At 69.5% G+C, this 54799-nt stretch carries 57 protein-coding genes, 1 tRNA gene and 1 pseudogene (2 of these 59 cut by a window edge); 37 read left to right on the top strand and 22 right to left on the bottom strand.

Features of this window, described 5'->3' with window-relative positions; genetic code table 11:
• Together ACMGFE_RS12770 and ahaH are read right to left on the bottom strand one after the other, a co-directional pair.
• Positions 1 to 157 carry the start of a V-type ATP synthase subunit I gene (locus ACMGFE_RS12770; protein ID WP_436925580.1) on the bottom strand. Its footprint begins 2081 nt before the window's first position, so only the first 157 of its 2238 coding nucleotides appear in the window; its start codon is at positions 155 to 157; the stop codon falls past the left edge of the window.
• 4 nt (positions 158 to 161) lie between these two features.
• Entirely contained in the window at positions 162 to 494 is a 333-nt protein-coding gene (gene ahaH, locus ACMGFE_RS12765) for an ATP synthase archaeal subunit H (protein WP_436925579.1), read from the bottom strand.
• A 219-nt stretch (positions 495 to 713) separates the two neighbouring features.
• Here ahaH and ACMGFE_RS12760 point away from each other — a divergent pair, with 219 nt between their 5' ends.
• Positions 714 to 1331, top strand: a complete 618-nt coding sequence (locus ACMGFE_RS12760; protein WP_436925578.1) for a methyltransferase domain-containing protein — start codon at positions 714 to 716, stop codon at positions 1329 to 1331.
• Between the two features lie 151 nt (positions 1332 to 1482).
• Here ACMGFE_RS12760 and ACMGFE_RS12755 read toward each other — a convergent pair whose 3' ends face one another.
• Entirely contained in the window at positions 1483 to 2823 is a 1341-nt protein-coding gene (locus ACMGFE_RS12755) for a DUF7096 domain-containing protein (protein ID WP_436925577.1), read from the bottom strand.
• Between the two features lie 145 nt (positions 2824 to 2968).
• Between ACMGFE_RS12755 and ACMGFE_RS12750 the strand changes: the two genes are divergently transcribed.
• From ACMGFE_RS12750 to ACMGFE_RS12730, 5 genes are all read left to right on the top strand, one after another.
• The gene (locus tag ACMGFE_RS12750) at positions 2969 to 4339 is read left to right on the top strand and encodes a helix-turn-helix transcriptional regulator (RefSeq protein ID WP_436925576.1); all 1371 of its coding nucleotides are present in this window, start codon (positions 2969 to 2971) and stop codon (positions 4337 to 4339) included.
• Between the two features lie 102 nt (positions 4340 to 4441).
• Positions 4442 to 5227 carry an electron transfer flavoprotein subunit beta/FixA family protein gene (locus tag ACMGFE_RS12745; RefSeq protein WP_436925575.1) on the top strand — a complete coding sequence of 262 codons (786 nt, stop codon included), beginning with the start codon at positions 4442 to 4444 and terminating at the stop codon, positions 5225 to 5227.
• Positions 5224 to 6177, top strand: coding sequence for an electron transfer flavoprotein subunit alpha/FixB family protein (locus ACMGFE_RS12740; RefSeq protein ID WP_436925574.1), 954 nt, complete (start codon positions 5224 to 5226; stop codon positions 6175 to 6177). Before ACMGFE_RS12745 ends, ACMGFE_RS12740 begins: the two co-directional genes overlap by 4 nt.
• 582 nt (positions 6178 to 6759) lie before the next feature.
• Positions 6760 to 7419, top strand: a complete 660-nt coding sequence (locus tag ACMGFE_RS12735; RefSeq protein WP_436925573.1) for an HAD family hydrolase — start codon at positions 6760 to 6762, stop codon at positions 7417 to 7419.
• A gap of 103 nt (positions 7420 to 7522) precedes the next feature.
• Positions 7523 to 8365, top strand: a complete 843-nt coding sequence (locus tag ACMGFE_RS12730; RefSeq protein ID WP_436925572.1) for a polyprenyl synthetase family protein — start codon at positions 7523 to 7525, stop codon at positions 8363 to 8365.
• 34 nt (positions 8366 to 8399) lie between these two features.
• Here ACMGFE_RS12730 and ACMGFE_RS12725 read toward each other — a convergent pair whose 3' ends face one another.
• Both ACMGFE_RS12725 and ACMGFE_RS12720 read right to left on the bottom strand, forming a co-directional pair.
• Entirely contained in the window at positions 8400 to 8588 is a 189-nt protein-coding gene (locus tag ACMGFE_RS12725) for an FmdB family zinc ribbon protein (RefSeq protein ID WP_436925571.1), read from the bottom strand.
• A 90-nt stretch (positions 8589 to 8678) separates the two neighbouring features.
• On the bottom strand, positions 8679 to 10058 hold the full coding sequence (locus ACMGFE_RS12720; protein ID WP_436925570.1) for a heme-copper oxidase family protein: 1380 nt from the start codon (positions 10056 to 10058) through the stop codon (positions 8679 to 8681).
• A 128-nt stretch (positions 10059 to 10186) separates the two neighbouring features.
• On the opposite strand from ACMGFE_RS12720, the gene ACMGFE_RS12715 reads away from it, so the two are divergent.
• From ACMGFE_RS12715 to ACMGFE_RS12700, 4 genes are all read left to right on the top strand, one after another.
• On the top strand, positions 10187 to 10579 hold the full coding sequence (locus ACMGFE_RS12715; protein ID WP_436925569.1) for a DUF7383 domain-containing protein: 393 nt from the start codon (positions 10187 to 10189) through the stop codon (positions 10577 to 10579).
• A gap of 277 nt (positions 10580 to 10856) precedes the next feature.
• Positions 10857 to 12530, top strand: a complete 1674-nt coding sequence (gene thsB, locus ACMGFE_RS12710; RefSeq protein ID WP_436925568.1) for a thermosome subunit beta — start codon at positions 10857 to 10859, stop codon at positions 12528 to 12530.
• Positions 12531 to 12834: 304 nt separating this feature from the next.
• The gene (locus ACMGFE_RS12705; protein WP_274322200.1) at positions 12835 to 12999 is read left to right on the top strand and encodes a hypothetical protein; all 165 of its coding nucleotides are present in this window, start codon (positions 12835 to 12837) and stop codon (positions 12997 to 12999) included.
• Between the two features lie 95 nt (positions 13000 to 13094).
• Entirely contained in the window at positions 13095 to 14009 is a 915-nt protein-coding gene (locus ACMGFE_RS12700; RefSeq protein ID WP_436925567.1) for a DMT family transporter, read from the top strand.
• A gap of 56 nt (positions 14010 to 14065) precedes the next feature.
• Here ACMGFE_RS12700 and ACMGFE_RS12695 read toward each other — a convergent pair whose 3' ends face one another.
• The gene (locus tag ACMGFE_RS12695; protein ID WP_436925566.1) at positions 14066 to 15115 is read right to left on the bottom strand and encodes an AAA family ATPase; all 1050 of its coding nucleotides are present in this window, start codon (positions 15113 to 15115) and stop codon (positions 14066 to 14068) included.
• A gap of 71 nt (positions 15116 to 15186) precedes the next feature.
• On the bottom strand, positions 15187 to 16848 hold the full coding sequence (locus tag ACMGFE_RS12690; protein WP_436925565.1) for a sulfatase family protein: 1662 nt from the start codon (positions 16846 to 16848) through the stop codon (positions 15187 to 15189).
• A gap of 119 nt (positions 16849 to 16967) precedes the next feature.
• On the opposite strand from ACMGFE_RS12690, the gene ACMGFE_RS12685 reads away from it, so the two are divergent.
• Together ACMGFE_RS12685 and ACMGFE_RS12680 are read left to right on the top strand one after the other, a co-directional pair.
• The gene (locus ACMGFE_RS12685) at positions 16968 to 18590 is read left to right on the top strand and encodes a hypothetical protein (RefSeq protein WP_436925564.1); all 1623 of its coding nucleotides are present in this window, start codon (positions 16968 to 16970) and stop codon (positions 18588 to 18590) included.
• A 118-nt stretch (positions 18591 to 18708) separates the two neighbouring features.
• A complete protein-coding gene (locus tag ACMGFE_RS12680) occupies positions 18709 to 20193 on the top strand; it encodes an aryl-sulfate sulfotransferase (RefSeq protein ID WP_436925563.1) in 1485 nt (494 codons plus the stop codon).
• 48 nt (positions 20194 to 20241) lie between these two features.
• Here ACMGFE_RS12680 and ACMGFE_RS12675 read toward each other — a convergent pair whose 3' ends face one another.
• Entirely contained in the window at positions 20242 to 20385 is a 144-nt protein-coding gene (locus tag ACMGFE_RS12675; protein WP_436925562.1) for a hypothetical protein, read from the bottom strand.
• 84 nt (positions 20386 to 20469) lie between these two features.
• The gene (locus ACMGFE_RS12670) at positions 20470 to 21150 is read right to left on the bottom strand and encodes a class I SAM-dependent methyltransferase (protein ID WP_436925561.1); all 681 of its coding nucleotides are present in this window, start codon (positions 21148 to 21150) and stop codon (positions 20470 to 20472) included.
• A gap of 183 nt (positions 21151 to 21333) precedes the next feature.
• Between ACMGFE_RS12670 and ACMGFE_RS12665 the strand changes: the two genes are divergently transcribed.
• Positions 21334 to 21540 carry a hypothetical protein gene (locus ACMGFE_RS12665; RefSeq protein WP_436925560.1) on the top strand — a complete coding sequence of 69 codons (207 nt, stop codon included), beginning with the start codon at positions 21334 to 21336 and terminating at the stop codon, positions 21538 to 21540.
• A gap of 66 nt (positions 21541 to 21606) precedes the next feature.
• Here the strand turns inward: ACMGFE_RS12665 and ACMGFE_RS12660 are convergent, their stop codons facing one another.
• The 5 genes from ACMGFE_RS12660 to ACMGFE_RS12640 form a co-directional block, all read right to left on the bottom strand.
• Positions 21607 to 22752 (bottom strand): DUF7350 domain-containing protein, encoded by a 1146-nt coding sequence (locus ACMGFE_RS12660; RefSeq protein ID WP_436925559.1) that lies wholly within the window; start codon positions 22750 to 22752, stop codon positions 21607 to 21609.
• Between the two features lie 110 nt (positions 22753 to 22862).
• Positions 22863 to 24173 carry a DUF7405 family protein gene (locus ACMGFE_RS12655; protein ID WP_436925558.1) on the bottom strand — a complete coding sequence of 437 codons (1311 nt, stop codon included), beginning with the start codon at positions 24171 to 24173 and terminating at the stop codon, positions 22863 to 22865.
• A 118-nt stretch (positions 24174 to 24291) separates the two neighbouring features.
• A complete protein-coding gene (locus ACMGFE_RS12650; protein WP_436925557.1) occupies positions 24292 to 24801 on the bottom strand; it encodes a winged helix-turn-helix transcriptional regulator in 510 nt (169 codons plus the stop codon).
• On the bottom strand, positions 24798 to 25136 hold the full coding sequence (locus ACMGFE_RS12645; RefSeq protein ID WP_436925556.1) for a DUF7471 family protein: 339 nt from the start codon (positions 25134 to 25136) through the stop codon (positions 24798 to 24800). Before ACMGFE_RS12645 ends, ACMGFE_RS12650 begins: the two co-directional genes overlap by 4 nt.
• 108 nt (positions 25137 to 25244) lie before the next feature.
• The gene (locus ACMGFE_RS12640; RefSeq protein WP_436925555.1) at positions 25245 to 26096 is read right to left on the bottom strand and encodes a ZIP family metal transporter; all 852 of its coding nucleotides are present in this window, start codon (positions 26094 to 26096) and stop codon (positions 25245 to 25247) included.
• Positions 26097 to 26206: 110 nt separating this feature from the next.
• Here ACMGFE_RS12640 and ACMGFE_RS12635 point away from each other — a divergent pair, with 110 nt between their 5' ends.
• Both ACMGFE_RS12635 and ACMGFE_RS12630 read left to right on the top strand, forming a co-directional pair.
• A complete protein-coding gene (locus ACMGFE_RS12635; protein ID WP_436925554.1) occupies positions 26207 to 26863 on the top strand; it encodes a rubrerythrin family protein in 657 nt (218 codons plus the stop codon).
• Positions 26864 to 27003: 140 nt separating this feature from the next.
• The gene (locus tag ACMGFE_RS12630; protein ID WP_436925553.1) at positions 27004 to 28308 is read left to right on the top strand and encodes a glycosyltransferase; all 1305 of its coding nucleotides are present in this window, start codon (positions 27004 to 27006) and stop codon (positions 28306 to 28308) included.
• 31 nt (positions 28309 to 28339) lie between these two features.
• On the opposite strand, the gene ACMGFE_RS12625 is transcribed toward ACMGFE_RS12630, so the two are convergent.
• The 3 genes from ACMGFE_RS12625 to ACMGFE_RS12615 form a co-directional block, all read right to left on the bottom strand.
• Positions 28340 to 30679 (bottom strand): xanthine dehydrogenase family protein molybdopterin-binding subunit, encoded by a 2340-nt coding sequence (locus ACMGFE_RS12625; RefSeq protein ID WP_436925552.1) that lies wholly within the window; start codon positions 30677 to 30679, stop codon positions 28340 to 28342.
• A 62-nt stretch (positions 30680 to 30741) separates the two neighbouring features.
• On the bottom strand, positions 30742 to 31251 hold the full coding sequence (locus ACMGFE_RS12620; RefSeq protein ID WP_436925551.1) for a 2'-5' RNA ligase family protein: 510 nt from the start codon (positions 31249 to 31251) through the stop codon (positions 30742 to 30744).
• Between the two features lie 101 nt (positions 31252 to 31352).
• Positions 31353 to 31535, bottom strand: coding sequence for a DUF7554 family protein (locus tag ACMGFE_RS12615; protein ID WP_436925550.1), 183 nt, complete (start codon positions 31533 to 31535; stop codon positions 31353 to 31355).
• A 231-nt stretch (positions 31536 to 31766) separates the two neighbouring features.
• Here ACMGFE_RS12615 and ACMGFE_RS12610 point away from each other — a divergent pair, with 231 nt between their 5' ends.
• From ACMGFE_RS12610 to ACMGFE_RS12545, 14 genes are all read left to right on the top strand, one after another.
• Positions 31767 to 32915 carry a helix-turn-helix transcriptional regulator gene (locus ACMGFE_RS12610; protein ID WP_436925549.1) on the top strand — a complete coding sequence of 383 codons (1149 nt, stop codon included), beginning with the start codon at positions 31767 to 31769 and terminating at the stop codon, positions 32913 to 32915.
• 154 nt (positions 32916 to 33069) lie between these two features.
• Positions 33070 to 34140, top strand: coding sequence for a collagen-like domain-containing protein (locus ACMGFE_RS12605; RefSeq protein WP_436925548.1), 1071 nt, complete (start codon positions 33070 to 33072; stop codon positions 34138 to 34140).
• 395 nt (positions 34141 to 34535) lie between these two features.
• Entirely contained in the window at positions 34536 to 35795 is a 1260-nt protein-coding gene (locus ACMGFE_RS12600) for an argininosuccinate synthase (RefSeq protein WP_436925547.1), read from the top strand.
• Between the two features lies 1 nt (position 35796).
• Positions 35797 to 37350, top strand: coding sequence for an argininosuccinate lyase (gene argH / locus ACMGFE_RS12595; protein ID WP_436925546.1), 1554 nt, complete (start codon positions 35797 to 35799; stop codon positions 37348 to 37350).
• A 216-nt stretch (positions 37351 to 37566) separates the two neighbouring features.
• The gene (gene lysW / locus ACMGFE_RS12590) at positions 37567 to 37731 is read left to right on the top strand and encodes a lysine biosynthesis protein LysW (protein WP_006882170.1); all 165 of its coding nucleotides are present in this window, start codon (positions 37567 to 37569) and stop codon (positions 37729 to 37731) included.
• Positions 37732 to 37733: 2 nt separating this feature from the next.
• A complete protein-coding gene (gene lysX / locus ACMGFE_RS12585; protein ID WP_436926093.1) occupies positions 37734 to 38633 on the top strand; it encodes a lysine biosynthesis protein LysX in 900 nt (299 codons plus the stop codon).
• A 16-nt stretch (positions 38634 to 38649) separates the two neighbouring features.
• Positions 38650 to 39690, top strand: a complete 1041-nt coding sequence (argC, locus tag ACMGFE_RS12580; RefSeq protein ID WP_436925545.1) for an N-acetyl-gamma-glutamyl-phosphate reductase — start codon at positions 38650 to 38652, stop codon at positions 39688 to 39690.
• Positions 39691 to 39705: 15 nt separating this feature from the next.
• Positions 39706 to 40572: an acetylglutamate/acetylaminoadipate kinase gene (locus tag ACMGFE_RS12575; RefSeq protein WP_436925544.1), complete on the top strand. Its 867-nt coding sequence runs from the start codon at positions 39706 to 39708 to the stop codon at positions 40570 to 40572.
• Positions 40569 to 41702 (top strand): aspartate aminotransferase family protein, encoded by a 1134-nt coding sequence (locus ACMGFE_RS12570; RefSeq protein ID WP_436925543.1) that lies wholly within the window; start codon positions 40569 to 40571, stop codon positions 41700 to 41702. Before ACMGFE_RS12575 ends, ACMGFE_RS12570 begins: the two co-directional genes overlap by 4 nt.
• Positions 41695 to 42789 carry a [LysW]-lysine hydrolase gene (locus ACMGFE_RS12565; protein WP_436925542.1) on the top strand — a complete coding sequence of 365 codons (1095 nt, stop codon included), beginning with the start codon at positions 41695 to 41697 and terminating at the stop codon, positions 42787 to 42789. The genes ACMGFE_RS12570 and ACMGFE_RS12565 overlap by 8 nt, the downstream gene beginning before the upstream one ends.
• Positions 42786 to 43676, top strand: a complete 891-nt coding sequence (gene argF, locus ACMGFE_RS12560) for an ornithine carbamoyltransferase (RefSeq protein WP_436925541.1) — start codon at positions 42786 to 42788, stop codon at positions 43674 to 43676. Before ACMGFE_RS12565 ends, argF begins: the two co-directional genes overlap by 4 nt.
• A 438-nt stretch (positions 43677 to 44114) precedes the next feature.
• On the top strand, positions 44115 to 44393 hold the full coding sequence (locus ACMGFE_RS12555; protein ID WP_436925540.1) for a DUF5789 family protein: 279 nt from the start codon (positions 44115 to 44117) through the stop codon (positions 44391 to 44393).
• Between the two features lie 88 nt (positions 44394 to 44481).
• Positions 44482 to 44715 carry a DUF8001 family protein gene (locus ACMGFE_RS12550; protein ID WP_436925539.1) on the top strand — a complete coding sequence of 78 codons (234 nt, stop codon included), beginning with the start codon at positions 44482 to 44484 and terminating at the stop codon, positions 44713 to 44715.
• Positions 44716 to 44795: 80 nt separating this feature from the next.
• Complete coding sequence (locus tag ACMGFE_RS12545; protein ID WP_436925538.1) at positions 44796 to 45185, top strand: helix-turn-helix domain-containing protein; 390 nt, start codon at positions 44796 to 44798, stop codon at positions 45183 to 45185.
• A gap of 411 nt (positions 45186 to 45596) precedes the next feature.
• Here ACMGFE_RS12545 and thrC read toward each other — a convergent pair whose 3' ends face one another.
• The gene (thrC, locus tag ACMGFE_RS12540) at positions 45597 to 46877 is read right to left on the bottom strand and encodes a threonine synthase (protein ID WP_436925537.1); all 1281 of its coding nucleotides are present in this window, start codon (positions 46875 to 46877) and stop codon (positions 45597 to 45599) included.
• Between the two features lie 100 nt (positions 46878 to 46977).
• Positions 46978 to 47967, bottom strand: a complete 990-nt coding sequence (locus ACMGFE_RS12535; RefSeq protein WP_436925536.1) for a CapA family protein — start codon at positions 47965 to 47967, stop codon at positions 46978 to 46980.
• A gap of 88 nt (positions 47968 to 48055) precedes the next feature.
• Here ACMGFE_RS12535 and ACMGFE_RS12530 point away from each other — a divergent pair.
• Positions 48056 to 48130, top strand: a tRNA-Arg gene (locus ACMGFE_RS12530).
• A gap of 217 nt (positions 48131 to 48347) precedes the next feature.
• Here the strand turns inward: ACMGFE_RS12530 and ACMGFE_RS12525 are convergent.
• Both ACMGFE_RS12525 and ACMGFE_RS12520 read right to left on the bottom strand, forming a co-directional pair.
• Entirely contained in the window at positions 48348 to 48644 is a 297-nt protein-coding gene (locus tag ACMGFE_RS12525; RefSeq protein WP_436925535.1) for a type II toxin-antitoxin system RelE family toxin, read from the bottom strand.
• Entirely contained in the window at positions 48634 to 48831 is a 198-nt protein-coding gene (locus tag ACMGFE_RS12520) for a hypothetical protein (RefSeq protein ID WP_436908312.1), read from the bottom strand. Before ACMGFE_RS12520 ends, ACMGFE_RS12525 begins: the two co-directional genes overlap by 11 nt.
• A gap of 195 nt (positions 48832 to 49026) precedes the next feature.
• Between ACMGFE_RS12520 and ACMGFE_RS12515 the strand changes: the two genes are divergently transcribed.
• Together ACMGFE_RS12515 and ACMGFE_RS26055 are read left to right on the top strand one after the other, a co-directional pair.
• On the top strand, positions 49027 to 49596 hold the full coding sequence (locus ACMGFE_RS12515; protein ID WP_436925534.1) for a DUF8130 domain-containing protein: 570 nt from the start codon (positions 49027 to 49029) through the stop codon (positions 49594 to 49596).
• 39 nt (positions 49597 to 49635) lie between these two features.
• Positions 49636 to 49794 (top strand): annotated as a pseudogene (locus tag ACMGFE_RS26055) (DUF8101 family protein); the annotation flags it as partial.
• 220 nt (positions 49795 to 50014) lie between these two features.
• On the opposite strand, the gene ACMGFE_RS12505 reads toward ACMGFE_RS26055, so the two are convergent.
• Positions 50015 to 50788 (bottom strand): creatininase family protein, encoded by a 774-nt coding sequence (locus ACMGFE_RS12505; protein ID WP_436925532.1) that lies wholly within the window; start codon positions 50786 to 50788, stop codon positions 50015 to 50017.
• 124 nt (positions 50789 to 50912) lie between these two features.
• Between ACMGFE_RS12505 and ACMGFE_RS12500 the strand changes: the two genes are divergently transcribed.
• The 5 genes from ACMGFE_RS12500 to ACMGFE_RS12480 all read left to right on the top strand — a co-directional run.
• Entirely contained in the window at positions 50913 to 51659 is a 747-nt protein-coding gene (locus tag ACMGFE_RS12500) for a class I SAM-dependent methyltransferase (RefSeq protein WP_436925531.1), read from the top strand.
• 344 nt (positions 51660 to 52003) lie between these two features.
• Complete coding sequence (locus tag ACMGFE_RS12495; RefSeq protein WP_436925530.1) at positions 52004 to 52579, top strand: (2Fe-2S)-binding protein; 576 nt, start codon at positions 52004 to 52006, stop codon at positions 52577 to 52579.
• Position 52580: 1 nt separating this feature from the next.
• Positions 52581 to 53468 carry an FAD binding domain-containing protein gene (locus ACMGFE_RS12490; RefSeq protein WP_436925529.1) on the top strand — a complete coding sequence of 296 codons (888 nt, stop codon included), beginning with the start codon at positions 52581 to 52583 and terminating at the stop codon, positions 53466 to 53468.
• A 118-nt stretch (positions 53469 to 53586) separates the two neighbouring features.
• A complete protein-coding gene (locus ACMGFE_RS12485; protein WP_436926092.1) occupies positions 53587 to 54135 on the top strand; it encodes an XdhC family protein in 549 nt (182 codons plus the stop codon).
• A gap of 462 nt (positions 54136 to 54597) precedes the next feature.
• On the top strand, positions 54598 to 54799 hold the beginning of the coding sequence (locus ACMGFE_RS12480; RefSeq protein WP_436925528.1) for a DUF255 domain-containing protein. The gene runs 1427 nt beyond the window's last position; only the first 202 of its 1629 coding nucleotides appear in the window; its start codon is at positions 54598 to 54600; its stop codon lies off the right edge, out of view.

The following is a 54799-nucleotide window of genomic DNA, read 5'->3' as shown; positions in this document are numbered from 1 at the left end:
TCTCGGAGGCGGTGTCGCCCCCTTCCATCGGGTTGCCGTTGTCGAAGCCCGGCCAGCGGCCGTCGTAGTCGGTGAAGTGGACCAGGTGCAGATCGTAGACCGTCTCGATGACGTCGTCCATGACGGCCTTCGAGCCCGTCACGGACACCTTGCTCATTCGCTTAGGTCTGAGCATGCACCGCCTCCTCGAACTGTGTCACCACGTAGTCGATGACCTCGTCGGTGCGGTCGCGGGCGCGCGTCTCGAGTGCCTCACGCTCCTCGGCTCCCTCTTCGAGGATGCGTTCGCGCTCGGCCTCGATCTCCTCGCGCGCTTCGCCGAGGCGCTCCTCGGCCTCGGCGTCGGCGTCTCGGCGGGCCTGCTCGCGGATCTCGTCGGCCTCCTCGCGAGCGTCGGCGATCGTCTCCTCGGCGTCCTCCTCGGCCTCGGCGACGATCTCGTCCGCCTCCTGTTCGGCGTCTTTGACTCGGTCGAGAACCTCTGGCCTTGGCATTTGCTAATCGTGGGGAGATCCGTTCAGGGCCTATTTGGTAGTTGCGAAGTGGGCCCGGCCGTGCGCGCCGCGAGCGCGCTCGGCGGCGGTCGCGGTGTCCGACCGCGGTCGGTGGCACGGTCGCGATCAGATGGTCCGCCGTCCGTCGGCAGCCGTTCGCTCGGCGCCCAGGCGTCGGGAAACGGGGGAACTATGCCGACCTGGGACGAAACGTCGGCAATGGCCGTCCAAGACAAGACACGGGCTCGCCTGTTCTACAAGTATCTCTCGAAGGTGTACGACCAGATCAACCCGTTCATCTGGAACGAGGAGATGCGGACGGAGGCGCTCGACCTCTTGGACATCGAGGAGGGCGACCGCGTGCTCGACGTCGGCTGTGGCACCGGGTTCGCCACCGAAGGCCTGCTCGAACGGACCGAGAACGTCCACGGCCTCGACCAGAGCGTCCACCAGCTGGAGAAGGCGTGGGCGAAGTTCGGCAAGCGCGGCGCCGTCCCGTTCTACCGCGGCGACGCCGAGCGACTCCCGTTCAAAGACGACACCTTCGACGTGGTGTGGTCCTCGGGCTCGATCGAGTACTGGCCCGACCCCGTCGCGGCCCTCGCCGAGTGTCGCCGCATCGCGAAACCCGGTGGACAGGTGCTCATCGTCGGTCCGAACTACCCGTCCAACACCGTCTTCCAGAAGCTCGCCGACGCGTTCATGCTCTTCTACGGCGAGGACGAGGCCGACCGCATGTTCCGCGAGGCCGGCTTCGAGGAGTTCTACCACGTGACGATGGGACCCTCGTACAGCCCCGATGTCGCCATCACGACCGTCGCCGACGTCCCAGAGTGAGCGGTCGGTCGTTGTGATCGAACGCAGTGAGCGAGCCTTTTTCGGCCAGATTTTTGCGCGAGCGGTGCTCGAAGGGCGAGACTCACGGAGTGAGCGCCGCTGAGCGAACGAGGATACCCGAGCCGAAAAGGAGGGGATCAGTACGGCCCGGTCAGTTGGCGAAAAAGCGTTCGGTGACGGTCCGGCCGTCGTCGGTCGTGACCGAGATGCGGACGGCCTGATGCGGTGTCAGCGTCCAGAGGCGGCCGTCGTCACCGGTCGAGCCGACGTCGTCGCCGTTAATCGTGACGGTGGCGTCGAGCGGTTCGCCGGTTTCGTTGTCGGTGACGGTGAGGTGCATAGGCCCGGTTGCGTGGGAGCGGTTGATCCGCAGTAGGAGGCCGTCGCTGGCGTTAGTGGTCGACCGGGTCGGGAGCGCGGCGAGCGGTTTGGTCTGGAACTCGCGGAAGGCGGACTCCGACCGGCCGTCGAGATACGTTTCGAGCGACCCGTGGGGGTGACCCAGCTGGACGTAGTAGACGGACGTGTTCCCGATCGGCTCGACGTTCGGGCCCGAACGGATATTGTCGTAGGCCCACGGGTAGAGCTGGGCCGCGCGGTTGTTCGCGGTACTGACCCCGCTGGGATCGCCGTCGGTGACGAACTGGTTGCTGCCGATCTGTTCGCGGTTCTGCCCGAGGTACGCCTCGCGATAGTAGAGCGAGCCCTGCGTCGACGCGAGCACGAGGCCGGTCTGCGAGGTGACCGAGTACACCGGTATCGGTCCGCGGGCGCCGGTCATGGCCTGTGAGATCTGCTCGCGGACCGGCCCGCGTAGCGTGAGCAGGTCCCCTTCGAGGTTCTTCATCTTCGTGTTCAGGTCCGAGGGGAGCGACAACCCGGCGGCCCTGCGGATCCGGTCGAACTGCGACTCGACGTCGCGGGCCGAGGCGTCGATCGCCGCCAGCTCCCGGTAGAACGCTTCGGTGTTCAGGTCGCCGTCGTTGTAGTCGTCGATCACCCTGTTCCGACGCAGTTCGAGCTGCTGGACGCGCCGGTCGAGGCGATCGACCTCCGAACGGAGGACGTCTAACCGCGCGTCGTACCCGGTGGTGTTCTCGTAGCGCCGTTCGAACGAAAGCGACGCGTACTCGCTCCTGAGTTCGGTAACGTCCTGTTGAATCGCACCTGCGATGTTCAGCGAGGCGCGGTCGTGACCCGTCCGTTCGACCGCCTCCTCGCGGATCCCGAGGTAGTTCGACGTGTTCGGTTGCAGGCGATCGGTCGCGAACGTGCCGTCGGTCGCCGCGAGCGGTTCGTCAGGCGCGGGCAGCGAGGCCGGTTCCGCGGAGCCAGACGCCGGGTGAGCGATCAGCCCGGTGGCCGACGGACCCGATACGGCCGTGCTCGCCGCCGGAGCCGGTGCGACCGCGGCGCCGGCGACGTGCGTCACCGGCGCCAGAACGAGGGCCGCGACGAGGAGCGCGAGGAGGACAGGGCGGTTCCGTGGCATCGTCACGGACTCTTTCGTCCCCGATTACAAAAACCCACCTACTCTCAACGAGCGCGTGAGTGGCCCAGAAGGGCGCAGACGTTTCAAAAGCCCCGGAGACGTTTTAATGGAAAGCGTTTTCCCCGAGGCCAGGGATGAGTCGAATATGTCCCCGCGGTCGTCCGTCGCAGTCGTCACAGCCCTCCTCCTCCTTGCGGGGGTCGCACCAGTGGCTGCTCTCGCTGGCGCGCCATCGGGCTCGAACGGCGGAGCGGCCGCCGCCGCGAACGCGCTCCCTCACAACAGCACCCTCGACCCGGGGGAAGTCGAGATGCGCGTCGACGTAGCGGCGAACGGAGACGCACAGTGGCGAGTGAAGACCGTCCTGCCCGTCGGGGACGGCGACCGGGAAGCGTTCGACGACCTGGTCGACGAGTTCAACGAGAGCGAATCGCCGCTCGGGGTCGACGGCTTCAGGGCGGCCGCTGCGAACGCCAGCGAGGCGACCGGCCGCTCGATGGAGATCAGGAACGTCGAGCGCCACCACGCCCTGCACAACGAGACCGGCGGGCTGTGGATCACGTTCACGTGGACGAACTTCGGTCGCACGAACGGCGACCGCCTCTTTATCGGCGACGTGTTCAACGGGAGTTCGGGCATGCTGCTCCCCGGGCTCACGGCGGACGAGACACTCGTCATCGTCCCGCCCGAGGGGTACGGCGTCAGTAGCGCCCCGACGGGAACCAGCTCCGCACCGTCGAGCCTCTCGAACGGCGTCGCGCGGTGGGAGGGGCCCCAGGACTTCGGCGACCGCGGCCCGTGGATCGTCTACTCCGGCGACGCGCCGACGCCGACGCGAACCCCGACGACCGTTCCCCCGAACGGGACGGCGTCACCGACCGCCGGCGGGCCGGGCACGGGCCCCGGGACGTCACCCGGCGGCCCGGGAAGCGACGGCGACGGCCTGCTCTCGGGTGCGCTCCCCCTAGTCGTGCTGATCGTGCTGGCGGCGGCGAGCGCCGCGGTGCTCGCGGCCTACATGCGCGGCGACGACGACGGATTCGACGGGATCGGCGCGCTCGTCGGTTCCGGTGGGACCGACGGCGGGTCGAGCGCGTCTGCCGGCTCCGACGGCGCGCCCGATCACGACGCCGGCGTCGAAGTAGACGCGGCGAGCGGGAGCAGCGCCGTCGCGGAGAACGGAAGCGGGGCCGCAGACACCGCGTCCGCCGGGGCGAGCGCGGCGGGCGCTGGTGCGGCCGCCGCTGCCGACGAGTCGGTCGACGGCGACGACGAAGACGACGAGATCGACGAGGAGTTGCTCAGCGACGAGGAGCGCGTCGAGCGGCTGATCGAGCAAAACGGCGGACGGATGAAACAGGCCGCCATCGTGCAGGAGACGGGCTGGTCGAACGCGAAGGTCTCGCAGTTGCTCTCCTCGATGGACGACGACGGCCGGATCGACAAGCTCCGGATCGGCCGCGAGAACCTCATCTCGTTCCCGGACGAGGACGTCGCCGATCTCGACTCCGAATGAGGCACTGGGACCGGCCGGAGGGGCATTCAGGCCGGTGAAAACGCCGAACAACGGGCCGACCCTCGGAAACGTTTAACCACCGACCGAGCCAAGGTTCGGTGCATGAAAGTCCTCGTCACAGTCACGGACGTGGCAGTCGTCGACGACGAGTTCGAGATCGACGGACTCGGCGTCGACGAGCGCTATCTCACCTACGAACTCAACGAGTGGGACGACTACGCCGTCGAAGAGGCCGTCCAGATCGCCGAGGAGGGGGAAGACGTGGAGGTCGTGACCGTCACCGTCGGCCCCGAGCGCTCCGACGAAGCCATCAGGAAGGCCCTGGCGAAAGGCGCCGACCGCGCGGTACGCGTCTGGGACGACGCCATCGCCGAGCGGGACCTGCTCGACGCGGAGACCAAGGCCGACCTGCTCGCGGCCGTCGCCCGCGAGGAGGACCCCGACCTGATCCTCTCGGGCGTCCAGAGCGGCGACGACAGCTTCGCCGCCACGGGCGTCACGCTCGCGGAGAAACTCAATATGGAGTGGGCCGCGGTCGTCAACCAGCTCGATCTCGCCGAGGGCGTCGCCTCCGTCCACCGCGAACTGGAGGGCGGCGTCGACGAACTGACCGACGTCGAGTTGCCGGCCGTGCTGACTATCCAGACGGGGATCAACGAACCCCGCTACGCCAGCCTCCGGGGGATCCGGCAGGCACAGAACAAGCCGCTCGACGTGAAGTCGCTCGGCGACCTCGGCCTCGACGAGGGAGCGCTGGAGAGCCCGCTCCGGTGGACGGCGACCTACGAGCCCGAGAGCGAGGGCGAGGCGACCGTCTTCGAGGGGAGCCCCGACGAGACGGCCGGTGAACTGGCTGGCGTGCTTCGCGACCAGGGGGTGGGCCAATGAGCGTCCTGGCCGTCGCGGAGCACCGCCGCGGCGAGTTGCGCGACGTGAGTCACCAGCTGATCACGGCCGGGCGCGACCTCGCGGACGCGGTCGGGTCGGAGCTTCACGTCGCAGTGGTGAGCGGCGACGTGGAGCGCTTCGGCGAGGATCTGAACCGCGAGGGCGTCGACGCCGTCCACACCGTCGACCACGGCGAGGAGTTCAACCACGACGTGTACGTCCAGGCCGTCGAGGCGCTGGCGACGGACCTCGACCCGGCGTACCTGCTCCTCCCGCACACGGTCAACGGGCTGGACTACGCACCGGCGGCCGCCGAGCGCCTCGGCTACCCGCTGGTCACCGACGCCGTCGGCCTGGCCGTCGACGGGGCTCTAGAGGTCACCCGCGAGATGTACGGCTCGAAGGTCGAGACGACCATCGAAATCGAGAGCCAGCCCGCCGCGGTGACGGTCCGCCCGGCCGAGTGGCCCGGCGCGCCGAGTGGCGGCGACGCCGTCGTCGAACCGTTCGACGTGAGTATCGACGAGAGCGCCGTCCGCTCGACCGTGACCGGGTTCGAGGAAGCGGCCGGCGGCGACGTGGACATCTCGGAGGCGGACGTGCTCGTCTCCGTCGGCCGCGGCATCGAGGAAGAGGACAACCTCGACATCGTCTTCGACCTCGCGGAGGCGATGGACGCCACGGTGTCCGCGTCGCGACCCGTCGTCGACAGCGGCTGGCTCCCGAAGAATCGGCAGGTCGGCCAGAGCGGGAAAGTGGTGACCCCCGACGTGTACATCGCCATCGGCATCTCCGGCGCGGTCCAGCACGTCGCCGGGATGAAAGGCGCCGAGACGATCATCGCCATCAACAAGGACCCCAACGCACCCATCTTCGACATCGCCGACTACGGGATCGTCGACGACCTGTTCGAAGTGGTGCCTGCGCTTACCGAAGAGTTCGGCGAATAGCTCGGCAATTTCCGTTTGTTTCGCGCGTCTCAGGTCGAAGCTTCCGTTCATCTCGTTCTGCTTGTTGAGCGGTTGCTTCGGGATGGGCTGGTGTGGAATGAAGCCAAGTGATCGCGTCCGCACTCGACGAAGAGTTGAAAGCCCTCGACGGGCTCGCGGCCGCTGAGCGGGATATCCTCACTTCGTTCGGATAGTGCCCGCTCAGGCGACTCCACTTCGTCGCGAGCCCGTCTCGCCCTTTCAGTCCGCCAGGAACCGTACCGCACAGCACCACACCACACGCCTCCCCAACCGACTGCGGTGCTCGCTTCGCTGCGCTCCTCATCCCTCGCACGGTGTCGTCTCGCGGTCCTCGCAGTGCTCGGACACGCTCGCCAGCGCGCGCCACCGCAATTTGTCAGTCTGCAGGTTGTACTGAGCATCCGCGCCGAACGAAGTGAGGCGGGGTTCACCGAATCCGAGCGAAGCGAGGATTCGGCCTTTTTCACCCATGTTTTTGGCTGGGGGGTCGCGCCGTGCGCGACCCCCCGGCGAAAAAGATGGTGTTGAAAGACTTATCACGGCGCGTTCACAATCACGGGTATGACTTACGATACCGTCGTGTTCGACAACGACGGTGTCCTCGTCGGCCGGACGCATTTCGACGTTCTCCGCGAGGCTACCGAAGCGACGTTTGCGCAGTTCGGCGTGACCGACCCCGACCCCGATCACGTCGAGGACATGACCATCGGTGCGACGCCCGAGCAGGTCCAGGCCGTCAGCGACGTGTACGGCTTCGAACCCGACCAGTTCTGGCGCGCTCGCGACAGCACTGTCTCGGGCGCCCAGCAGGAAGAGGCGCGCGCGGGCCGAAAGACGCCCTACGACGACGTCCACACGCTGGCCGACCTCGACGTGGCGACGGGGATCGTCAGCTCGAACCAGCAGGAGACGGTCGACTTCCTGCTCGACCACTTCGAGATCGGCGGACTGTTCGAGACGGCGTACGGCCGCGAGGCGACCATCGAGAGCCTGACACTCCGCAAGCCCCATCCCCACTACATCGAGCGGGCGCTGTCCGATCTGGACGCGGAGTCGGCGCTGTACGTCGGCGACAACGAGTCGGACATCGAGGCGGCCGAGAACGCCGGCATCGATTCGGCGTTCATCCGCCGACCCCACCGTCACGACTGGGACCTCAACGTGTGGCCCACCTGGGACCTCGACTCGCTGGACGACCTCCACGACATCTGCGCCGTCTGAGCGCGGGCGAAATCCCACAGACCGCTCCGCCGTCGAGGCTCGCTTCGGGACCGGTGGCTGGGCTTCGTCAGCTACAAGCCGCAGCGAACCCGAGTCCCCGGTGATGGAGTACCTGGAGAGTCGTCGGGGACGGGTCGAAGAGCGGCTGGAGGAGGTCCTCGGCGGCGTCGAACCCGACGAACTCGGCGAGGAGGTGCGCCACGTCGTGCTGTCGGGTGGCAAGCGGGTGCGACCGACGGTGACGGTGCTGGTCTGCGAGGCCCTGGGCGGGGACGTCGACACGGCGGTCGAGTTCGCGGTGGGGATCGAACTCGTCCACAGCGCCTCGCTGGTCGTCGACGACATCATCGACCGCTCCGAGCTGCGCCGCGGCACGTCCAGCGCCTGGGCGGAGTACGGGCACGGCCCGGCGATCATCGCCAGCGACGGCCTGCTCGGCGAGGCGTTCGCCCTCTTCTCGGCCAACGAACGCGCGATGCAGGCCGTCTCGGAGTCGATGGTCGAACTCGGCGAGGGCGAGGCCACGGAACTGGTCGCCCAGCCCGCGAGCGAGGACGACTACATGGAACTCGCGCGGCGGAAGACGGGCGCGCTGTTCCGCGCGGCGGCGGAACTCGGCGCCATCGCCGCCGAGGCCGACGCCTACACCGTCGAGAACTTCGGCAAGTACGCCGAGCGCGTCGGCGTCGCCTTCCAGATGCGCGACGACGTGCTCGACACGACGGCCGACGCCGACGACCTCGGGAAGCCGACGGGCCACGACGCCGCGATGGAGCGGCCGTCGCTCGTCCAGGTCGCCGATCTGACGCCCGAGGAAGCGAACGAACGCGCGCGCGAGCAGTCCCAGGTCGCGCTGGACGCGCTCGCGGCCGTCGACGCCGACGACTCGAAGGCGATGGACTACCTGCGCGACCTCGCGGAGTTCGTCGTCGTGCGCGAGCGGTGAGGGGCGGTCGTGGTTTCTCGGTCGTTCGAGTCCGTTATTCGTCGTTCGCCGTCTCCACCGTCTCGACGACGGCCTCGGCGCCGCATTCGGGGCAGTAGTCGTGGTTCGTCGTGAACCGCGCGTCGCACTCCTCGCACCGGTAGTCGTACTGCTCCTCGGCCGACTCCACGGCCGTCTGCTTGAACTGTTCGACCTCCCGGCCGAGCCTGTTGAAGATGCCCATCTTCTCTGAGCGGAGGGGACAGAACGGGATAAGCGTTCGCTGGAGCGGCTCCGCCGAGGTAGTTATCGCACACGGAATCCAGAACCAACGTCACCGAGCGGCGTCTTCGGCGCCCGGGACTTCCTCGCTCGCGCGCTCGGTCACCGCTCCGTCGTCGGCGAGCCGGGTGACGAGCACGCCACGAAGCGAGTGCGGACTGTGCTCGCGGACGACGAGGACCATGTTGCCGGCGAAGAGGACGAACCCAGCGGTCGCGAGAACGCCGGCTGCGGCCGTCACGACGGTCGGGAGCGCGAACGCGTCGGCGAGGACGAGGCCGGTGGCGCCCGCGAGTATGCAGGTGAAGTCGGCGGCGGCGACGCGGTCGTCGTAGAGGTCGTCGATCATGGGGACCTGCTCGTAGCCCAGCAGGTCGCTGTAGCGGTGGACCCAGACGATGAACGGGACGACGTGGTACAGCGTCCCGAGGACGACGAAGCCGACGACGCCGAAGACCAGCAGGTGAAGCGGGCCGCCGCCGAACAGCGCCGTCCGGGTAAGGGGGTCGACGAACCACGCGCGGACAGTGAGGAGCCCCCACGCGGCCATCGCGGCGGCGACGACCCCGTAGCGGGAGAGCATCGGCGTCCACGCGACCTGCGTCTCGACCAGTCGGCGGGCGAGAATCGCGCTGAACCCCAGGATCGCGACGGCGACGAGCAGCCCGCCGACGCGAGCGACGGGGGCGGACCCGAGGAGGCGACCGGCGGCGAGCACGACGACGCCGACGGGATAGCCGAACTCCTCGATCCGGCGGAGGTGCAGGTCGACGCCGTGCAACTCGGTCTGGGTGAACATCGTGGCGAGCTGGTAGAGCGCGCCGAGTACCGTCGTGAGGACCGCACCGAACACCGCGAGCGTGGCGTGGGCGGCGGTCAGTCGCAGAGGGCTGACGGGTGACCCGACGAGGAACGGGACGGCGTAGTTCATCGCGAGCGCGAAGCCCATGGGAGGGACGACGACGAAGAATCCCAGGGCGAGCGCGAAGTGGCGTTCGGTCACGTCCCAGGGGCGCGCGGCCAGGAGCGTGCGCCCGACGTTGTAGGCGAACGTCCAGAACCCGAGCAGTGCGAGGCCGCCGAAGGCGTGGACCCACCCGAGGGCTCCGGTCGCGAACGTCGCCGCCATGCCGCCGACGCCGACGGTCACGAGCCACAGTTGCGCCGTCGCCAGCCGCCGGGAGTGCAGCGCCGCGTTCGACCACACCGGGACGAACTGCGTCATCGCACCCATGATCGTGATGCAGACCCACCCCGCCAGCAGGAGGTGGACGTGCGCGAGGACGGACAGCCCCGACAGGGCGCCGACCGCCTCGAGCACGCCCATCGCTCCACCGGCCACGAGCAGGGCGAGTCCGACCAGAAAGTGCCGGAGCGGGACCGTCATCGGCGGCTGCCGGTCGGTGTCGACCTCGCCCGGAATGGCGCTCATGGTCGACCGTACGGCCCCCGGAGTTCTCGACCTGTGGCCGAACGTGTTCGTCTCGCGCCGGCGAGCGGTCGACCCGGAGACGGGCGGGCCGGCCGGACATATAAATCGGTTGAAACCCAGGGATCGGTATGGGAGACCGCCGTCCAAACTACGCGCTCGTCCCGTTCCAGCAACACCTCGGCCAGAACGAGGAGAGCCTCGCCGTCCCGTGGGCCGAGTTCGTCGGCGACGAGACGGAGGAGTTGGAGTTCACGGTGCCGACCGACGAGGCCACCGACGCCTATCTGGAACTCCAGGCCTACGACGTCGAGGAGTACGGCCACGAGATCCTGGTCAACGGCGTCGCGCTGTCGGGGTTCGACATCCCGCCCAGCGACGGCTGGCAACACTGGATGGACACCCTCTCGGGCATCGACCTCACCGAGGGCACCAACACCATCAAGATCGAACGCGACGCCACCACCACCGACGCGTTCGTCGTCGGCGTCGTCATCGTCCACTGGAAAGAACCCGTGAACTGAGCGGCCGTCCCCCAAATTCAACCGTCGTCGTTCACCGAGCCCGTCCGCCGCCGCTCACCGAGCCCGACCGCCGGTCCACTCGCACGTTCCGCTCGTTCGATACATATAAACCCCAGTGCCAACCGGCCGCACACGTTGGTAACACGTGACACACGCGAACCGGGTAGCGGACTCGATATGCCGGTTATCCGGGAATACACGGCAGCTACCGCGGGCTCCCCCTTCGCCCACGAACACCCAATTTTATATAGAAGCACATTCATACTTCCGTACGAATATGAGTCAGCAGCGAATGCAGGGACAGCCCATGATTATTCTGGGCGAGGATTCCCAGCGGATGAAGGACAAGGACGCACAGAGCCACAACATCTCGGCGGCGCGAGCGGTCGCCGAGTCGGTCCGTTCGACACTCGGGCCGAAGGGGATGGACAAGATGCTCGTCGACTCCCTCGGCGACGTAACCGTCACGAACGACGGCGTGACCATCCTCACCGAGATGGACATCGACAACCCGACGGCCGAGATGATCGTCGAGGTCGCCGAGGCCCAGGAGGACGAGGCCGGCGACGGGACGACCACGGCCGTCGCGATCGCGGGCGAGCTCCTCAAGAACGCCGAGGACCTCCTCGAGCAGGACATCCACCCGACGTCGATCATCCGCGGGTTCAACCTCGCGAGCAAGAAGGCCAAAGACGAGATCGGCGAGATCGCCACGTCCGTCGACCCCAGTGACGAGGAGATCCTCAAGAGCGTCGCCGAGACGTCCATGACCGGCAAGGGCGCCGAGCTCAACAAGGACGTCCTCGTCGACCTGGTCGTCGAGGCCATCCAGGAAGTCACCGTCGAGGCCGAGGACGGCTCGCACGTCCCGGACCTGCAGTTCCTCAAGATCCAGACCCAGACGGGCCGCGCCGTCTCCGAGTCCGACCTGCTGGCCGGCGGCATCGTCGACAAGGACGCCGTCCACAGCGACATGCCGACCACCGTCGACGACGCCAACGTCCTCCTGCTGGACACCCCCATCGAGGTCGAGGAGACCGAGACGGACGCCCAGCTCAACCTCGACAGCCCCGACCAGCTCCAGGACTTCATCGAGCAGGAGGAACAGCGCCTCCAGGAGATGGTCCAGACCATCGCCGACGCCGGCGCCAACGTCGTCTTCTGCCAGAAGGGCATCGACGACATGGCCCAGCACTACCTCGCCAAGGAGGGCATCCTCGCCGTCCGCCGCGTCAAGAAGTCGGACATCGAGTTCGTCTCCGAGCTCCTCGAATCGCGCATCGTCTCGGACATCGACTCCATCACCGAGGAGGACGTCGCCAGCGGGAGCGTCCGCCGCGACGAGGACGACGAGATGTTCTACGTCGAGGGCGACGGCGGCCACGGCGCCACCCTGCTGCTGCGCGGCTCCACCGACCACGTCGTCGACGAGCTCGAACGCGGCATCAACGACGCGCTCGACGTCGTCGCCTCGACCGTCGCCGACGGCCGCGTCCTCGCGGGCGGCGGCGCCACCGAGGTCGAACTCGCCGGTCGCGTCCGCGACTACGCCGACTCCGTCAGCGGCCGCGAACAGCTGGCCGTCGAGGCCTTCGCCGACTCGCTCGAACTCGTCCCGCGCGTGCTCGCCGAGAACGCCGGCCTCGACTCCATCGACACCCTCGTCGACCTGCGCGCCGCCCACGAGGACGGCGACGAACACGCCGGTCTGAACGTCTACTCCGGCGACGTGGTCGACACCTTCGAGGCCGGCGTCGTCGAGCCGGCCCACGCCAAGGAGCAGGCCGTCTCCTCGGCGTCCGAGGCCGCGAACCTCGTCATGAAGATCGACGACATCATCGCTGCCGGCGACCTCTCGACCTCGGGCGGCGAGGAAGAGGGCGCGGGCGGCCCCGGCGGCGCCCCGGGCGGCATGGGCGGCATGGGCGGCGGTATGGGCGGCATGATGTAGGAGCGGGCTCGAACGAAGTGAGAGACCGCTGAAAGCCGAGCGGGGAACGTAGTGACCCGCGAGGCAAGCCCACTTTTTGCTGAGAGGGTTTCCTCGCGGCCCTGCGGGCCGCTGCGGTGAACCCCCTCAGCAAAAACTTGGGGAAAAACCGGAACCTCGCTCCGCTCGGTTCCGGTTAATTGCGCGCCAGAGGCGCGCGAATGCCTACCCGTCGACCGCCGTACCGCTTCCGCAATTCGCCGACGGCTTCCGCACCCCGATTCGGCCCCGATACTTTTTGCGCGCTCGCCGCGTTCGCTCACGTATGTCTCCCGCCAGTTACACCTGTCAGTGCGGGGCGACGCTGCGGTACAAACAGGACCTCGTCAAGGAGCAGGGCGACGTCTACCCGACCTGGAAGTGCCGCGAGTGCCTCTCGGAGGTCCCGAGCGTCAGAGCCGAACAGATCAAACACCAGCACCCCTCGTAGGTCGTGCGGTGACTGCCGTAAGCCGCGACCAACGCCCGTCGGACTCGGTGGTATCTCCCCGTTACTTAACAGTGCGTGAGAACTGGTCGGGCGGTATGTCCCGGTCGCGAACGCTGGCGCTGTTCACCGTCGTCACGGTGGTCTACGGGACCGCGTTCCCGGCGGTCAAGACCGGGCTCGAATTCCTCCCGCCGCTCCTGTTCGTCGCGATTCGGAACTACCTCGCGGCGGTGCTCCTGCTGGGGTACGTCGGTCTCACCGCGGAGTATCGGACCCCGCGGACCCGGGGGGACTGGGCGGCCGTGCTGACCGGGGGCGCGTTCCTGATGGGCGGGATCGGGTTCGGATTCGTCGGCCAGCAGTTCATCGCGAGCGGCGTGGCCGCCATCATCTTCAGTCTCTCGCCGATCGTCACCGGCCTGCTCGCCTGGCCGCTCCTCCCAGAGGAGCGACTCGCCGGTCGTGACTACCTCGGGGTGCTCCTCGGGTTCCTCGGCGTCGCGATCATCGTCCGGCCCGACCCGTCGGCGCTCGTCGACCCGGCCGTCGTCGGCAAGCTACTGGTGTTCGTCGGCGTCAGCGTCGTCGCCCTCGGAACGGTCCTCGTCAGGCGGAGTCGGCCCGAGATGCCGATCCCGGCACTGACCGGCTGGGCGATGGTGATCGGGGCGACGATCCAGGTCGGGTTCGCCGTCGCGATCGGCGAGTCGCTGGCAGCCGTCCGCGTGACGCCGCTGGCGATCGGGATGGTGGGCTACCTCGGCGTGTTTCCCGGTGCGATCGGGTTCGTACTGTATCTCACGCTCATGGCGGAAGTGGGTGCGCTGAAGGCGAACCTCGTGACGTACCTCACGCCAGTCGTCGCGCTCGTCGTCGGCTGGCTGTTCCTCGCCGAGCGGGTGCAACCGATGACACTGCTCGGCTTCGGCGTCATCGTCGCCGGATTCGCGTTACTCGAGAGTCGAGAGCTGGCCGGCGAACTCGCGAAGTTTCGCGGGCTCGTCCGGTGAGTCGGGCCACCACGCCGGCCCGGCACAGTCTCGGGCGCCCGGGGTGGCCCGGGTCGCTATCGACCCATCCCGAACCGCCGGTGGCGCAGTTCGGGCGTGATCTGGATGCGGTCGATCTCCTGGCCGGTGCGGTACCAGACGAACGCGGCGCGGGTGAACAGCTCGCGGCACTCGATGCGGACCTCCCGCGGGATGCCGTCGCTGCGCTCCCGGACGTCTCGGATGGCTGCCTCTGTAAACAGTTCCGACGGCTGGTCCTCGTAGGGCTCGTCGCGGAAGTACGCGAACGAGCGGGCGATGTACTCGGCGATGTCCTCGACGTCGAAGGGTTCGATCCCCTCGTAGTAGCGCAGCCGGGAGTCGAGCGTCCCGCGCAGGTCGGCGACGCGCTCTTTCCCCTCGGGCGTGCCCATCAGGAACAGGCGGACGCCCATGTCGCCCGCGACCTGCAGCGTCGAGAGGATCTCGGCGGGCAGGACCTCGATCTCGTCGACGACGAGCAGGATGGTCTTCCCGTCGGCGCGGACCTCCTCGACGAGTTCGCGGGCCGCTTCCTTGGCGTCCTCGGTCGCCCAGGGGACGCCGTCGCGGGTCTGCCAGTAGTCACGGTCCTCGATCTCGTAGCCCGCCGCCTCGGCGGTCGTCTGGATCGTCGCGTAGAGCTTGCGGGGCGTGGTCTCGCGCGGGTTGTCGAGGATGGCGACGACGAAGTCGTCGTGTTCGCCCAGGTCGCGGCGGACGATCTCGCGGAAGGCCGTCTTGCCGGTGCCGTAGTGGCTCACCAGCCCGATGTGCTGTTCCTGGAGGAGCCAGCCGGTCACCTGGTTGAGCATCTCCGTGTCGTGGCGAACGTAGAGCGGTTCGGGCATCCTGTCGGTGCCCGCCTCCTCGGTGAAGGGCAAGTCGGCGACCGTCTCCGGGTCGCCCCCCAGCGCCCGTCCGAACGAGAGCAAGCGCGTCTCGACCTCCGAGAGCTGCTCGAGGAGCACCCCCCGGTTTCGCTCCCCGTCGTCGTCGAGCGACCGTATCTTCTCGACCAGGTCGCCGACGGATTCGGTCTCCCCCGCGCGCCCGTCCGCCGTCAGCCGGTCAGTGTCGTCTGTCATGCTGTTCGTCCGATCGATCTTGGGTTTGCCGCGCGGACGGATAGCTTTTCTGACGCCGACTCCGGGAGCGCTCACTCCGAGACCGTGAACGCCCCCACCTGCGCCTCGCTCTCCTCGAAGCCGTAGCGGACGGCCTTCGCTCGGACAGTCGTCTCTCCTTCGGGCAGCTCGACCGGGCCGGTGTAGAGGGTCCACTGCGGGTCGCTGCCGTCGTCGTCGACCGGGTCCTCCGAGAACGCGTAGGCGACGGAGGCGCCCTGCGTGGCGCAGTAGAGCGAGAGCGTCGCCGGCGCTTCCAGGCTCAGTCCGTCCGTTCTGGCCTCGCGCTCGTCGTGGTCGGGCGCGTTGACGACGAACCGCGGCGCGGCGGTCTCGGGCTGTTCCTCGCCGCGGTACCGGTCGTGGACCATCTCGGCCTCGGCGGTGTCGCCGGCGTCGTCGACTCGGTCACGCCACTCGTCGAGCGCGTCGCGGAAGCGCTGGAGGGTGTCCGAATACTCCGAGTCACCCGCCAGGTTGTCGACCTCGTGAGGGTCCGCGCGGAGGTCGTACAGCTCCTCGGCGGGACGGCGGGCGTCGAACCACTGCTCTGGCCCCTCCAGTTCGTCGGCGGCCGCGCGCTCCAGGATCTGGCGCATCACCGGGTGGCGATTCCGGAAGGGGATCCACTGGCGGTACGGCGTCCCCGGGCGGTAGTGGCGGACGTACTTGAACCGGTGGTCGCGGACGGCCCTGACCATGTCGTAGGACTCGTCGTAGCGGTCGCGCGTGGCGAAGACGTACTCGCGTTCGTCGGCGTCGGGCCCGAGGAACCGCCGGCCGCCCACGTACTGCGGCACGTCGAGCCCGCAGGCGGCCATGGTCGTCGGCCCGAGGTCCATCATGCTCACGAGGCGGCCGTCGACGCCGCCGCCGTCGACTTCGCCCGGCCAGCGGACGATCAGCGGGACGTGGATCCCGCCGTCGTAGGGCCAGCGCTTGCTCCGGGGGAGCCCCTCGCCGTGGTCGCTCCAGAGCACGACGATGGTGTCCGCTGCCAGTCCGTCCGCGTCGAGCCGGTCGAGGAGGTCTCCGACCCACTGGTCCGAGCGGGCGACGTTGTCGTACTGCCGGGCGATGGCCGTGCGGGTCTCCTCCGTGTCGGGGAGGGACGGCGGGACGTCCACGGCGTCGGGGTCGGTGTCCGGGTCGGCGACCGCGCCGCCGAACTGGTCGTCCGTGCCGGGTTCGGTGGGGTCCCACTGCCCGCTCTCGTGGGTGACGCCGTTGGTGAACATGGCGAAGAACGGCTGGTCGGGGTCGCGGGCGTCGTCCCACCACCCCGCGCCGTCGCCGTGGTGGTCCCACATCGTGAACGGGGTGCCGAACTGGTAGTCGGCCTTCTCGTCGAGCGTGCAGTAGTAGCCCGCGCCGCGGAAGAACTCGGGGACGGCGGTGACGTAGTGGGGCGGCACGGCCTCGTAGGGCGTCGGGAGTTCGGGGGCGTCGTCGTTGGTGTGGGTCGTCCGCATGTGGTGGGCCCCGATGGCGTTCTGGTGACAGCCGGTCATCACCGCGGCGCGGCTGGGCGCACAGACCGGTGCGGTGGAGAAGGCGTTCGGGTAGCGCCGGCCGTCGGCCGCGAGACCGTCGACGTTGGGCGTCCGCGCGAGGTCGTCGCCGTAACACCCCAGGCGCGGCGTCGTGTCTTCCATCGCGATCCAGACGACGTTCGGCCGGTCGGCGCCAGACATACCGGATCGCCGGCTGCCGCGGCCCTAAAGGTACTTGCGGGATGTTCAGTGGCTCGGCCGGGCGACCCGCCGCCGGAGTCGCCGACAAGTACTTGGCTACCAATCCGAATTGTCCGACGATGCGACGACCCACGGTCGCGCTGGCCGCCGTCCTCGTCGTCGGCGCGGCGACGGCACTGGTTCTCACCGGCGCGGCCCCGTTCGACGACGGTCCCGCCGCCGACAGCCCCTCCACGGAATCGCCGGCCGACGCCGAACTGCCGGCGCCGAGTACCACCGCCGAGGCGGCGTCCGACACGCCGACCGCAACGCCGACCGCCGTGCCCACGGCGACGCCGAACCCGGACCGCGACGGCGACGGCCTCGACGACGCCGTCGAACGCGACGAGTACGACACCGACCCGACGGACGCCGACACGGACGGCGACGGCCTCGCGGACGGTCGGGAAGTCGAACTCGGGACCGATCCCACGGCTGCCGACTCGGACGACGACGGACTCTCCGACGCTCGCGAGGTCGAACTGGGAACGGACCCGACAGCCGCCGACACCGACGACGACGGGCTGACCGACGGCGACGAAGTGGCGACGGGCACCGATCCGGCCGCGGCCGATACCGACGACGACGGCCTGCCGGACGCCCGCGAACTCGACCTCGGCACGAACGCCACGGTGGCGGACACGGACGACGACGGCTTGCCCGACGCCGCCGAGGTCGACGGCGGGACCGACCCGACCGTCGCCGACACCGACGGCGACGGGCTCTCGGACGGCCGCGAGTTCGACCTCGGGACGAACGCAACCGTCGCCGACACCGACGGCGACGGCCTCGCGGACGGCCGGGAAGTCGGCCTCGGGCTGAACGCCACCCGCGCGGACAGCGACGGCGACGGACTGGCCGACGCCGAGGAACTCGAACGCGGGACCAACGCCACCGCGGCCGACACCGACGCCGACGGACTGGTCGACGGGCGGGAACTCGACCTCGGTGCGGATCCGCTGGCGGCCGACACCGACGACGACGGCCTGGCCGACGGTCGAGAGGCCGAACTCGGCACGAACCTGACCGTCGCCGACACCGACCGCGATTCGCTCTCGGACGGCGAAGAGGTGGCCGGCGTCACCGACGGCGGTGCGCGGATTCCCGGCGCGGACCCGCTGCGCGCGGACCTCTACGTCCAGGTCACCGTGAGCGAGAACGCCGAGGCGTTCGACGAGGGGGAACTCGACGACTTCGAGGAGGCGTGGGCGTCGATGCCCGTCGGCAACCCCGACGGCTCGACGGGGATCGACCTCCACGTCGACCAGATCGAGCGCAACGAGTCGATCACCGTCTCCGACGACCGGGACTACCTCGGCCTCGAAGGGACGTACGGCGGCGACGCGATGGGCAACCGCAGCGGCGTGTACCACAGCCTGATGCTGGTCGAGGTCGACGCCGAGTTCGCCGGTCGAGCGGCCACGCCCGGCACGTTCTCGGTCGTCGCGACGCAGTACCACACCGAGTTCGACGGGACGAGTTACCGCACGTTCGTCGCCGTCCACGAGCTCCTGCACAACGTCGCCGGCCGCCTCGACGAGGACAACCAGTGCCCCGCCGAGTTCGACGGCGAGGCCGCCGCCTACCACACGTGCGACGGCTGGCTCAGCTACGACGACCCCGGCGACTCGCAGTTCCTGCCCGAGAGCGTCGCCGCCGAACTCGAACGAGACGGCCTCCGCAAGGAACGAGACGCCGGGTGAGCAACTCGGGACGAGTCAGCGGGACCGACGGAACGGTCGAGCGCGCGGCCGCTCCGGCGGTCACCCGGCGTTCACTACCCGAAGGCTTATTCGCCGACGAGGCGGAAAACGTGCCACGATGGACGTTTCGCGCGGCAGTGCCCTGGTCCTGCTCGGCGTCGGTCTCGTCGTCGCGACGATGGTCGTCGGTGCCACGACCGCTCCCGACCGCTCGGTCGGCGGCGTCGACGCCTCGACGCCGACCACTTCGCCCTCCGCCGGGACGCCGATACCGGGCGGATCCGACGGCGCGACCCCGACGGAGACGCCCCTCCCGGAGTCGCCGCAGACGCTCGTCGGCGTCCAGGGCGGCTGGGTGACCCACGGGAGCGTCCTCGGCTACGACGGCGGGGACGTCGAGTGGCGCAACACCGCGGCGGACGGCTACTTCGAGGTCTCGATGCTCGATGACGGGCGCGTCCTCGCGGCCTTCGCCAACGAGAGTTCCGATGACTGCGGCGAGTACGGCGATTCGTGCGCCCGCACGGGGTATCGCACCCTCGACCCCGAGACCGGGGCGATCGTCGACGAGTACAGTTTCCCCGTCGGTAGCATCACGAACAGCGAGGTCCACGCGATGGACGCGACCGGGGACGGCGGCGTCGTCTACACCGACATGGAGGCCGAGCGGGTCGTCGTCGTCGAGAACGGCACCGAAGTGTGGCAGTGGAACGCGAGCGAGTTCTACGAGGCGCCCGACGACCCGACGAGCCGCGACTGGCTGCACATCAACGACGTGGACGCCATCGGCGACGGCCGCTTCCTCGTCTCCGTGCGCAACGCGAACCAGCTCGTCGTCGTCGAGCGCGGCGCGGGCGTCGTCGAGGTCATCAACGAGGACACCGGCACGAGCGACGACAACTGCCTGCGAGGGGGGAATCGTCTCGTCGACGCCGACGGCGACGGCGACGTGCGCTGTGGCGACCCGTCGGTGATCAAGGAGCAGCACAACCCGCAGTGGCTCGGCGACGGCGCCGTCCTCGTGGCCGACAGCGAGAACGACCGCGTCGTCGAGCTCCACCGGACCGACAACGGGAGCTGGGAACCGGCGTGGGTCGTCGAAGAAGCCGGCGGCATCGAACTCTTCTGGCCGCGCGACGCCGACCGCCTCCCCAACGGGAACACGCTGATCACCGACTCGCGGAACAAGCGAGTCATCGAGGTGAACCCCGACGGCGAACTCGTCTGGAGTGTCGCGACGGACGAGGCCGTCACGAGCGGGCCCGGCATCCCCTACGAGGCCGACCGCCTGCCCTTCGGCGAGTTCGCCGGCAGCTACGGCGACGAAACCGCGACCCCCGGCGGCGAGAACGGCTCCGCGACGCCGACGAAGACGCCCCTCCCGCAGATGAACGCGTCCGACTCGGTCGGCGGTGACACCGGCGGCGGGATCCCCGTCCTCACGCTCGCGGTCGCCGGCATCCAGGGGAGCGTCGCACAGGTGCCGTTCTGGTTCCGCGAGCCCCACCTCGCCGTGTCCGCCCTCGGCGTCGTCCTCGTGCTCGTCGGCGGCGTCGACCACCTGCGCTCGCGTCGGCACGCCCCGCTGAGAGGCGGTGAGTGACGCCATCGCAGCGCGCACCGGGGGCGTCCGCCGCACTTCCCCGTCCGATCACTCGGTGAGCGCCCGCCAGCAGATCCACAGCCCGGCGGCCGCGGCTATCGGGCCGACGGAGAAAGAGCGCCCGCGTCGCCGCTCTCCCTCCTCCCACCGCTCGCGGACGGCCGCTCGCTCCCACTCGGCGCCGCGTTCCATCCCGATCCAGAAGTGTGGTATACCATCACAATACAGTAGTTCCCCGACCGTTGCCGAGTAGGCACCCGTCGCAGACCCGGCGGCTCACTCGGGGACCGTGCCGACCGCGAGGTAGTACTCGTGACGGGGCTCTCGTCCCCACAGCACCGGATCCGCGAGCGCTTCGTGGTCGACCGACCGGAAGCCGCAGGATTCGAGGGTCTCGCGCATCGCCGCGGGCGGTCGCCCGTCGTACATCGGCAGGTCGTCGTGGATCGCCTCGTACTCGTCCCACGGTTCGTCGTGGTCCCAGAACCCCTCGATCAGGACGAGTCGGCCGCCCGGTTCGACGACCCGCCGCCACTCCCGGAGCGCCCCCTGGGGATCCGGGAGCGTCCACACGAGGTGACGGGCGGTGAGGAGGTCGACGGCGTCGTCGGGGACGGGGAGGCGCTCCGCGTCGCCGCGGACGAACCCGACGGGCAACCCCGCCCGCGCGGCTTTCGTCCGCGCCCGTTCGAGCATCGCGGGGGCGAAGTCGACGCCGGTGACGTCGTGACCCAGCGCCGCCAGCAACAGCGAGACGACGCCTGTTCCGCAGCCGACGTCGAGCGTCTGACGCGGTCGCTCGCCCGTCCACTCGCGGAGGACCGACAGCCACCGCTCGCGCTGGGCCTCGGTGTGGATGCCGTGCTGGCTCTCGTCGTCGAACGTCGCCGCCCGGCCGTTCCAGTGCCGTCTGACGAGGGTCTTGACGTGGCCATCGTCGCGATCCGGTCGCGTCACGGGGTCTCCACTCTCCACGTCCTACCCCCGGATTCGACAAAAGCGTACGGGCGCCGCGTCGCTCGGGCGAGAGACCCGATCGAAGGCAGTGTCGAGTCACGAGCGGCGACGGCGAGCCAGGAGCTGGTGCCAAAATGTTTTGGAAGGACTGTTATCGGGTAGGGTGGCGAGAGGAGAAACAACATGTCCGTACTCGAACGCGGCCCCCGGGACGACGGTGCCAGCGCGATCACCAGCGAGATGGTTCCCTGTCCGGACTGCGAGCACCCGACCGGAGTGCCGCTGCCCCAGGACAGCACGGTCGTCGAGGACGGCGGCGACGCAGACGGGGAGTCACCGACGTGCTGCCCGGCCTGTGACACTCACTTCGACGTCCGGTACGCGTTCTGAATCGGCTCGGAGTGCCCGATCCCGTCGCATCGATCCGAACTCCTCGCCGAGAGTCCGCGGCCGTCGCTACTCTCCGACGGTCATCGACGTCTCGGCAAAGTCGACGAACGCCGTCTCGTAGCCTTCGTGGCGCGATATCTGCGGCGGCGCGCCGACCGAGAGCGTCAGTTCGTCGCCCGACTGTACGTCGGCGACGGCGCCGTAGTGATAGCCCAGATCTGGGTCGAACGTCTGGGCGAGGTCGTCGTCGAAGACCGCGTCGCCGTCCCGGGTGACCGTCGCCGACACCGTGGTCGCGGGGATCGGATAGCGGTTGTACGGCGTCCGCATCGAGACGGCGAGGTAGGTACCTGCGCCGCCGTCGCCGTCTGTGCTGCCGTTCGTGCCCCCGGTGGCCGTTCCGTCGCTGTCCGTGCCGCCGCCGTCGCCGTCCGACTCGACGAAGCCGGCGGGCGGCGACTCGAGTCGCATCGCGGCGAAGACGGCGTCGCCGCTCGTCGTCTCGCCGAGGACCGTCCCCGGCAGGTCCTCGGTCGCGGGCGCCCGCGCAACGGGGACCATGTCCATTTCCATCGGTTCCAGGGCGGCGCGCTCGCCCTGTCTGTCCTGCAGTCGCTCGAAGAAGACCTCCTCGAGCGTCGACTGCGAAAACCCCATCGTGAACGAGGCGGTCGCGAGCTCGTCGAAGCGGTCGCGGAACGCGCCCGTCCGCCGGGCCGAGAGCGGGGGCACGGACACCTCGACGTCGTAGGTGCCGTCGCCGCCGAGTTCGAGGTTGTCGCCGGCGTGGACCCCCATGTTCTGGGAGAGCATCAGCCAGAGCGGCTTCCCGCTGGTGAACGTCTCGCCGTCCTTCGTGATCGTCGTCGTGACGGCGCCGTTCGGGACGACAGTTCCCGTCTCGGCGTCCCAGACCGTCGTCATGAGGTGGACGGTGTCGCTTCCCTGGATCTCCACCTTCTCGAAGCGGTCGCCCTCGGCGCGCCAGAAGCGGTGAGGGAAGCTGTAGGTGAGCGCCACCTTGTAGTCGCCCGCGTCGGCCATCCCGACCATCTCCATCCCCTCGACGTGGCTCGGGATGTAGACGGCGTCGGGCCGGTCCTCGACCATCGGGGGCGACCGGGCCGAGCGGGTCTGGAACAGCGACCGACACCCCGCAAGGCTCGCGGACGCGGCCGCCGCGCCCGCCGCGAGAAAGCGTCGTCTGTGCATGTCCGCTCGTAACGGCCGTACCTAAAAGCGGCTTCTGGTAGGGCTCTCGAAACGGCGGTCCCGTCGTCCGGTGATTTCGAGCGAGCCGGGGTGATTTCGAGGGGTCGAGGTCACTCGGACGGCCGCGGGGTCGGGAGCGCGCGGTGCTCGCGCGGCGGGAGCAGGTAGTTCCCGCGGCGGCGAACGGACATGTACTGGAGGATGCCGTTGTTCGCGCGCTGACGGACGGCGGTGTCCTCGGCCAGGTCGCTCCCGTTCATCGCCTCGCGCGTCCGGACGAAGTCCGCGATGCGCGCCTGCAGCGAGAGGAAGTGGAGGCCGGCCTGGCCACCGTCCGTCGAGTCGAAGTCACGCCGGAGGATGATGGGGGAGCCGTCCTCGCGGACGGTCGCGGTTTTCTGGGAGTGGCCGACGACCCCCTTCTCGCGCGCGTCGCTGTCCAGGTCCTCGGCGCAGGCTTCGACGCCGGTGTCGGTGCCGAGGTTGTCGCCGACGCCCTCGATGCGGTCCTTGTCGGCGTGGGCCGGACAGAACATCGTCGCTTCGCGCTGCTCGCGGCTGTCCTGCTCGTACCACTGGCCGAGGTTGAGGTGGATCTGCGAGACGTGCTGGGTGGTCCCGCCGGCGAACGGGCCCGACTCGATGGTCACCCGGTCCTCGCTGGCCTGGTTGCCCTCGAAGCCGGACTTGAAGCCCATGTAGAGGGGAGAGTCTTCGGAAACGGGTTCCGAGTCGGGGATCCCGTTCACGTCCTGGTTCTCCGCGGGGAGGCCCTCGCCGACGAACCCGGTCCGCCGGTTGGGGCCGTCCGCGGCGAGCGACGCTCGCTCGAAGACGCCGGAGAAGTCGGCGTCCATCTCGCGACCGTTGAGACTCGATTCGTCCCCGAGGAGCGCCTCTTCGGCGGCGAGGACGACCGAGCCGTAGTCGCTGGCGAGGTGGACCACGGCGTCGGGCTCGTCGGGAGCCGGATCCTCGAAGGGCGCGAGCGGTTCGGGCGCCGGGAGGTCGACGCTCTCGGGGAGGCCGTCGTCGAACCGTCCGAAGTAGGCGAGCGAGTAGCCGACGGTGAACAGCAGGCCGACGTCGTTCTCGTGTCGTCGCGGGTAGGACCGCTCCAGCGACTGCAGGGCGGTCTCGACGGTCTCGCGGTCGGCGTCGGAGGGCGGGCCGTCGCCGGCGTAGTCGAGGTACAGCAGGAGGTGGTGGCGCGGCTGGAGGTGGTTGCCGTGCTCGTCGGTCGAGAGGGAGGTGTTCCAGGCGTGCTGGCGGCCGGGGAGGGCGGAGAGGTCGTCTGCGCCCTGCGGGAGGTCGGGGCTCTCGCGGTCCAGACAGGCCGACAGCGCCGAGGCACCGCCGATGGCGACGGCCGCCTTGACGAACGCCCGGCGGGAGACGCCGCGGGAACGACTGGGTGGCATCGGCGGCTCTAGCGACCGGTTCGACAAGGGGGTTCTGGTCGGTGTCTCGAAAGCCGCGGGAGCGGCGACGGGTCCTGACCCCGATCGCTGGCGCGGCGACTCCCTGACGCCGCCGGCCTCACTCCGCCAGGAGCCGGTCGACCAGTCGCGTGAAGCGGTCGACCAGCCGGTCGGGGAGCGAGGGCTCGACGGTGCGGAGCAGTCGCGCCGTCTCCTCGGGCCGTTCGAGCACGAGCGTCACGCGGCCGCGTTCGTCGCGGCGCTTGGCGACGATGCCCAGGTCGGTCAGCCGGTCGAGGTGCCACTCCAGCGTGCTCCGGGCCACGTCTATCTCCTCGGCGACGTCGCCGGGGGCGCTCGGACCCTGACCGAGGAGCGTGACGACGACGTCCGCGGCCGTCTCCCGGGTCAGCGCCGCGAGCGCGCGCCGCTCGAAGTCGCCGCAGTCGGGCGGGTAGTAGTGCGTTCGGCCGTAGAGGTCGGCCGAGACGACGTCGTCGAGCCGGCGCATGTGGTACTGGACCTGTCCCGGCGCGAGGTCGAGCTGGCGGGCGAGTTCGCTGAAGTACACCCCCGGGTTCTCGGAAACGTGGGCGGCGATCCGGGCGCGCGTCTCGTTCTCTGTCATCGCGGGTCACCCGGTGCGACCGGCTCGGTCGTCCGCGCGTAGTAGATGGCGGCGAGCAGGAAAGTGGCGAGCATGGCGTCGAGGGCGTGCTCGGCGAAGTGGTGGAGGCCGGGGTCGAGGGGCCCGAACATCGCCAGTCCGGAGACGACGGTCCGGGCGACGAGCGCGCCCAGCGCGAGCACGACCAGCAGGTACGAGCGCGAGCCGCGCTGGCCGAGCGCCGCGACGCCGAGCGCGAGCAAGAGCCCGGAGCCGACGCCCGCCAGCAGGTGGACGCCGAGGAGCATCGGGTCCGGCGACGGCGGCGCGTGGGCGACCGGACGGAGCGGTGTCACACCACTGCTAGTCGCCGTCCGCACCTAAGTCGGTCGATCCGGCGAGCGCGCGGTCGCCGCACCCGCGGTCACCGCACCCGCGTTGGTCGGGCGCGGTCGTCGACGCCGTCAGGCGAGCGAGATGTCGAGGTAGAGCATGACGATGACGCCGGCGATGGTGCCGAGCGTCGCGACCCGCTCGTTGCCGCGGAGGTGAGTTTCGGGGACGATCTCGTCGCTGATGACGAACAGCATGGCGCCGGCGGCGAAGCCCATCGCGTAGGGGAGGATCGGCGCGGCAAGCGTCACCGCGAGCGCGCCCAGGAGGACGAGCGGGATTTCGACGAGCCCCGACCGGACTCCGGTGAGCGCGGCGTAGAACTTCCGGTCGAGCCCGGCGTTGACGGCGGCGACCGACACCGCCAGCCCCTCGGGGACGTTCTGGATCCCGATGGCGAGCATGAGGGCGACCGCGCTCCCGACGGACGCGTCGCCCGCGGCCGCCGACCCGAAGCCGACGCCGACGGCCAGCCCCTCGGGCATGTTGTGGAGCGTGATCGCGAGGATGAAGAGGACGACCGACGCGAATCGGTCCTCGACCACGGAGAGGTCGCCGTCGGGATCGGCCGCGTCCTCGCGGCGCTTCCCGGTCAGCAGGTAGTGGGCGTGGGGGACGAGCACGTCCGCCCGGTCGATCGCGAGCGCGCCGAGCAGGACGCCGCCGAGCACTGGGAGCGGGTTCCCGCCCGGCGTCGCTTCGATCCCGGGGAGGATGAGGCTGGTGAAACTCGCCGCGAGCATGACGCCCGCGGCGAAGCCGAGCGCGCCGTCGAGCGCCTGCTCGGAGGGGTCGCGCCAGACGAACACCAGCGAGGCCCCGAACAGGTTGAGCCCGGCGATGACGACCCCGCCGGTCAGCGCCTGCACCAGGAGCGACTGCGCGCTCAGCGCATCGACGAGCATCTCCACGACTCCCTGCATTCTGTGTCTCGGGGACGCCGGGCGGGAACATAAAGGTCGGCCGGGCCGCTCCCGGGGGGGTCGCGTGCTCCGGCCGTACATATACCTGCCTGCCGTCCCAACGACGGGTCATGAACGGCCAGGAACTCGTCGACACGGTGCGGGACGCGCGGGCGACGGAGCTCGACCGGCTCGGGTCCGACAAGTACCTGATCGCCGCGACCGACGCCGACCTGGAACGCGCGCCCGTCCTCCGCACGGTCGCAGAATCGGCGGCCAGCGGCCGCGAGACCTTCGATCGGTGGGCCGACGAGGGAGTCGGCGACGCGGCGTCGACCTTCGAGACCGCCGCCGAACGAGAGACTGATCACTTCGACCGCGTCGTCGAGTCGCTCGCAGCGCTGCCGAACGACGACGCCGACGCGGCGGCGACTATCGACGCCGACGACGAACCGCTCCACGCCTCCCTGGCCGAGACCGACGGGACCGTCGAGCGACTGGCCGCCGGGTTCGTCGGTCGCCCGCTCGTCGCCGACCGGACGCACCTCCAGGTGGTGAACTTCTTCGTCAACGAGGCCGACGAGACGCGCGCTGACCTCGCTCGGGACCTGCGGTCCGACGCGAACGAGCGGCTCCAGGAAGGGATCACCTTGCTCGACGCGACCTGCGAGACCGACAGCGACTGGGAGCGCGCCGAGCGGGGCGCCGTCCGGGTGATCGACGCCGCCTACGACGAGTACGTCGGTGCACTCGAAGCGATGGGCGTCGACCCGAAACCGGTGTGTTAGTCCAGCGGGGACCGCGGAGGTGTCCGTCCCGATTGCCACGCGACGGAATTTTCGGCGGTCGGTACCCGTGTGCCGGCGATTCTCCGGGTGACGGCCACAAAACATATGCCGGGATCGTTTGACGCTCCGGTAGTGATGCAATGCCACCGACAGTAGCCGTGGCGCACTACCCCGAGGGAGCGGGGCACGCGACGCGGATGTTGGCCGTCGCCGAAGCGATCGAGTTCGCCGGGGGCTCGGTGCGGATGGCGGGCGGAGGCGCCGGCCGGGAGTTCGTCGCGCTCAACGGGTACGACGAGTTCGAACCGACGACCGTCGACTACATCGACACCTACCAGGGCGGGTCGCTGTGGCAGGCCGCGACCCAGAGCCTGCCGGCGAGTCTCGGCCGGATCGCCGACTACCAGGCGTGGCTCTCGGCGACCGAGCCCGACGCGCTGGTCACCGACGACATGTTCGCGGCGATGGCGGCCACCCGCTGTGACGTCCCCCTGTACGTGCTGAAACACGACATGCCGGGGCTGTACGACGACGCCGTCGAGCGGGCCGGCGCCCGGTTTCACACCCTGTTCCAGCTCTCGGCCGCCCGCGAGTTCTTCTATCCGGTCGTCTGGCCGGGGTCGGCGGCGGACCCCGACCGGGCGACGCGGATCCCGCCGGTGGCACTGGACGGGGACCCGCCGGTGCGGGACGAAGCCGACGTGGTGGTCGTCCCGAGTCACTACTCGTCGCTGTCGCGCATCGCGGACCACCTCCGCCGACAGGGGTACGACGTGCTGGACGTGGCCGACGAGGACTGGGACCCGGTCGCCTCCCTGTTGCCGTACATCCGCGGGGCCGACGTCGTCGTGTGTTCCGGCTACTCGACCATCATGGACGCGGCCGTCGCGGAGACGCCCTGCGTCGTCCACCCGGCGACCGACGAGCAGGAGGCCGTGGCCGACTGGCTGGAGCGGTTCGACGTCACCGGATTCACGGTCGCGCCAGACCCGATCGACGTCCTCGACGCCGTCGCGTCGCCGCCCCCCGAACCGCAGTTCGACAACGGCGCGGAAGTCATCGCACGGCGGGTCCTGGCCGACCTGCGGAACCCCGACCCCTACGCAACGCCGAGCGCCGACGATTCGTGGACGAACACCGCGGGAACCGTCCCGCCGGCGTCCCGCCTGCGGTCGATCGCGACCGTCTCGACGCTCGCCGCGGCGTGTCTGATCACGACCACGAGCCTCCTCTCGCCGTCGCGGTGGCGCCGGAAACTGGGCGGGATCGCGAGGCGATCCGCCAGCGCCGGCCGCGCCGCCGCGGATCGTAGCCGCCGCCTGGCTGGCACCGCTGCCGACGGCGCCGCCGGAGCCATCTCGACCGCGGCCGACGGCTGTCGCCGCGCGCTCGACCGGTGTCGCCGCGTCACCGCCGACGCGAGGGTTCCCGGACTATCCCGGTGACCGGATCGGTCCTGACGACAGGACCGCGTTCTCACTCCCTCGCTTCCCGGATCGCCGACCACACCCGCTCCTCGGTCAGCGGCATGTCGACGTGGGCGATCCCCAGAGGCGCGAGCGCGTCGCAGACCGCGTTGACGACGGCCGGCGGCGCGGCGATTGTCCCCGCCTCGCCGATACCCTTCACGCCCAGATCGTTCGTGGGGCTGGGCGTCACGGTCGCTTCCGTCTGGACGTCGGGGACGTGGAACGACCGGGGGAGGGCGTAGTCGAGCATCGAGTCGGTCTGGAGGGTGCCGTCGTCGGCGTAGACGCACCCCTCGTAGCGCGCCTGGCCGATGCCCTGGGCGACGCCGCCCTCGACCTGTCCCTCGACGATGGTCGGGTTGACCCGCTCGCCGCAGTCGTCGAGCGCGACGTAACGCTCGATGTCGACTCCCCCGGTTTCGGGGTCGACGGCGACGGCGACGACGTGCGTCCCGAAGGTGTAGGCGGTCTCCGCCTGCTCGAAGAACGTCGTCGCTTCGAGGCCGGGGTCCATCCCCTCGGGGACGCCCCAGCCGTAGGCCGCCTCCGCCACGTCGGCGAAGGTACGGGTCTCGTCCGTGTGGTCGGGTGCCGAGAACTCGCCGTCGTCGTACTCGACGGCCTCGGCGGGCGCGTCGAGCAAGTTCGCGGCGAACTGTCGGGCTTTCTCCCTGACCGCGCGGGCGCTCTCGGCGACGGCGTTGCCGCCGGTGATCGTCGAGCGGCTGCCGAACGTGCCGGTTCCCGTGGGCGTGGCGTCCGAGTCGCCCTCGTTCACGTCGATGGCGTCGTAGTCGACGCCGAGAACGTCTGCGACGATCTGGGCGTAGGTGGTGCCGTGGCCCTGGCCGTGTGAGTGGGTGCCCGCGTAGACGGTGACGGTGCCGTCGGGGTGGGCGCGCACGACCCCGCTCTCCATCCCGCCGCCGGTCGACTCCACGTAGCAGGCCAGTCCGACCCCGAGGTAGCGTCCCTCGTCGTCGCGCTCCGGCCGGTCACGGAGGGCGTCCCAGCCCGCCGCCGCCAGCGCCTCGTCCAGCCCGCGTTCGTAGTCGCCGCTGTCGTAGGTCGCGCCGACGGCCGTCTCGTGGGGGAACTCGGAGATCTGGTTCTGCCGGCGTAGCTCGACGGGGTCGAAGCCGAGTTCCCGCGCGGCCGCGCCGACGAGGCGTTCGATCACGTAGCCCGCCTCCGGCCGGCCCGCGCCGCGGTAGGAGTGGATCGGCGCCGTGTTCGTGAAGACGGCGCGGGTCTCGCAGTGGATGGCCGGGATATCGTACTGGCTGGCGAGGAGCGAGCCGTACCAGCCGGGCATCGAGAGGCTGCCGCCGAGGCCGTAGCCGCCGACGTTGGCGTCGGTCTCGACGCGCAGCCCGCGAATCCGGCCGTCGTCGTCGACGGCGAGTTCGGCCCGCGTCCGGTGGTCGCGGCCGTGGGCGCCGGCGAGGTAGTTCTCGCTCCGGGTCGCCGTCCACTTCACCGGCCTGTCGAGGTCCATCGCGGCGACGGCGGCCGCGGCCTCGCCGGGGTGGTGGTGGCCCTTGTGGCCGAAGCCGCCGCCCACGGAGGGCGCGACGACGCGGATGTCGCTCTCGGGGAGACCGAGCGTGGTCGAGAGCTTCCCGCGGTGGCCGTGGGGCGACTGGCTCGTCAGCTCGACGGTCAGGCGCTCGTCGCCGGCGTCCCAGCGGGCGACGGCCGCCCGCGGCTCCAGGGCGTTCGGGATGAGCCGGTTGTTCGTCAGGTCCACTTCGACGACGTGGTCGGCCGCGGCGACGGCCTCGTCGGTCGCGTCGGCGTCGCCCAGTTCCGACGTGGCGGCGACGTTGTCCGGCGCGTCGTCGTAGACGGTCGGCGCGTCGGCCTCCTGAGCATCGCGCTGGTCGACGACAGCCGGGAGCGGGTCGTAGTCGATCTCGACCGCGTCGGCGGCGTCGCGGGCGCGGTAGCGGTCCTCGGCGACGATGGCCGCGATCGGCTGGCCCTGGTAGCGGACGCGGTCGCGAGCGAGTATCGGGTGACCCGGCGGGTCGCAGTCGATGCCGTGCATCGAGATGGGGAGCACGCCCGGAACGGCAGAGGCGGCGACGTCCTCCCAGGTGTAGACAGCGAGGACGCCGTCCATCGACTCCGCGGCGGTCGCGTCGACGGACTCGATCGCGGCGTGGGCCTCCTCGCTCCGGGCGAAGGTGAGGTACGTCAGGTCCGCCGCGTCGACGTCGTCGGTGAAGGTGGCGTCGCCGGTGAGCAGGGCGGCGTCCTCTCGGCGGGCGACGCCCTCGCCGACGAGTTCGCTGGAATCGTCCGTTCCGCCGTCGGGCGGACCCGCGGGCGCGTCGTCGGTCATGGATCGCACATCTGCCGACAGCGGCTAAACTGTTGTCCCGGCAGCGAGCCCACTGTGGGGAGTCAGGCCGGCAAGGAGACGGAACTGACGGACTGGCCGTGCTCGGCGTCCCAGAACTCCAGGCGCTCGACGACCCACTCGACGGGGTCGAACGGCGCGTCGCGCAGGTCGGCGGCGCGCTCGACGGAGCCGCCACGGGCGACGGTGACGTGGGGGACGTACTCATCGTCCTCGATCTCGTCGACGGGGTCGAACACCTCGCAGAGCCGCCGGTGGAGGGCTTCGAGGCCGGGGCTCTCGACGCTGAGGTAGACGACGGGGCCCTCGCCTCTCGGCACGTCGGTGAAGACGTCGACGCCGTCGACGCGGACCTCGAAGGGGGGCTCGCCGGCGAGGGCCTCGCGGGCGCGGGCTTCGATCTCGTGGTAGGTGGCGGCGTCGCCGGTACCGAGGCGCTTGCAGACGAGGGTGTGCTCGCCGCGTCGACGGACCTCGGCGGTGCCGAGGCGCGTTCCCAGGTCGCCAGCGAGCGCGCCGACCGTCCCGGGGACGGGGACGTTGAGACTGTACACGCGCTCACTGAGGGGGCTTTCGCCGAAAAGACCGTCGAACGGCGTCCCGGAGTCGACAGCCGAGCGGGGACCGGCTGCTCGCCGGGGTCGCGCCGGCCGGCTCAGATCCGGTCGAGCAGCCAGAGGACGATCAGGACGACGATGATCAGCCCGAACACCGATTTTAGCGGGCCGAAGACGATCGACAGCGCAGCGTCGAGTATCTCGATGGCGATCCAGACGACCACGAGGACGAGTACGATCTTCAGCAGGGTCTCGACGTCGAGGTCTGCCCGTGTATCCATGGGCGAGCGCTCGACGGCCACTCGCAAAGGCGTTCCGGCCGGGCGCGAGGCGCCAGGCGGCGGCGCGGCCTGACGTGTGACCGCCTGCGCCGCGGTCGGCCGTTGGGTCACGTGTGCCGCGGTCGGCCGTGGGACTGTGGGAGCACAGAGCAAATGCTGTACCGTGGGATCACGGCGCACGCGGCGGCCACTACCCAAAGCATATCGCCGTTCGGACTAACCCCAGTGACGATGCAAGGCACGACGCGTCGGGTCGCCGTGTCGGTCGCGGTCGCGCTGGTCTGTCTCTCGGTCGTCGGGCCGGCGCTCGGGGCCGCGGGGCAGGCCCACTCGGGGGGACAGCCGTCGATCGATGGAGGGGGAGCCATCGCGAACGCTCAGGCGCCGCCGGGCTTCCAGTCGGCGGTCGACCCTGACGCGGTCGTGTTGCGGGCGGCGGTCCGCGACGACGGGACCGCCGCGTGGACCGTCGCGTTCCGGGTCCGCCTCGACGACGAGAACGCGACCGCCGCCTTCGAATCGGTCCAGGACGACGTGGAGGCCAACGAGACGGCCTTCACCGAGCAGTTCGCGACCGGGATGAAGCGGACTGTCGCGAGCGCCGAAGACCGGACCGGCCGCGAGATGGCCCTGGAGAACGTCACCGTCACTGCGAGCAAAGAGCGCCTCCCCCAGGAGTACGGCGTCCTTACCTACCGGTTCACGTGGACGAACTTCGCCGCGGCCGACGGCGACCGACTCCGGATCGGCGACTCCCTGTCGGGCTTTTTCCTCGACAGCGAGTCCTCGCTCGTGCTCGCGTGGCCGACGGGCTACGAGCGCCAGTCGGTGACGCCCGACCCGGACGCGACGGGCAACGGGTCGGTCACGTGGCGCGGCCCGGCGGAGTTCGGGCCGAACGAGCCGCGCGTCGTCGTCGCGCCCGGCGGTGGGAGCGGCCTCCCGACCACGCTGCTCGCGGGTATCGCCGTCCTCGTCGTCGCGGTGGCAGGGGCCGGCTGGCTCTACCGCTCGCGCGGCGGTGGCACAGACGCTCCCGGAGAGTCGGGGGCTGCGACCGAAAGCGCGGCCGAGGGCGCAGCTACCCGTGGCGCGGCCGACGACGACGCGACGGGGCCAGTCGACGCCGACGGGACGGGCGGCGCTGCCCAGGTGGACGACGGACCGCCCGAGGAACTGCTGAGTAACGAGGAGCGCGTGATCCGCTTGCTCGAAGACAACGGCGGCCGGATCAAACAGCAGCAGATCGCCGGCGAGTTCGACTGGACCGACGCCAAGACGAGCCAGGTCGTCGGCTCCCTCCGCGACGAGGACGCCGTCGAGACGTTCCGCATCGGTCGCGAGAACGTCGTCGCGCTCCCCGAAGAGAGCGACTTGTAGCTTTCGGTCGTTTATCCGACTCTCCGTCCGTTTTCCGTCGCGTACCGCCACATAGCGGGCCGATCGACCCCGATCGAAAACCGGCTTAATCGTGATTGAATGGGGTTGTGGATTGGGGGTTTATATGGGGTGGCAGGGCCAAGGAGGGGACGAGATGGTCGAAGCATCACCCGTCGTCGCGGCGCTGCTCGTCGTACTGGGCGCCGTCGGGGCGGTCCCGGTCGCCGCGCTGACGGACGCCGGCGTCGGGGCGCAACAGACCGCGGAGGACGGGACGGCGACGAACGAGACGGCGGCGAACGAGTCGCTGGCGCCGGGCGAGCGGTTCGCCGGGGTCCTGGGCGTCGAACAGGCCGAGATTTCGGGCGAGGTCGAGGCGCGGGCGTTCGGCCAGCGAGTGGCCGCCGCGCGGTCGAACGCGTCGGCCGCCGGCGTGGTCGCCGCGGAAGTCGACGACCTGGACGAGCGCCTGGCCGAACTCGACGCGCGAATGGACGAACTGGAGCGGGCGCACGAGAACGGCACGCTGAGCGAGGGCCAGTACCGCGCTCGCCTCGCGAAGCTCCACGCCGAACAGCGCGTCCTCCAGCGACAGATCAACCAGACCGAATCCGTCGCCCGCGAACTCCCCGCGGCGGCGCTCGAAGCCAAAGGCGTCAACGCGACGGCGATCGCGACGCTGCGGTCGCAGGCCGGCGAACTGAGCGGACCCGAGGTCGCCGCCATCGCACGGAGCATCGCCGGGAAGAACGCCGGCAAGGGCATGGGCGGTCCGCCCGACAGCGCCGGACCGCCGGCGTTCGTCGAGAATCGGACCGACGGGCCGGGCGCGTCCGGTAACGGCAACGCCGGCGGGCAGGGGAACGGCGGCCCGCCCGAGGACGCTGGGCCCGGGAACGAGACAGGGCCGCCCGAGGACGCAGGCGCCGGCAACCAGAGCGGTCCGCCAGGAAACGCCGATGCCGGCAACGAGACCCGTGTGTCCGATAACGGGGGTCCGAGGAACGAAACCGGACAGGCCAGCGACGACGGTCCGGTGAACGAGACCGGGCAGGCCAACGACGATGGTCCGGCGAACGAGACCGGGCAGGCCGGTAACGGCGGCGGCGACGGAACCGCAGACGACGGGACCGGCGGTGCGAACGACGACGCCGGAGAGTCAGAGAACGACGGCGGTGACGCCGACGAGGGGACGATCCGGTCGCTCGCCGCGCCGGACAGGTAGCGACGCGGCGCCGAGCGGGACCGAACGCGGTCCGCCGAGAGCGGGCACGGATCTGCGGCCGCAGATTTTGCCGCCGACGCGGATCGATTCCGGGCCGCACCCGTCCGCTCGCCGGCGGTTCGGAACCTTTTAGTACGGAACTGCTGGTAGTAGCAGGTACATGGCTACGACCCGCGCTCCCGGCACGCAGGCCGTTTCGAGCCGCGGGTCCGCCGACCGACTTTTCGCGCGTCGGAGCGCGGCGCCGACCGGCGTCGACGCCCGACGACCGCGGCGACGACGACCGGGCCGTTAGGCCCGAAACTACCTCTCCCATCGTCGCCACGTCTCGTTTCCAACTTCCGCCACCGTCGGGTTCCGGGCGGACATCTCACCCGACAGTCACCACACAACACATGACATCCGACCCATCCGGCACGGTCGCGCTCGCCTTCTCCGGCGGGCTCGACACCACAGTCTGCGTCCCGCTCATCAAGGAAGAGTACGGCTACGACGACGTCATCGGCGTCACCGTCGACGTCGGCCAGCCCGAGAAGGAGTTCGACGAGGCCGCCGAGACCGCCGACGCGCTCGGCCTCGAACACTTCGTCGTCGACGCCAAGGAGGAGTTCGCCGACCTCTGTCTCCAGTCCGTCAAGGCCAACGGCACCTACCAGGGCTACCCGCTGGGCACCGCGCTCGCGCGCCCGGTCATCGCCAACGCCATCCTGGAAGTCGCCGAGGAACAGGGCTGTAGCGCCCTCGCCCACGGCTGTACCGGCAAGGGCAACGACCAGCTCCGCTTCGAGGCCGTCTGGCGCGCCTCGGACATGGACGTGCTCGCGCCCGTCCGCGAACTCGGTCTCACCCGCGAGTGGGAGAGCGAGTACGCCGAAGAGAAGGGCCTGCCCGTCGAGGGCGGCGACGGCGGCCGCTGGAGCATCGACACGAACCTCTGGAGCCGCTCGGTCGAAGGTTCCGAACTCGAAGACCCCGCCCACGTCCCCGGCGAGGAGATCTACGACTGGACGCAGGCGCCCGGGAACGCCGAGACCGAGACGCTCGAACTCACCTTCGAGCAGGGCGACGTCGTCGCGCTGGACGGCGAGTCCCTCGACGCGGTCAGCCTCATCGAGGAACTCAACGAGCGCGCCGGTGCGCACGGCATCGGCCGCTCGGACATCATGGAGGACCGCATGCTCGGCCTGAAGGTCCGCGAGAACTACGAGCACCCCGCGGCGACGGTGCTGCTGAACGCCCACGAGGCCCTGGAGAGCCTGGTCCTCACGCAGGAAGAGCGCGCGTTCAAACAGCAGGTCGACCAGCGCTGGGCCCAGAAGGGCTACGAGGGTCTCGTCGACGCGCCGCTGACGAAGGCGCTCGAAGGCTTCATCGAGCAGACCCAGACGAAGGTCTCTGGTACTGTGACCGTCAAACTCGACGGCGGGCAGGCCCGTCCGGTGGGCCGCGACAGCGAGTACGCCGTCTACAGCGAGTCGGCGGCCTCGTTCAACGAGGAAGCGGTCACCGACGACATCGAACAGGACGACGCCACGGGCGTCGCGAAGTACCACGGCTTCCAGTCGCGCCTGGCCAACCGCGTCGCGGCGAACGTCGCGGCCAAGCAGGCCGAGGCGGCGACGGACGGTGGCGAGACCACCGACTCCGACGAATAAGATGACAGACGGCGAGGACACCCCCGAGGCGGACGAGGGCGACGGAGAGAGCGGCGGGACCGCGATCCGCCGCGACCGCTTCTCCGGCGGGCCCGCGCGCGGGTTCATGTCCTCGCTGGCAGCTGACGACCGGATCTTCGCCGCGGACCTGCAGGTCGACCGCGCCCACGTCGTGATGCTCGCCGAGCAGGGCATCGTCGACGACGAGGACGCAGCGGCTATCCTCGACGCGCTGGACGACGTCGAGGCGGCGGGCCACGGCGAGTTGCCCGACGCCGAGGACGTCCACGAGGCCATCGAGACCGCAGTCATCCAGCGCGTGGGCCCCGAGGGCGGTCGGATGCACACCGCCCGCTCGCGCAACGACGAGGTGGCGACCTGCATCCGGTATCGCCTGCGCGCGGACCTGTTCGAGGCGCTGGAGACGGTCGTCGGCGCGCGCGAGCAGTTGCTCGATACCGCGGCCGGGCACACCGAGACGGTGATGCCCGGGTTCACGCATCTCCAGTACGCCCAGCCCGTGACCGTGGCCCACTGGATTCTCTCATACGAGGGACCGCTGGCTCGCGACACGGAGCGCCTGCTGGCGGCGATGGACACCACGAACCAGTCGCCGCTCGGCGCGGCGGCGTTCGCGGGGACGCCCTTCGACGTCGACCGCGAACGCACCGCCGAACTGCTGGGTTTCGACGGGACGGTGGCGAACTCGATGGACGCCACGTCCTCGCGCGACTTCCTCGTCGAGACGACGAGCGCGCTGACGACGCTCGCGACGACGCTGTCCGGTATGGCCGAGGACCTCGTGGTCTACAGCGGTCGGGACTACCTGGAGATCAGCGACGACTACGCGTCGACGTCGTCGATCATGCCCCAGAAGAAGAACCCCGACACGCTGGAGATCGTCCGCGCGACGGCCGGCGAGGCCCAGGGCGCGCTCCAGCAGTTGCTGACGACACTGAAGGGGCTGCCCCGGTCGTACAACATCGACCTGCAGGAGGCCACGCCGCCGGCGTGGACCGCGGTCGACGCGGTGCCGCCCGCGCTGGAAGTGGCGACGGGCGCGCTGACGACGGCGGCGTGGAACGAGGACGTGCTGGCTGTCGAAGCGGCGGCCGGGTTCTCGACGGCGACGGGCGTCGCCGACCGCCTGGCGATGGCCGGCGTCCCCTTCCGGACGGCCCACGAGGTCGTGGCACGGGCGGCGCAACGCGCCGCCGAAGGCGCGAGCGGCGAAGCCGCGAGCGAGGTGGCCGAAGACCTCGAACCCGGACGAGACGCCCCGGACATCGCCGAACTGGAGGCGGCGGCCGAGGAGATCCTCGGCGAGCCGCTGACGGCGTACGTCGACGAGGAGACGCTGGCGGCGACGCTGGATCCGGTCGAAAGCGTAGCGATGCGCGACTCGGCGGGCGGCCCCGCCCCCGAAGCGGTGACCGCCCAGATAGCGGACGCCCGCGAGCGCCTGTCCGCCGACGAGTCGGCGGTCACCGAGCGCCGCGAGGCCGTGACTGGCGCGCTGGACGCGCTCGAAGCGGAGGTGGCCGAGTATGTCTGAGGCCGTCTGCTCGCTCGCCGACTCGTACCGGACCCCACACCACCGGCCGCAGCCGCTCCCACGACCCCCGCGAGGGGAACTACCACATACCTGATACAGTGAACAGACTGTCTACGAAATACGGCTCGCGACGCGCTTAGCGGAGCGTACGCGTAATACTTATCTCCTGATAGGTTCGAAGCCTTTAAGTACATCCCAGTGTGAGTTGGGGGTACGATGGCAGAATGCGTCGAGTGCGGAGCGGAAGTAACTCTGCACGACGGCATCGAGATAGGAGAGATCGTCGACTGTGGCACCTGCGGTGCGGAGCTCGAAGTCGTCGACACCGAACCTCCAGTCCTCGAGACGGCACCGGAGCTCGAAGAGGACTGGGGTGAGTGAGAGTGAACGTCGGCATCCTCTACTCCCGGATCCGCCGGGACGAGAAGCTCCTGCTGAACGAGCTGCGTGAGCGCGACCACGAGGTCGTCAAGGTCGACGTCCGCAAGCAGCGCTTCGGGCTCTCGGAGCCGCCCGAGGACATGCAGGATGTCGACGTGCTCGTGGACCGCTGTCTGGCGACGAGTCGCTCGCTGTACGCCACCCAGTTCGCCGAGGCCTACGACATCCCGGTGGTCAACGCCGCCGAGACGGCCGAGGTGTGCGCGAACAAGGTGAAAAACAGCCTCGCGCTCGAACGGGCCGGCGTCCCCACGCCCGCGACGGAGGTGGCGTTCACGAAGGACGCCGCCCTCGAGAGCATCGAGGACTTCGGCTACCCGTGCGTCCTCAAGCCGGTCGTCGGCTCGTGGGGCCGCCTGATGGCGAAGATCGACTCGCGCTCCGCCGCGGAGGCGATCCTCGAACACAAGGAGACCCTGGGCCACTACGAGCACAAGGTCTTCTACATCCAGGAGTTCGTCGACAAGCCGGGCCGCGACATCCGTATCGTGGCCGTCGACGGCGAGCCGGTCGCCGGCATGGTCCGCTCGTCGGACCACTGGCTGACCAACGCCGCCAAGGGTGCCGAGACCGCGGAGATCGAGATCACCGACGAGATGGAAGAACTGGTTCGAAAAGCGAGCGACGCGGTCGGTGGCGGCCTGCTGGGGATCGACCTCATGGAGACTGGCGTCGACGACGACGGGAACCCCTCCGGGTACACCGTCCACGAGGTCAACCACACCGTCGAGTTCAAGGCGCTCAACGAGGTCACCGACGTCGACGTGCCCGCGCGGGTCGTCGACTGGCTGGAGGCCACCGCGGGCGCCGCGAGCGAAGAGACCGCAGAGGCGACCACATGAGCAGCGAGGGACAGACATGAGCGAATACACCGCATCGGTCGTCGGCGGCTCGGGCTTCACCGGCGGCGAGCTGCTGCGCCTCCTCGCGGGCCACCCGGAGTTCGAGGTCGCGCAGGCCACCAGCCGCTCGAAGGAGAACAAGACGGTGGGCCACGCCCACCCGAACCTCCGCGACCTGGACCTGCGCTTCTCCTCGCCGGAGGAGCTAGAGAGCGTCGACGTGCTGTTCGCGGCGACGCCCCACGGCGTCTCGATGGAACAGATCGACGCGTTCCAGGACGCCGCCGACACGGTCGTCGACCTCTCGGCGGACTTCCGCCTGAACACGGAAGCGCAGTACGACGAGTGGTACGACGGGCACACGCGCCCGGAACTGCTCGACGACGCCGTGTACGCGCTGCCCGAGGTCACGCGCGAGGAGCTGCCGGGCGCGGACCTGATCGCTTCGGGCGGCTGTAACGCGACGGCGACCATTCTGGGGCTCAAACCGCTGGTCGCCGAGGGCATCCTCACCGGCGACGAGCAGGTCGTCGTCGACGTGAAGGTCGGCTCCTCGGAGGGCGGCGCGGGCGGCGGGGAGGCCTCCTCGCACCCCGAGCGCTCGGGCGTCGTCCGCCCGTACGCGCCGACGGGCCACCGCCACGAGGCCGAGATCGAGCAGTTCCTCGGCCTGGACGTCTCGTTCACCGTCCACGCGGTGGACATGATCCGCGGCGCGAGCGCGACCTGCCACGTCTTCCCGGGCGGGCCCGTCTCGAAGGGCGACCTCTGGGGGGCCTACCGCGGCGAGTACGAGGACGAGCCGTTCGTCGAACTCGTCGCGGGCGGAGGCGGCGTGTATCGCTACCCCGAGCCGAAGGCGGTCGCGGGGACGAATCGTGCGGAGGTCGGGTTCGAGCTCGACCCCGGAAACAAGCGCCTCGTCGTCTTCTCGGCGATCGACAACATGATGAAGGGCTCGGCGGGGCAGGCGGTCCACGCCGCCAACGTCGCGCTGGGTCTCGAGGAGACGGCGGGACTGGAGTTCGGGGGCCTCCACCCGGTCGGCGCCCCCTGAGCAGGTGATTTTTTCGTGACTACAGTCGTCAAGATCGGCGGCGCCCGCGCGGTCGACCCCGCGGGCGCGCTTTCAGATGTCGCATCGCTCACTGACGAGGACGAGGACGAGGACGTGGCGGTCGTCCACGGCGGCTCGACCGCCGTCGACGAGACGCTCGAACGGCTCGGCATCGAGCCCGAGTACGTCGAGACGCCTTCCGGCGTCGTCGGCCGGTTCACCGACGCCGAGACCATGGAGGTGTTCGAGATGGTGTTCGGCCACCTCAACACGCAACTCGTCGCGGGCCTCCAGAGCCAGGGCGTCGACGCCGTCGGACTCAACGGCGTGGACGGGAAGCTCCTCTATGGCCCGCGGAAGTCCGCGGTGCGCGTCATGGAAGACGGCAAGCGCAAGATCCGTCGCGGGGACCACTCCGGGACGATCAAGCGGGTCAATGCCGACCTGCTGGAGACCCTGTTCGCCGACGGCTACACGCCCGTCGCGTCGCCGCCGATGGCCGGCAAGGACGACGAGGAAGTCGTTCCGGTGAACACGGACGCCGACCGTTCGGCGGCCCACATCGCGGGCGCGCTGGAGGCGACGCTCGTCCTGCTGACGGACGTCGAGGGGATCTACGCGGACCCCGACGACCCCTCCACACTCATCGAGTCCGTCGAGACGGCCGCCGAGTGGGCCGATCTCGAAGACGCCGCCGAGGGCTTCATGGAACGCAAAGTGATGGCCGTCGAGGAAGCGCTGGACGGCGGCGCGGACGAGGTCGTGGTCGCGGACGCCAACGCCGACGACCCCATCCTGTCGGCTCTCTCGGGCGGCGGCACGCACGTCCACGCGTCGGCACTTTCAGATACTGCGGAAGCGGACACGGAGGAGACACAATGAGCGGATTCGTCTTTTCGGAGAAACCCATCCAGATCGAATCGGGCGACGGCACAGTCCTGTACGGCGACGACGGCACGGAGTACCTCGACATGGGCGCTTCCTACGCCTGCGTCCCGCTGGGCCACGGCCACGAGGCCGTCCACGACGCCGTCACCGAGCAGTTCGAGAAGCTGACCTACGTCCAGGCGTCGTACCCCAACGCCGCGCGGACGGCGCTGTACGAGCGCCTCGCCGACTCGGCGCCCGACCCCATCGACAAGACGTGGCTCTGCAACTCGGGGACCGAGGCCAACGAGGCGGCGCTGAAGTTCGCCCGCTCGGCCACCGGGAACTCGAAGATCGTCGCGACGATGAAGGGCTTTCACGGTCGGACCATGGGCGCGCTGGCGACGACGTGGAAGAGCAAGTACAAGAAGCCCTACGAGCCGCTGATCGGCGACGTGGAGTTCGTCCCCTACGACGACGGCGACGAACTCGCCGCGGCCGTCGACGACGAGACCGCAGCGGTGATCGTCGAACCCGTCCAGGGCGAGGGGGGCATCAACCCCGCCTCCGCGGCGTACCTCCAGCGCGCCCGCGAGGTGACCGAGGAGTCGGGCGCGGCGCTCATCTTCGACGAGGTCCAGACGGGCATGGGTCGGACTGGAACGCTGTGGGCCTGCGAGCAGTCGGGCGTGGCGCCAGACATCCTCACGACGGCGAAGGGCCTCGGTAATGGCTTCCCGGTCGGCGCGACGCTGTGCCGCGACTGGATCGCCGACGAGTACGGCAGCCACGCCTCGACGTTCTCGGGCGGTCCGGTGATCTCGGCGGCCGCGGGGACGACCGTCTCGACCATCGTCGAGGAGGACCTGCCGGGCCACGCCGGCGACGTGGGCGCGTACATGCAGGAGCGCCTGGACGAGGAGATCGGCGACCAGGTGCGCGACGTGCGCGGCGAGGGCCTGATGGTCGGCGTCGAGGTCGGCCGCGGCGCGAACCGCGCGCTGAAGCAACTCGCCCTGAACCACGGCGTCCTGGCGCTGCCGGCCGGGCGGACCGTCGTCCGGTTCCTCCCGCCGCTGACCGTCAGCGAGGAGGAGGTCGACCAGGTCGTCGACGCCATGGCGGAGGTCCTCGGCGATGAGTGAGAGCGAACGCGAGAGCGCCGACGGTGACGACGGCGATTCGGTCGATATCGCGCCCGACGAAGACGCGCGCGAGTTGCTGATCGAGGTCGTCGACACGCCCTCCGTGACCGGCGAGGAGAGCGAGGCCGCGGGGGTCCTCGTCGACTTCTTCGAGGACCACGACCGCGAGGTGTGGGTCGACGAGGTCGGGAACGTCCGCGCGCCCGCGGACGACAGCGTCCTCCTCACCTCCCACATCGACACCGTGCCGGGCGACATCCCGGTGCGCGTCGAGGAGGGCGAGGACGGCGAGGAACTGCTGTGGGGCCGCGGCAGCGTCGACGCGAAGGGGCCGCTGTGTTCGATGGCCGTCGCGGCCGTCCGGACAGGGGCTTCGTTCGTCGGCGTCGTCGGTGAGGAAGTCGATTCACGGGGTGCGCGCCACCTCGTCGAGGACCGCGACGCGGAACCGGACGCCGTGGTCAACGGCGAACCCTCCGGCTGGGACGGCATCACGCTGGGCTATCGCGGCCTGCTCGCGGGGACGTACGTCGCGACCTCGGAGTCGGGTCACTCCTCGCGGCCGGAGAACAACGCCATCCAGGACGCCATCGGCTGGTGGTCCGACGTGGAGACGGAGTTCGGCCACGACGAGTGGGTGCCCGTCTTCGAGCGGGTGACGCCCAAGCCGATCACGTTCGAGGGCGGCCCCAGCGACGACGGCCTCTCGGTCGAGGCGACGGTGGACGTGCAGTTGCGCGTCCCTCCCGAGCACACGACCGAGGAGGTGCGCGAACTGGCCGACGGCCACCTGACGAACGGGACCGTCCACTGGCACGACGCGGTCGAGCCGGTGATGATGAACCCGCGGACGCCGGCGGCGCGAGCGTTCCGGGCGGCCGTCCGGCGGACGGGCGGCGACCCGCGACTCCTGCGCAAGACCGGCACGAGCGACATGAACGTGTACGCCCAGGAGTGGGACTGTCCGATGGTGACCTACGGCCCCGGCGACTCGGACCTCGACCACGCGCCGAACGAGCACGTCTCGCTGGCCGAGTACGACCGCGCCGTGGCCGTCCTCGAAGACGCGACGGAGCAACTACAATGAACTTCCTCGACGTCGACGACCTCACGACCGACGAACTGGCGGCGGTCCTCGACCGCGCGGCGACGATCAAGGCGGCGTATCACGAGAGTGGCGCGACCGACCTGCTCGACGGCCAGACCCTCGGGATGATATTCGAGAAGCCGTCGACCCGGACCCGGGTCTCCTTCGAGACCGGGATGACCCAGCTCGGCGGCCACGCCGTCTTCCTCGGCCCGGACGACATCGGGTTGCACGGCCGGGAGCCGGTGAAAGACATCGCGCGGGCGCTCGGCCGCTACGTCGACTTCGTGATGGCGCGCGTGTTCGACCACGACGACGTGGTCGAACTCGGCGAGTACGCGGGGGTCCCGGTCATCAACGCGCTGACCGACGACGCCCACCCCTGCCAGACGCTCGCCGACCTGCTGACCATCAGGGAGCACTTCGACGACGACGTGTCGGTCGCGTGGGTCGGCGACGGCAACAACGTCTGCCAGTCGTTCGTGCTCGGCGCCGCGATGTGCGACCTCGACCTGACCGTCGCGACCCCCGAGGGCTACGGCGTCGACGAGGACGTCCTGGACCGCGCCGACGGACTCGGGCCGGCCGCCGACGTGACGACCGACCCCGAGGCGGCCGTCGCGGACGCCGACGTGGTGTACACGGACGTCTGGGTCAGCATGGGCCAGGAGGACGAGCGCGAGCAGAAACTCGCCGACTTCGACGGGTACCAGATCACCCCGGAGTTGCTCGGCGACCGCGCGCTCATGCACTGCCTGCCCGCCCATCGCGGCGAGGAAGTCACCGACGCCGTGCTGGAGAGCGACAACGCCATCGTCTGGGACCAGGCGGAGAATCGCCTGCACGCCCAGAAAGGGTTGCTGGCGTGGCTGGCCGAGCAGGACTGAGGTTCGCGAGCGACTGCAAGGAGCGAGCGGCATTTTCGCCCACGTTTTTCGAGGAGTAGTCGCGAACGTAGTGAGCGACTCGACGAGAAAAAGGTGGCTGCCGGACCAGGCGGAGAATCGCCTGCACGCCCAGAAAGGGTTGCTGGCGTGGCTGGCCGAGCAGGAGTAGCATCCGCGCCGAGCGGAGCGAGGCGCGGTTCTCCGCATCGAGCGAAGCGAGATGCGGCTTTTTCACCCATGTTTTTGGCCGAGGGGTTCCCGCAGCGCTCGCAGAGCGCGAGGAAACCTCTCGGCGAAAAACATGGTTGTGCAACTTTTGGCGAGTTTCTGCCGGTTTCTCCCGACGTGCGTTCACGAACACGGGCGCGATCCGTGGCAATAATTGACGCATATTCACCCTCATGATTTATAATGACGTAGGCACTTGGGTGTGATACGATGCGAATCACAGAGACGCGGCAGTTGTTCAGGCAGTCGTTCGACTATCCGATGGACGCGACGGCGGTCACCGACGAGTTCGGCCACGTGGAGATCGAGGCGCCGACGGGCGACACGACGACGGTCAAGACGGTGCTCGCGCGGTCGAACGTGACGGACTACCAGTCTGCGGAGGACGTCTACACGGCGATGATGAGCAACGTCGACGAGTCGTTCATCGGCCGCAAATACTACGACGACCGCGGCGACAACCAGCCCCACCCGAAGCGGAGCTGGTAGTCGCGGGCCCGCGGCCGGTTCGGCGGCCGTGTCCCGCTCGCGCGGTCCCGACGAAGACTGATTATCTCGGCGGTCGTACGCGGACGTGATGGCCGACCCGCCAGTCGTCGACGCCGGTCAGCTGGACGCCGACGAGTTACTCGCCCGGATCGTCGACGAGGGGCGGATCCGCGTCCGCACCGAGTTCCTCGACGCAGAGCACGAGGTGGTCCTCCGCTGGGACGGCGACGTCTTCTACTGCGACACCCCGACTCGCCTCCACAAACACGACTCCGAGTCGGAGATGCGCGCGTGCCTGGTGAAACAGGGCTACGGCCGGTAAGCCGTCGGAGGTTCGACGACCCGGGCACCGCTCCGTCATCGCACCCGTTTAAGCTTCGGGGGACAGTAGTCGTCGGTACAATGGTCGAGGCGGACCCTTCGCCACAGCGATTTCGGGAGTTGATGCTCGACGAGGAGCCCGGGTTCGAGGACGTGGTCGCCTGCGTCTTCAACGTTCAGGAGCACGAAGTCCGGACGTTTCTGACGCTGCACGACCACCCGGGCAGCACCGTCGAAGAGCTGGCCGACCAGCTGGACCGCGACCGCAGCAACGTCAACCGCTCGCTGTCGACCCTGCGCGAGAAGGGGCTGGCCGAGCGCGAACGGCGACTGCTGGACGGTGGCGGCCACGTCTACCAGTACTCCGCGACGCCGCTGCCCGAGGCCCGTGAACTGATGCACGATACCCTGGACGAGTGGACCGCCTACGTCCACGACCGGATCGACGAGTTCGGCGAAGAAGATCTGTAATCGGTTGTCGATCGGTCGTCGCTTCTCCTCCGCGTCTGGGGCCCTCTATCCTGCTCTTTCGGAGTCGTTCCGGCGAGTGGCGACAACAGGCGACGAAAGCCCTCGGCCCGCTCCGGTCGAGGGGCTCGCTGCGCTCCTCACTTCGTTGCGGTGCTTGTTCCGGGAGAGCAAGCTCTCCCGACGTTCGCCTCACTTCGTTCGGCTCACCGTCGCCCGTCTTCCCGGAGCGCGCCTCGCCCTTTCAGTCCGCCAGGGAATTCCGCATCGGCACGACACGGCACCGCGCCTCACACCTCCCCAGCCGATTCGCTCAGTCGCTCCGCTCCTTCGCTCATCCCTCGCACGATGCTGCCGCGAGACGAGACTCGCGACAGCGCGCGCCAGAAGAAAGACCAGACAGCCGAAATCGCGTTACTCGCTCAGGTGGTCGATGACGGCTTCGGTGTCGTTGGGGACGGGCTCGGGCTCGCCGCCGGCCTCGTAAGCGGCCTCGGGATCCTTGAGCAGGTGGCCGGTGGTCAGACAGACCACGTCCTCGTCGGCGCCGACTTCGCCGGTCTCGCGGAGTTTCCGGAGGCCGGCGATGGATGCGGCGGAGGCGGGTTCGACGCCGACGCCTTCCTCGGCGAGCGAGCGCTGTGCGTCGGTGATCTCTTCGTCGGAGACGGCGACGGCGGTGCCGCCCGTCTCGCGGATGCCCGGCAGGGCCTTCGGGGCGTTGACGGGGTTCCCGATGCGGATGGCGGTCGCGCGGGTCTCGACGTTCTCCCAGCGGCGAACCTCGTCGTTGTCCTCCTCGATGGCCTCGACCATCGGCGCGGAGTGCTCGGCCTGGACGCCGGTGAGCTTGGGCACTTCGTCGGCGTCGATGGCGCCGACCTTCCGGAGTTCGCGGAAGCACTTGTACAGCGCGGCGGTGTTGCCGGCGTTGCCGACGGGGAGGACGATCCGGTCGGGGTAGCGCCCCTCGTCGGCGTGGAATCGCTCCATGATCTCGAGGCCGATGGTCTTCTGGCCTTCGAGGCGGAAGGGGTTCAGGGAGTTGAGCAGGTACGCCTCGCCACGGGCGGCCAGGTCCTGGACGATGTCGAGACAGGAGTCGAAGTTGCCGTCGACTTCGAGGATGCGGGCGCCGTGGAGGCTCGCCTGGGCGACCTTGCCGGCCGCGACCTTGCCCGCGGGGAGCAAGACGAGCGTCTCCATGCCGGCGCGGGCGCCGTAGGCGGCCAGCGCGGCGGAGGTGTTGCCCGTCGACGCGCAGGCCAGGCGGTCGACGCCCACCTCGCGGGCGACGCGGACGCCGACGGTCATCCCGCGGTCTTTGAACGACCCGGTGGGGTTCATCCCCTCGTGCTTGACGCGCAGGGAGTTCACGCCGGTCTCTTCTTCGAGGCGGGGGACGTAGTGCAGCGGCGTGCCGCCCTCGGGGAGGGAAACGCCCTCCTCGAAGGGGAGCGCGGCGGAGTACCGCCAGACGCCGTAGGGGCCGCTCTCGGGCGTGCTGGCGCCGCCGAAGTCGTCCCACGTGGGCAGGTCGGCGTAGCGGACTTCGAGCAGGCCGTCGCAGTGGTCGCAGGTGTAGCGGATCTCGTCGAAGGGGGCGAACGTCTCGCCGCACTCGATGCAGGTGAGCCAGACGCCGTCGTCGGCCACGGCGGGCTCGGGCTCGTCCAGGTCCAGGTGCGCGCTCATTGGTGGTGCTGGACGCCCGGCGACCAAAAGAGGGGCGGTTGCGGCGTCGCCGGCCGTCGCGAACGTAGATAGGGCGGCCGTCGACGTCGTCCCACACCGCTCACGCCACGTCCAGCACCAGCACGTCGCCGTCGCGCTCGAAGTGCGTCCGGTAGGGTTCCGAGCGCTCGCGCATCGTCTCCCGACACCAGTCGGCGACCTCTCCGTCGGCGGCGTAGACCGCTCGGTCGCGGATCTCGGTCGGTTCGAGGCGGACCGAGCGGACGCCCGACTCGTCGACGTCGGCGACGAACAGGAACCCGCGGTCGTTGCGTAGCTCCTGGTCGACCCGATAGTCGTCCACGAAGTCGCCGCAGTCGTGGAGCACGGGCGTGCCGTCGACGACTTCGACGCCCTGGAAGACGTGGGCGCTGTGGCCGTGGACCAGGTCGACCCGCTCGGCGAGCCAGCGGTGGAACTCGCGGAGGGTGTCGCTCGGCGCGGTCTCCATGTTCGGTCCGCCGTGGACCGACGCGACCAGCAGGTCCGGATCCAGCGCGCGTGCGTCGGCGACCATCCCCTCGATAGCGGCCTGGGTCACCTCGTCGTCGGCGTCGAAATCGAGGTGGCACACCCCGGGACTGTCCGGCCCGGCCGCGTACTCCGGCGTGTTGTCCGTCGCGGCGATAGCGGCGACGTCGAGCCCGCCGACGGTGAAGAGCGAGGGTTCGCGGGCTTCGGCGATCGTTTCGCCCGCGCCGGCGTGGGCGACGTCGATCGCGTCGAGGTGGTCGAGCGTGTCGAGCAGTGCGGGTTCCTCGTAGTCCAGCAGGTGGTTGTTGGCGAGACATGCGAAGTCGACGCCGGCGGCGGTCAACGCTTCGGTCGCCCAGTCAGGCGTCGCTCTGAAGTGGAACGCCCGGCGCGTTCGGGTCCATTTTCGTCCTCTCGTGGAAACCGCGCATTCGAGGTTGATCAGCAGTCCGTCGAGGTCTCGGAGTCCGTCGTGCAGATTCCCCCAGACGCCCGCCGCGGTGGTCCCGGGCTCGCGGTACCGCTCGTCGACCAGCCGCCCGAGCATCACGTCCCCCGTCAGCCCGATTCGGGGCATGTGTGATCGTTCGGCGTGGAGTAGCAAGTGTGATCGGTCGGGGAGAACCCACGCCGCTTTTTACGCGCGCCCTTTCACTCTCAGACGAGGGCACGTAGCTCAGTCCGGATAGAGCGTCGGACTTCTAATCCGACGGTCGTGGGTTCGAATCCCACCGTGCCCGTCCACCTTTTTCATCGTCGCCCTTCCTCGCGAGCCGAAGGCTCGCTGCGGGAGGGCTCCTCGAAAAACGTGGGCGAAAAACGGCCGGACGACTCGGTCGCTCCGCTCCCTCGCGTCCGGTGAACCGCCTCGCTTCGCTCGGCGGACGTTCGAACGACACTTTCCTCGGTTGTATCCGTACAGATCTCACCCGACCTAAACAAGAGAAGCAGGCGCGTTCAGTCGAACCCGTAGCGCTTGTGAGCTTCGTCGATGTCCACGATTTCGATCACGCGGACTTCCTCCTCGACTTCGAGAACGTCGTAGAACGCGGTGTGGGTCCGCCCGATATGCAGCCGATATAGCTCCTCTCCCTCGATCACCAGTTTCTCTTTGTCACCGGAGCCGGAATCCGGCCTCGGATACGGGTCGTCGGCAAGTTTCCGCAGATTGTCCTTCACGATGCGGATGCTCTTCTCGTCTAGCGCGGCGACGTACTCGCGGGCCTCCTCCGCGAGGAGGACCTCATAGCTCATCGAGCGACGTCAGTTCCTCGCTGTCTGCTTCGCGGACTTCCTTCGCGCGCTCGGCGAGTTGCCGGCGCTGGTGTTCCTGAATCAACTCACCCAGCAGGTCGTCGTACGTCTCGCCCGCCTCCTTCAGTTCGTTCAGTTCCTTCCACCGTTCCTCCGTGACTGGGATTCGCTTACTGGCGTTGGACATACGTATCGACCTCTGTGATCAATCCTTACAACGCTTACAATCAAAAATGTTCGGTGGCCGGATCGCATTCGTCGCTATCGGGTCATGCGTCGTCGGCGAACCGGGTCCCGCCGCGCCCGCTCCGACGAGGCGACCGCATCCGGCGCCAATAGACAACGGGAAGACACTTGTCCGTCCGTCGACTCGTGGGAGCCGATGCAGAGACGAGAACTGCTCTCCGCGCTGGCCGTATCGCTCGGGGGATGTGCAGCGGCACCGGGAGGGGAACGGACGAGCCAGCAGGAGTATATGGTCGGTGTGACGACCGGCCGAGAACTGGAGGGATACTCGATATCCTTCGATGTCGAGTACCCGGACGCCGAGGACGTGATCGCCGACATACACGTGACGGTCGAGAACACGGGGGAGAAACCGATCGGAATCACGACGGGGCCGCCGGCACCGTTCGGAATTCTCGTCGCGGAGGCAGTCAACACGGCGAACAGTATCACGCTCTGGAGCGCGGCGTACGAGCGGTCAGACGGCGTCAAGACGGAAGGCTACACCATCGGTCTGGTGAATAGGGTAGGTTTGACCACGGGGCTGCAGCCGGGAGACTCGGCCGAATCGACCTACTCGCTCCGCCGTGACGCGACTACGGGGGACGGGACCGGTGAACTCGCGACCGGAACGTACGACCTCACCGGACACGACGGCGAACCGTTTCAGGTGAACGGCGACCCGGTTGATGCGCAGTTGCAGGTCGACTCCGTGGACTCGGTCTGACCCCCGAAGACCCTTGCCGCACGCCCCAAACGCCCAAGCGTGGTCGAAGACGTGCCGACGGACGTGCGGACGGTGCTCTCGCAGTTGTTCGCAGAGGGCAGATGCGCCCTCGACGACGACGATGTCGCGACCGCACGGGAGAGCGTGACGAGCGCCGCGTCGGTCGTCCGGGACGAGCCCCCGGAGGGCGAGTTCGAATGGGAACTCCGCCACGGCTGCGAGCGAGTGGTCGATCTGCTCGAAACCGCCGACGACGAGACCCCTGACGCCGAGGCCGCGGCCCTCTCGACGGCCGTCGCGGCGGTGTCACCGTCGGCACCGAACACGTCCTCGAACGCATCACGCGGTTCGTTTTCGAAGGTGTCGTCGCTCATACGCGTGCGATCGGGACGATCCAAGAATCGCTTTCCACTCGGGCTCAGACGTGCTCCCGCGGCATCAGGTCCTCGTATTCCTGCTCGTCCAGCCACTCCGCCAGCTTCACCAACTGATCACACGCGGCCTCGAACAACTCGGCGCCCTTCTCCCGCGTCGCGTCGGTCTGGTCGCCGATGACGCCGCATTCGGTGTTGTCGATGGCGTCGTAGAAGGTGCGGGCGCCGAACTTCCGGATGCCCTCGTAGTCCTCGAAGTTCCGGATGCCGTCGTCGCGGGCGCGCTCGAACTGGTCCTCGCGGACGAGTTCGTCGGCGATGTGGAGCATCATCGCGGTCTCCTTCGGACCGCCGTGGGGGCCGTTGTGCTCGAAGAGATCGTCGACCAGCTCGGGGATGGACTCGTCCCACATCCACTCGATGGCGTAGGCGTCGCCGTCGTCGCGCAGGCGACGGCCCACCTCGCGGAGGTGCTGGACGTTGCCGCCGTGGGCGTTGACGAAGATTACGCGGTCGATGCCGTGGTAGGTGAGATTCCGCGTCAGCGACTCGACGTAGTCGCGGAAGACGCCGGGTTCGACCCACATCGTCCCGTGGAACTGCCGGTGGTGGGGGCTCACACCGACGTTCACGGTGGGCGTGCAGAGGAAGCCGGTCCGCTCGGCGGCCTCGCGGGCGAGCGCCTCGGCGATGCGGTGGTCGGTGGACTCGGGGAGGTGCGGGCCGTGTTGTTCGGTCGATCCCAGCGGCACGAGCGCCAGCGAGTCCTCGGCGAAGTACTCGCCCAGTTCCGGCCAGGTCCGGTCTGCGAGGTACATGTCCCGACACGAGGACTGCGCACCCGTCACTGTTTCCCCTCGTTCTTTCTCTCCGTCCCCACATCGTGCGAACCGTTGCCACGGTTTCCCCGACGTTTAGGGGACCGGCCGCGTCAGCAGGCCCATGGACGAATCGGACGCCTTCGGTGCGGCGATGCGCGACCACTACGCAGGCGAGGACGTGGTGGAGATCATCGAACGCGACGACGGCTGGATCGGGGTCAACGGCGTCGAGGGCTACTTCCGCGACCCCGACGAGTGGCCCGACATCGTCACGCGGGCGCTCGACCGCGTCGACGGCCGGATCCTCGACGTCGGCTGTGGCCCCGGCTCGCACGCGCTCCACCTGCAGGAGCGTGGCCACGACGTGGCCGGGATCGACGTCTCGCCCGGCGCCATCGAGGTGGCCCGCGACCGCGGCGTCGACGACGTGCGCGAGGTCGACGTGGCCGACGTGGCCGACGCTTTCGAGCCCGACACTTTCGACGCGGTCATCATGATGGGCAACAACTTCGGGCTGGTCGGCACGGCGGAGACGGCGCCCGAGCGGTTGCGCGCCCTCGCCGAGGTCGCCACCGACGACGCGGTCCTCGTCGGGCAGAGTCGCGACCCCACTGCGACCGACGACGAGCACCACCTCGCCTATCACGAGCGCAACCGCGAGCGCGGTCGACTCCCCGGTGCGCTCCGGATCCGCGTCCGCTACGAGGTGTACGCGACCCCGTGGCACGACTACCTCATGGCCGCCCCCGACACGATGGCCGAGTTGGCCGAAGCGACGCCGTGGGAGTTCGTCGAGGCCATCGAACCCGACGAGGAGTTGACCGAGCCCGGCGGCGACTACGTCGGGATCTTGCGAGTTGGGGAGTGACGCTGTCGGGAAACGGCGCGGTTACTGCGAAGAGTGTGAAAGTCCCCGGACATTCCGGCCCCTTTCATTCCTACCTGTGTCGGCTGGTTCGACAGTCTATGCGGGTGGGAATGAAAGGGGCGGCCGTCTCGACGAACCCCGACGAAGCAAGCACCGCAGGCCGTCAGGCCGAGGAGCGCAGCGAGGCGCGGGAGTCGAGACGGCCGGGGCTTTCACGCTGTTCGCCGCCAGCCTCAGTAGCGGTCGCTGTCACACAACGCCACCACCAACACCCTCAGACTTCCCCGAGACCAACACTTTACTCTCCGTGGATCGTTGTCGACACAAGTTATCGACCTTCGCCCATGGCAACACACGACATCACGCTCGCGGTGAACGGGCGCGAGGAGTCCCTCACCGTCGAGTCACGGACGCTGCTGGTCCACGCGCTGCGGGACGACCTGGGCTACACCGGCCCGAACGTCGGCTGCGAGAGCGGCAAGTGCGGCGCCTGCACGGTCGAACTCGACGGCGACGCGGTCAAGTCCTGCACGGTCCTGGCGGTCCAGGCCGACGGCGGCGAGGTGACGACCGCCGCCGGGTACGCGACCGAGGGCCTCGACGCCGTCCAGCGGGCGTTCCACGACGAACACGGCCTGCAGTGTGGCTACTGCACGCCGGGGATGCTCGCGACGACCCACCAGCTGCTCGACGAGAACCGCGACCCTTCGCGCGCTGAGATCCGGAGAGCGCTCAAGGGGAACGTCTGCCGCTGCACAGGCTACGGGAACATCGTCGACGCGGTGGAGACGGCGGCCGACCGACTGCGCGAGACGGACGACGAGCGCGAGGACGACCACGACTCGGACGCCGACGCTGGGTCATCGGGGGAGGAGACGGACCGACGCGCCGACGCGCCGGGCGTGGAGGCCGAGGACTGAGATGTTCCCCGACGATTTCGACTACGAACGCGCGACCTCCGTCGGCGAGGCGCTGGACCTGCTCGACGACCACGCCGACGCGGAGGTCGAGATCCTCGCCGGCGGCCACAGCCTCGTCCCGGCGATGAAGACCGACGGTCGCAGTCCCGACGTGGTCGTGGATCTGGACGTGCCAGCGCTCGACGCGGTCAACGCGCTCGACGACCGGACCGTCGTCGGCGCGCTGACGACCTACGCCGATATCGCCGACTCGCGGGCGGTCCAAGCGAACGCGCCGCTGCTGGCCGAGACAGCCGCCGAAGTCGGCGACCTGCAGATCCGCAACCGGGGGACCATCGGCGGCAACCTCGCGGAGGCACACCCCGGTGCCGACCCGCCCGCGGCGGTGCTGGCGAGCGACGCGACGATACTGCTGCGCCACCGCGACGGCAAGCGCGAGGTGCCCGCGACGGACTTCTTCCGCGGCGACGGCGAGACGGCCGTCGAGTACGGCGAACTCGTCACCGGCGTCCGCGTCCCGCACACGGGCGACGCCGGCGTCGCGTACGCGAAGAAGACCCACCCCGCGACGGGCTACGCGATGGTCGGCGCGGCGGCAGTGGTCGAAGTCTCGGAAGGAGCCGTTTCGAGCGCGCGCGTCGCCGCGACCGGCGCGGTCGACCGGGCGGTCCGCCTGCCGTCGGTGGAGGACACCCTCGCCGGCGGGCGACTCGACGCCGGGCGCATCGACGCGGCCGCGAGCGAAACGCGGGCGGATATCGACGCGGACCGGCTGCGTTCGGACCCCTACGCGTCCGGGTCGTTCCGCGGCGAGCTACTGGAGACGTACGTGGCTCGCGCGCTCGAATCGGCCGCCGAACGGGTCGCCGGCGAACCCCCCACGGCTTGACAGACGACAGCGAAACGAGAGGGGCGACGGCGAGTGACGACCTGCCCCCGGACGTGACCGACGCGATTCCCGAAGGCGTGGACGCCACGGCGACGGTTCGAGTGGAAACGAGGGGCGGATCGGTCCGGCTGTTCGCCGAACGCGTGACGCTGCCGCCCCGGCCGGTCGCCGGGAGTTACGCCGACGTCCGCCCGGTCGTCGATCTGGTCCGGTCGGCGGGTTTCGCGAGACCGTCGTCGGTTTCAGCGGCGGGCGCGCGACGACCGAGCGCTTCCCGCGGGCCGATCGAATGGTCGCGACCTCGCCCCGAGACATGCGTGGCGCGGTGTGTTTCGAGTCGAGCGATCCGGTGGTCCTCACGACCCACAACTTCGTCGACGACCTGGTGGCGCTCGGGGACGTGCTGGCGACGCCGGTCGCGTACGTCGGCGTGATTGGACCACCCGACCGGTTCGATCGACTCCGCGACGCGCTCGCGTCGGACGGTCGAGAGATCGACGAGGCTGAACGGGAGCGGATTTCCGCACCTGTGAGTCTCGATTTGGGCGGTGGGAGCCCCTACCAAGTCGCCCACAGTATCGTCGCCGAGGTCCTTGCTGTTCAGAATGATCGGGACGGCGGGCATCTTCGGTCGAGTACAGGGCCGATCCACGCTCGCGAGGACTGACACTGTGCAGTCGACAACGGGCGATGAAAGCCCTCGGCCCGCTCGCGCGGTCTGTGCGGGATATCCTCGGTCGCTGACGCTCCCTCGGATAGGGCCCGCGCAGACCGTGCGACCTGGCCTCGCCCTTTCAGTCCGCCAGGAACCGCCCGGTACAGCACCGCAAACAGCCTCACACCTCCCCAACCGACTGCGCTTCTCGCTGCGCTGCGATGCTCGTCCACCTGAAGACTCGCTCCGCTCGTCTTCCGAGCCTTCGTTCACTCCGTTCACGAAGACAGCGAGGGACCGAAGGTCCCTCGGGCCGTGCGAACGGGCGCTTCGCGCCCGTGAGCAGACCTCGCACGGTTCCGTCGCGCGGCCCTCACGACGTTCGGGCACGCGCGACAGCGCGCGCCATCATCGAATTCACCCCGGACAGGGAGAGTTTGAAAGCCCTTATCGGCGCAAGCACGTAGTTCGGGTATGGACGATTCAGCGGTCGAGACGAAAGTCGAGTGGCGCGAGTGGGGCGAGGAGGCGTTCGCCACCGCCGAGCGGGCGGGCAAGCCGGTCCTGCTCTCGCTGTGGGCGCCCTGGAGCGAGGACTGCCTGGAGATGGACCGCACGACGTACTCCGAGCCCCGCATCGCCGCGAACGTCAACGACGGGTTCGTTCCCGTCCGCG

This window comes from Halosimplex amylolyticum, assembly GCF_051414035.1.
Taxonomy (GTDB): domain Archaea; phylum Halobacteriota; class Halobacteria; order Halobacteriales; family Haloarculaceae; genus Halosimplex; species Halosimplex amylolyticum.
Note: the sequence above shows the minus strand (reverse complement) of the source record. Positions and strands in the feature narration are given on the sequence as shown.

Coding starts and splice junctions, on each gene's coding strand:
- argF (WP_436925541.1), top strand. CDS start 42,786: ATGAACTTCCTCGACGTCGACGACCTCACGACCGACGAACTGGCGGCG.
- ACMGFE_RS12650 (WP_436925557.1), bottom strand. CDS start 24,801: ATGACAGAGAACGAGACGCGCGCCCGGATCGCCGCCCACGTTTCCGAG.
- ACMGFE_RS12500 (WP_436925531.1), top strand. CDS start 50,913: ATGGACGAATCGGACGCCTTCGGTGCGGCGATGCGCGACCACTACGCA.
- ACMGFE_RS12760 (WP_436925578.1), top strand. CDS start 714: ATGGCCGTCCAAGACAAGACACGGGCTCGCCTGTTCTACAAGTATCTC.
- ACMGFE_RS12665 (WP_436925560.1), top strand. CDS start 21,334: ATGTCCGTACTCGAACGCGGCCCCCGGGACGACGGTGCCAGCGCGATC.
- ACMGFE_RS12615 (WP_436925550.1), bottom strand. CDS start 31,535: ATGGATACACGGGCAGACCTCGACGTCGAGACCCTGCTGAAGATCGTA.
- ACMGFE_RS12745 (WP_436925575.1), top strand. CDS start 4,442: ATGAAAGTCCTCGTCACAGTCACGGACGTGGCAGTCGTCGACGACGAG.
- ACMGFE_RS12680 (WP_436925563.1), top strand. CDS start 18,709: ATGGACGTTTCGCGCGGCAGTGCCCTGGTCCTGCTCGGCGTCGGTCTC.
- ACMGFE_RS12750 (WP_436925576.1), top strand. CDS start 2,969: ATGTCCCCGCGGTCGTCCGTCGCAGTCGTCACAGCCCTCCTCCTCCTT.
- ACMGFE_RS12525 (WP_436925535.1), bottom strand. CDS start 48,644: ATGAGCTATGAGGTCCTCCTCGCGGAGGAGGCCCGCGAGTACGTCGCC.
- ACMGFE_RS12675 (WP_436925562.1), bottom strand. CDS start 20,385: ATGGAACGCGGCGCCGAGTGGGAGCGAGCGGCCGTCCGCGAGCGGTGG.
- ACMGFE_RS12695 (WP_436925566.1), bottom strand. CDS start 15,115: ATGACAGACGACACTGACCGGCTGACGGCGGACGGGCGCGCGGGGGAG.
- lysW (WP_006882170.1), top strand. CDS start 37,567: ATGGCAGAATGCGTCGAGTGCGGAGCGGAAGTAACTCTGCACGACGGC.
- ACMGFE_RS12490 (WP_436925529.1), top strand. CDS start 52,581: ATGTTCCCCGACGATTTCGACTACGAACGCGCGACCTCCGTCGGCGAG.
- ACMGFE_RS12570 (WP_436925543.1), top strand. CDS start 40,569: ATGAGCGGATTCGTCTTTTCGGAGAAACCCATCCAGATCGAATCGGGC.
- ACMGFE_RS12505 (WP_436925532.1), bottom strand. CDS start 50,788: ATGTACCTCGCAGACCGGACCTGGCCGGAACTGGGCGAGTACTTCGCC.
- ACMGFE_RS12660 (WP_436925559.1), bottom strand. CDS start 22,752: ATGCACAGACGACGCTTTCTCGCGGCGGGCGCGGCGGCCGCGTCCGCG.
- ACMGFE_RS12535 (WP_436925536.1), bottom strand. CDS start 47,967: ATGCCCCGAATCGGGCTGACGGGGGACGTGATGCTCGGGCGGCTGGTC.
- ACMGFE_RS12730 (WP_436925572.1), top strand. CDS start 7,523: ATGGAGTACCTGGAGAGTCGTCGGGGACGGGTCGAAGAGCGGCTGGAG.
- ACMGFE_RS12740 (WP_436925574.1), top strand. CDS start 5,224: ATGAGCGTCCTGGCCGTCGCGGAGCACCGCCGCGGCGAGTTGCGCGAC.
- ACMGFE_RS12655 (WP_436925558.1), bottom strand. CDS start 24,173: ATGCCACCCAGTCGTTCCCGCGGCGTCTCCCGCCGGGCGTTCGTCAAG.
- ACMGFE_RS12565 (WP_436925542.1), top strand. CDS start 41,695: ATGAGTGAGAGCGAACGCGAGAGCGCCGACGGTGACGACGGCGATTCG.
- ACMGFE_RS12635 (WP_436925554.1), top strand. CDS start 26,207: ATGAACGGCCAGGAACTCGTCGACACGGTGCGGGACGCGCGGGCGACG.
- ACMGFE_RS12610 (WP_436925549.1), top strand. CDS start 31,767: ATGCAAGGCACGACGCGTCGGGTCGCCGTGTCGGTCGCGGTCGCGCTG.
- thsB (WP_436925568.1), top strand. CDS start 10,857: ATGAGTCAGCAGCGAATGCAGGGACAGCCCATGATTATTCTGGGCGAG.
- ACMGFE_RS12605 (WP_436925548.1), top strand. CDS start 33,070: ATGGTCGAAGCATCACCCGTCGTCGCGGCGCTGCTCGTCGTACTGGGC.
- ACMGFE_RS12545 (WP_436925538.1), top strand. CDS start 44,796: ATGGTCGAGGCGGACCCTTCGCCACAGCGATTTCGGGAGTTGATGCTC.
- ACMGFE_RS12690 (WP_436925565.1), bottom strand. CDS start 16,848: ATGTCTGGCGCCGACCGGCCGAACGTCGTCTGGATCGCGATGGAAGAC.
- argC (WP_436925545.1), top strand. CDS start 38,650: ATGAGCGAATACACCGCATCGGTCGTCGGCGGCTCGGGCTTCACCGGC.
- ACMGFE_RS12715 (WP_436925569.1), top strand. CDS start 10,187: ATGGGAGACCGCCGTCCAAACTACGCGCTCGTCCCGTTCCAGCAACAC.
- ACMGFE_RS12725 (WP_436925571.1), bottom strand. CDS start 8,588: ATGGGCATCTTCAACAGGCTCGGCCGGGAGGTCGAACAGTTCAAGCAG.
- ACMGFE_RS12515 (WP_436925534.1), top strand. CDS start 49,027: ATGCAGAGACGAGAACTGCTCTCCGCGCTGGCCGTATCGCTCGGGGGA.
- ACMGFE_RS12640 (WP_436925555.1), bottom strand. CDS start 26,096: ATGCAGGGAGTCGTGGAGATGCTCGTCGATGCGCTGAGCGCGCAGTCG.
- ACMGFE_RS12555 (WP_436925540.1), top strand. CDS start 44,115: ATGCGAATCACAGAGACGCGGCAGTTGTTCAGGCAGTCGTTCGACTAT.
- ACMGFE_RS12630 (WP_436925553.1), top strand. CDS start 27,004: ATGCCACCGACAGTAGCCGTGGCGCACTACCCCGAGGGAGCGGGGCAC.
- ACMGFE_RS12520 (WP_436908312.1), bottom strand. CDS start 48,831: ATGTCCAACGCCAGTAAGCGAATCCCAGTCACGGAGGAACGGTGGAAG.
- argH (WP_436925546.1), top strand. CDS start 35,797: ATGACAGACGGCGAGGACACCCCCGAGGCGGACGAGGGCGACGGAGAG.
- ACMGFE_RS12700 (WP_436925567.1), top strand. CDS start 13,095: ATGTCCCGGTCGCGAACGCTGGCGCTGTTCACCGTCGTCACGGTGGTC.
- ACMGFE_RS12705 (WP_274322200.1), top strand. CDS start 12,835: ATGTCTCCCGCCAGTTACACCTGTCAGTGCGGGGCGACGCTGCGGTAC.
- thrC (WP_436925537.1), bottom strand. CDS start 46,877: ATGAGCGCGCACCTGGACCTGGACGAGCCCGAGCCCGCCGTGGCCGAC.
- ahaH (WP_436925579.1), bottom strand. CDS start 494: ATGCCAAGGCCAGAGGTTCTCGACCGAGTCAAAGACGCCGAACAGGAG.
- ACMGFE_RS12625 (WP_436925552.1), bottom strand. CDS start 30,679: ATGACCGACGACGCGCCCGCGGGTCCGCCCGACGGCGGAACGGACGAT.
- ACMGFE_RS12685 (WP_436925564.1), top strand. CDS start 16,968: ATGCGACGACCCACGGTCGCGCTGGCCGCCGTCCTCGTCGTCGGCGCG.
- ACMGFE_RS12735 (WP_436925573.1), top strand. CDS start 6,760: ATGACTTACGATACCGTCGTGTTCGACAACGACGGTGTCCTCGTCGGC.
- ACMGFE_RS12495 (WP_436925530.1), top strand. CDS start 52,004: ATGGCAACACACGACATCACGCTCGCGGTGAACGGGCGCGAGGAGTCC.
- ACMGFE_RS12720 (WP_436925570.1), bottom strand. CDS start 10,058: ATGAGCGCCATTCCGGGCGAGGTCGACACCGACCGGCAGCCGCCGATG.
- ACMGFE_RS12550 (WP_436925539.1), top strand. CDS start 44,482: ATGGCCGACCCGCCAGTCGTCGACGCCGGTCAGCTGGACGCCGACGAG.
- ACMGFE_RS12755 (WP_436925577.1), bottom strand. CDS start 2,823: ATGCCACGGAACCGCCCTGTCCTCCTCGCGCTCCTCGTCGCGGCCCTC.
- ACMGFE_RS12600 (WP_436925547.1), top strand. CDS start 34,536: ATGACATCCGACCCATCCGGCACGGTCGCGCTCGCCTTCTCCGGCGGG.